The organism is Runella sp. R5_40 (genome assembly GCF_057652295.1).
The window spans coordinates 1-57,671 of the sequence record NZ_JBYFCH010000034.1; the positions used below are offsets into that span (position 1 = coordinate 1).

The window sequence follows — 57,671 nt, forward strand, 5'->3', positions numbered from 1 at the left end:
ATGTAGCGTAGTCCGGTCATCGCGCCTGGTTTGGGACCAGGAGGTCGCAAGTTCGAATCTTGCCATCCCGACAAAAAGCCTTCCAATGCTGGGAGGCTTTTTGCTTTTTAGAATGTTTATCATTCAGGAATCTCCATCCGAATCCGCCAATCTTTGGGTAAGTAATTATTGACCCGATTACCCAACCCCTTCACCCAGCCTAATCCCTGATTTTGGTAAGTCACAAGTACCCAACCACGCGGAGCATCCACCGACAAATTTTCCTTCTTTAGAAACACGAGTGCTTCGTTTTCGGTTAGCTCAAGTCGAGAAATATCCGATGAGAGGGCCGTGCTTAACGCGAGGGCGTGCGACGGAATAAAATCATTTCCCTTAAACTCTCCCATTTCAAGTCCCAATCCTTTGGCGGAAAGGGTATTGTCCAAAATCCGAATGTCATTTAATTGACTGTCTAAAAACGCAATTACTTCTCCGTTGGGTTTTACAAACAAATGAAATGTATCGGGTTGTTCGAGCCATTTGCGGGCTTCAGGAAGTTGTTTTGCAGTCAAACGTTTACATGATCGGAAGCCTTCTTCTTTACCTCTTCTGGGCAAAGTATCGTAGCGCTGAGCCGAACGAAAGGCTTGAGGTTTTTCAAACACCGAAAAAAAGAAACCTTCGCCCTTGACTCGGTGCGGATAACATTGGTATCCAATGGTCTTTTCTACCACTCCCCACTCTGCGGGTACGTTAATTTTGATTTCTTCCATGCCCTGCTCAAGCAGCCATTGACCCGTTCCTTGGTTTTCACTGTCGTTGTAAGTACAGGTACAATACAACAAGATGCCACCAGGAGTAAGCAAAGGCAAAGCCGCGTCCACGATTCGTTTCTGGCGACCCGCACATACATGTACACTTCCTTCCGACCACTCGTTGATGGCCGCAGGGTCTTTGCGAAAAAGACCTTCGCCAGAACAAGGAGCGTCTATTAAAATAACGTCAAAAAACGACTCTAATTTCCCTAAATCTTCGGGGTCATGGTTGCTCACGTGGATGTTGGGTGAACCCCATTTTTGTACATTTTCTTTCAAAATCATCACCCTGCTTTTAATCACTTCGTTGGCCAGTACCAAACTGTCTGGATGAAGTAAAGAGGTCAATAGGGTGGTTTTTCCGCCAGGAGCAGCGCACAAATCGAGCACGCGAAGCGGTTTGGCCACGTTAGCCACTTGGGGCAGTGCGTGTCCAATCAACATCGACGAGGCTTCTTGTACGTAATAGGCCCCCGCATGGAAAAGTGGGTCGAGTGTAAAAACAGGACGCTGGTCCAAATACCGACCTTCCAAACACCAAGGAATTGGTGTGATTTGGGACGCAGGAGCGGTGGTTTTTCTAGGATTGTAGCGAATACTGACGGGTGGAGGCGTTTGTAAAGCGGCCTCAAAATCAGCGTAATCGGTTCCAAGTTGAGCCTGCAACAGGCTTATAAAGGGTGCGGGAAGTAACATGCTATTGGGAAATCTCTTTCAGTTTGGTCCAGTGGTAGCCTTTATCTTGCTGGCCTTCGTCTTGCCAACCTTTGTAAATGGCGATTCCTTTGGGAGTTTTAATGAGGTAAAAATAGTCGCCAGCGCCAGCCCACCAAGCACCGCAGGCGGCAATGGCATTTTTGGGAATTCCTTTTTCGGCAAATTCCTTTTTATCAACCAGTTCGGCATTGCCCATAATTTTGGCGATTTGGGTCATTTTGTTGGCAAACTGTACGTACACGATGGCCGCAGGATTGTCGTTTTCGTCGGCATCGGTTTTGAAGATGATAAACCGAGTCGGGGTTTGGCTAACTCCTTCGACCAGTCCAGTAAGCAGCAACAGTGTCCAGGCCACAAATAGCGTTCGCATGGGGCGTCGTTTAGGTTAATTGTTTGACAAAGGTAGAAGTTTTGCCGTTTACTGTTGGTTTACTTCCTGATAAAGCGCGGAAAGTTGACTGGCAATGGTGGAGGCCGAAAATTGGTGTAAGTGTGCCTGACCGTCGGCTACAAGTTGAGCGCGCAGTGCCTCGTCGTTCCAAAGGCGTTGAAGGTGGGCCGCCAGCTCATTTACGTCGTCGGGGGCAGCGTACAAAGCACCTTTGCCACCCGCTTCTTCCAGACACGACCCCGTGGCTGCCACCACGGGCACACCGCTGTGAAGCGCTTCGACGATGGGAATACCAAAACCTTCAAACACCGAAGGGTAGGCAAACACCCGAGCCAGCCGATACAGAACTGGTAAGTCAGCAAACGGAACGTTGTTAAAAATCCGTACTTGGGTCGAGGATTGGTGCTGCGTTAGGTAGCGTTCGATTTCGGCTTGGTACGCCGTTTTTCCCCCAACCAAAATCAATTCCGCCCCCTCTAATGAAGCTTCGGCAAATGCCTTGACCAACTGACCTTGGTTTTTGCGGGTTTCAATCGTGCCGACGCACAAGACAAAGGGACGAGTTAGGTTGTATTTTTGTTGAACTGCGTTGTAAGACGAGGCCGAAATGGAGTTATTAGCGTGAAAAACCTCGTGGCAGTCTTGGTAAATGACCCTGATTTTATCGGGCGAAGTACCATAGAAATCGACGATGTCGCGTTTGGTTTGTTCACTCACGGCCACGATGCAGTCGGCTTCGGCGCAGGCTTTTTTAAACTTACGTTGGTAAAAAAAACGGTCGATGGCGGGGTATAAATGCGGATAACGCAAAAAAATCAGGTCGTGAATTGTAACGACGGATTTGATGTTGCCCAATCCCTGAGGGAGCTCATTGCTAAGCCCGTGAAAAAGTTGAATCTTATCTCGTTGTACATCAGACGCCACGCCATAACTCCGCCACCAAGCGCCGTATAGGGCGTTGGACGACGCAGGCGTGCGGGTAAGCGACGCGGGAAATTCGTCGAACAGTCCCGATTTTATTTTGGGCGTATAGGCCGTGTAGGTGTGTGTAGGGGCAAAAGTGCGCAGTGCATTGAGCACAAAACGGCTGTAATTGCCCAAGCCCGTTCGGTTATTGAACGCCCGTTTGGCATCAAATCCAATCCGCATCAGTGTTTTTTGGGGTCAGGTTTGTGAATATGAGGTACTTCCTGCAAGTCGATAAGCTCATTGCAGTGGGGGCAGCGGGCATATTTGCGGCCTTTGTCGCGGCGAATTTGTTCCATAAAACCCGAAGCAACAATACCCGTTGGCAGGGCAAAAAGCGCAATACCAAGCATGAGGACAACACCCCCAAAAACTTTTCCTGCAGCCGTAACGGGGTACATGTCGCCGTAACCCGTGGTGGTCATCGTAATAACGCCCCACCAAAGGGTAGCAGGAATGCTTTTGAAGCGTTCGGGTTGGGCGTTGTGTTCCAAGTAATACATCACACTCGACGAAATGACGAGGGTAAAAACAATGAAAGACAAACAAATCAGCAGTTCTTCTTTGGTTTCGTAGAAGACGTTTCGAATCATTTTGAGGGCACGAGAATAACGCGATACCCGAAACAATCGGAAGAGTCGAAAGACGCGTAAAATACGAATGATGCCAAAGTCGGAGGTAAGGAGGGTGAAATAAAAGGGAAAAATCCCTAGAAAATCGACAATGGCCCAAAACGAAAAAATAAACTGCAAACGCCCCCGCCAATCGCTTCGGTAACGAGGGTTTTCGACGCACGACCAAATCCGCAGGAAGTATTCGATGGTGAAAATACCGACGGAAAAAATCTCGAAATATTGAAAAAGTTGTTCGTAGAGGCGATTGTGACGAATTTCGGGGACGGTGTGTAGGACAATGGCCAAGGAATTGAGCACAATGACCGATACCAAACTGATGTTGATGTACAAGTTCAGCCCTCGTCGCCCACTGGCCGAAAACTCAAGGGTATTGTAAACTCGTTTGCGGAAAGTCACGATTAGTGCAGTTTTTCCACAAAAATAACAAGAAGTTGCATCTTGTGCTGATTATTTGCGTGCTTTTAGCCGTTTTTGTGAAGATGTAATATATTGCCGATTTTAGTCAAAAAACCATTATTAAACCTTGCATTTACTATAAATAAGCAGTATATTGCCTATTTTAACAACAAAAAATATGGATTTGCACCAACTAGGAGTTGTCATCAAGCAACGGCGGCAACGGCTGCGCATTCGGCAAAATGATTTAGCAGACTTAGCGGGGGTGGGGCTTCGGACCGTCATTGCCATTGAAACAGGTGTTGCCAATCCCTCTTTTGAAACACTGAGCAAAATTGGGGATGTGTTGGGTTTAGAACTTACATTAACCATCAAATCATGATGGCGCGAGGTTTTGCCTCGTGCCGCTTATTCGCAGGCTTCCAGCCAGTTATGTGAAGATGGCTAGAAGCCTGTGAATGTAAGTACGAGCAGGAGGCTCGCGCTATCGGTTATAATAGACTAAAACAAAGCACTTACAGTTACAAAAAGCCCATTTAAGTAGGTTTTGCGGCCTGTTGTTTGGGTGGCAACAGGTTTGAAATAATTGAGAAGTCCGAAGGCGTACTCTATTTCAATAACTGTTTCTAAATGCTTGGTGAGTTTGGGGCGGTATTGCCCTACGAGTTGCCCACCTACATTCATTTTTTTGTAGGTTTGGTAGCTTGCAACAGAAATACGTTCGCCGTTTGGATAAATGGTATTGATTCTATCTTTCAGCAATCGCTCGGTCGAAATACCCGCCCCAACAAATAAGGGAAGGCCCAATTTTATCGGACGTAAGTACGTAAATGATGCACCTATAAAATCCAATTGAGCGTATGCCTGATAAACCTGCCCATTAAATAAAGTGGGAGGGTATTTGTCACCAAAAGAACGATAAGTGAGTTTGTACAAAAATTGGTTTCGGGGAGAAAGTGTTTGATTTAATTGAATAGAAGCCGTTGGTCGTAAAAGAGGCGTATAGTTTCCAGCCCGTACATTGGTGTGGCCATATCCTAGCCCTAATCCTACTTTTAAGCGATTGGGTTGGCCTAAAGACGCAGCATTGTGAGATTTTGGAGCATCTTGGGCGACTGCTACAATTGAGTAAATCAGAAGAGAGAAACCTAAGAAGAGTACCTTCATGGTATTTTTGGAGGTGTAGTTTGAGACCATATTCATTGTGGTGCAGTTTTAAAAGTGATAACTAATCATAAACGTTGGTACTCCTTGATGGCGTGAGGTTTTGCCTCGTGCCGCTTATTCGCAGGCTTCCAGCCAGTTATGTGAAGATGGCTAGAAGCCTGTGAATGGTAAGTACGAGCAGTATGCTCGCACTATCGGGATGCTCGCGCTATCAAGAATTAAAAGTGAAAGCTAAAATTTAGAACAGAAATAGGAGAAATGGCTGTATCCCAATAATTTACAGAACGTCTTTGTCCTTGGTCAAAAGAAGGCTTTAACCTTTGAGTTGAATTCAAAGTTGATAGAGAAGTTTCTAAAGAAATAGAAAGAAAATCTACAAAATAATATTTTAAACCTCCAAACAAAACTCCACCTATTGACTTGTCGAAACGGTATATGTAGTCTTGATTTGCATCTAACAAATCATTGGTATATATTACATTCCGAACAGCTCCATAAGGATTTAGAATGTAGCTTTTTCCGTAAGAATAATGGAAATCTGCTCCATAATACGCAATAAGCCTATCTTCTATAATGACCTTATTTCGTTCATATCCTATTCGTAACATGTATCTACCTTTATCCCAAAGACGAGGTATCGAACTATTAGAAAAAGAAGTAGATATTCCAACCCGTGCTCTCAAACCATCTCGTTTAGACAATTTATATCTTCCCAAAAGCGAATAATCGGGCAAGGAATTTTTACCGACCAACCAAAGTAAATCAGTTCCAATTTCCCATTTGGGGCTTTTCTGCGCCTTGAGTTCACTCCCAACCCCAAGGAGTAGAAATGAAAGAAAGAAAATAGTGTTTTTCAAAATGGTAGGAGTTGTCACAGCAAACGACTTGCAGTGGCGTGATTTTTTTTGGAGCGTTTTCATGGTTTGAAATGGTAGTTTTTGATAAAAGATAAGATGAAAAAATCGTGTGGCCCTTGATGGCGCGAGGTTGTGCCTCGTGCCGCTTATTCGCAGGCTTCCAGCCTGTTATGTGAAGATGGCTAGAAGCCTGTGAAGGTAAGCACGAACAGGATGCTCGCGCTATCGGGAATATTTTAAAAATGATAAGAAAAGTTAAGAACTTGAATAGGCTTAATTTCAAATATCATACCTCTAACGGGGGTTTGGTATAAGAATTTTAAAGCCCCACCTTCTAATACGAAGTTATCTTTAGTAACCATTATACCACCACTATATGTGTTTAACTGATACGTTCGATGAGCACCTTTTAAACTGGTTTCCATAGAGATAGAAAAGTTACGATTGATAAAGTATCGACACCCAATAAAACCCACACCTCCAATTTGTGAACTATAGTCGGGGAAGTAGAACGGAAGAGCATTCGGCACAGGGATTAACCATGCTTGAATTTCATCCTTTTGATAGTGAGCTTCTATACCCCCAAATAAGTCTGTTTTTTTAGCTATTTGCTTGCTCCATTCATGACCTAAACGAATCATAAAATTAGCTTTGAAAACTTTACGGGGAGTTAGTGTTGGGTCAGTTTGGAGGTCGGTACCAATTCTAATTCTAAAAGCCCTGTTGGGTTTATAGTGCCATCTCGAAAAAAGCGAATAATCGGGCAAGGAATTTTTACCGACCAACCAAAGTAAATCAGTTCCAATTTCCCATTTGGGGCTTTCCTGCGCCTTAAGTTCACTCCCAACCCCAAGGAGTAGAAATGAAAGAAAGAAAATAGTGTTTTTCAAAATGGTAGGAGTTGTCACAGCAAACGACTTGCAGTGGCGTGATTTTTTTTGGAGCGTTTTCATGGTTTGAAATGGTAGTTTTTGATAAAAGATAAGATGAAAAAATCGTGTGGCTGCATAGATAGGTGGAGGGTTGAGATAACGCTGAAAATAGTACTCCAAATATCTTAGTTTGTAGTTATAATTGCAATATTTTAACAAAAAATAAAATAAAAAAGGGGCACGAGATTTTACCTCGTACCCCTTTTTTGTAGGCTTTCAGCCTGTTATTTTCGTTCAAAAACCTTTTCGCCTGCTACGTAGGTTTTGTTTACTTTTAGCTCACGGAGTTCGTTGGCGGGGGCGGTCATCAGGTCTTTTTCTAGGATAACAAAATCGGCCGCTTTGCCCAATTCGATGCTACCGAGGCGATTTTCTTCAAAATTACCGTAGGCCGACCAAATCGTCATTCCGCGCAGCGTTTGTTCACGCGTCAGGGCATTTTCTACTTGGTAGCCTCCCGCAGGAAAGCCCTTGGCATCTTGCCGATACACGGCCGAGTGAAAAGTATAAAAAGGCGAGACGGCTTCCACGGGAAAATCGGTTCCCAACGCAATTTTTTGGTTTTGCTCCATCAAGGTTTTGAAAATATACCCATTTTTTTCGCGGTCTTTGCCCAAGCGCTGCCCCGCCCAGTACATGTCGGAGGTAGCGTGCGTAGGTTGGGCGGAGGGTAAAATCGAATAATCGCCAAACTTGGCTACATCGGTCACATCCACGATTTGGGCGTGTTCAATCCGCCAACGCCGATTGTTTTTGCCTTTCAAATACTTCGCGTAGAGTTTTAGCATCAAGCGGTTAGACGAATCCCCGATGCAGTGCGTATTGGCCTGAAACTCGCTATTGGCCAATTGAGAAATCCATTTTTCAAGTTCGGTAGGGCTAAAAAGCAAAAAACCCGTTGTTTCGGGAGCGTCGCTGTAAGGTTTGAGCAAACAAGCCCCGCGCGAGCCCAACGCGCCATCGGCATAAATCTTAAACGAACGAACGTTCAATCGGTCAGAGACGTAAATGCCTTTTTTGAGCATCTTTTCGATGTTTTCTTGACTGACACTCACCATCGGATACAATCGAATTTTGAGCGTTCCTGCTTTTTGAAGGCTATCAATGTGGTCGATAACATCAGGTGACAACCCCGCGTCGCCGACGTTGGTGAGACCGTACTGGAAACACATCGCTTGTGCCTTTAGAAGTTTCGATGTAATATCTTCTTTGGTGGGCGTAGGATTGAGGGCGCGAACAAGCTGCTGGGCGCGGTCGATGAGCACACCCGTAGGTTGGCCATTTTTGAGTACCACCAAGCCGCCTTCTACTTTGGAGTCGGCGGTGATTTGGGCCAATTGTAAAGCTTTGGAATTGACCCAACCCGCGTGCCCGTCGATGCGGGTCAAATAGACTGGGTTATTGGGGAATGCTTTGTCTAAGATGTCTTTGGTCGGAAACTCCTTTACGGGCCAATCGTTTTGGTCCCATCCACGGCCAATAATCCACACGGCGTCAGGGTGTTCGGCTTGGTATTTTTTGAGGCGTTCGATAATTTCTTCGGGCGACTGCGTGTCCACCAAATCAGCTTGGTCGAGCATTTGGCCGAGGCCGTAGAAGTGGGCGTGGGCGTCGTATAGGCCAGGATAAACGGGTTTGCCTTGGGCATCGACGAGGGAGTCGGACTGGAACTGAGAAAAGACGGTAGCCGAATCGCCCACGGCTACAAATTTGCCATCTTTAACGGCAAAAGCGGAGGCTTTGGAGAAGGTCGAATCGACGGTATAGACCGCTGCATTATAAACAATTAGGTCGGCTTTTTTCTGGCCTGAACATGCCGCTAAAAAGGCGGCACAGAGCGCGTAAAAGTAGTTTTTCATCGTGTCAGGGTTAAACTGTGCCTAAAGCTACGCTTTAAAAAGCTATTTTTGAAGCAGTGCGAAAGTTTTATCGCAATCCATTAAACGAACTTTCTGCCATTTCTGTTATCGAAAGAATGGCAGTTTGCCCTACATAAAAGCCCACTAATTTCGTTTTTGCTGGTATGAAATACTTTTTTCTTGCGTTCCCCATCGTTTTTTGTTTATCGTTGGATTCGTCTTCTCAAGAGCTACTAACGCTCGAAAACGCCGTTTCTACCGCACTCGAAAAAAGCTATTCCATTAAAGTGGTTCAAAGTCGGGAGGCCATTGCCCATAATGACAACACCCGAGGAAATGCGGGGATGTTGCCCGTGGTATCGGGAACGGCTCTTCAAAACTTTACCCATAACAGCATCAACCAATCGTTTTTTAACAATATCCGTGAGCCGTTGGTGCAGAGCGGAATTGATAACCGCAACAACAACGCGGGGGTGACTATGGTGTGGACACTCTACGATGGGATGGGGATGTTTGCCGCCGCCGACCGTTTGAAAGAGTTTGAAAAGTTGGGTAAAACCAACGTCCAAATTGCGATTCAGAACACCGTTTCGCAGGTGGCCAATGCGTATTACGAAATCATTCGCCAAAAACAACGCCTCAAAGCACTCCAAAATGCGTTGGATATTTCGGCAACGCGCCAAGAACTTGCCAAAGCAAATTATGAAGTAGGAACAACGTCCAAATCGGAATACTTAGCCGCGCAGGTGGACTACAACCAAGACCAAGCGGCGGTGTTGGCGCAGCAGCAGGTGATTCAAAACGCCAATGTAAACCTCAACGCTTTGCTGTTCCGAGATTTTGAAACCAAGTTTGCGGTTATGGATACCATCGTCTTTCGTAATGATTTGTCCTTGGTCGATTTGAAGCAAAAACTGACCGAAAACCCCAATTTGTTGGCAGCGGCTCAAAGCCGTACGTTGGCAAAAATCAACGAAAAAGAGGTCAAATCAACCAAATACCCACAGGTGGATTTGGTGACGGGGTATAATTATACTTCGTTCAATAACGAAGCGGGTTTTGGAGCCCAAAAAGGTCAGTCGCGGGTGTTAAATTACGGAGTGCGCCTCAACGTGCCGATTTACGACGGCTATAACCAACGCCGTCGCGAGCAAAACGCCAAGGTCAACACCATCATTACCGAATACCAAGAAGCAGATTTGAAAAACCAGTTGTTGTCGGCCCTTGAGCGTACGTACAACAGCTACCAAAACAGCCTTCAACTGTTTGGTTTTGAGGAGAAAAACCTAAAAATAGCGCGCCAAAACGTAGATTTAGCCTTTGAACGCTACAAATTTGGAAACTCGACGGCCATCGAATTCCGCGAAGCGCAACGCAATGCCGTTGCCACGGAGTCACGTATGATTGAAGCGGCTTTCAACGTCAAACTTGCCGAAATCGAACTCCTCCGCCTCAGTAGCTCTATTGTGAGCGAAGTGAAGTAGAGTTATCAGTTATTGGTTAACCCGTTATCTGTTAATTGTTAAACCGTTATCTGTTGAACGAGTAACTGATAACCGATAACGAGTAACTGATAACCGATAACGAGTAACCAATAACCGACTTATCAATGCTTGCTGAAACGATTCTTAAACGCTAGGAACGGTGTTTCAAAATAGCGGTACGACAAGGCCGAAACGCCAATGGTAAGCAAGGCCGAAAGCGGGTAAAGAAGTAAATTGAAGGTAAGTGTAGAAAGAGAATCCCCAAACATCCACTGAATGAGGTGAATACTGGCGACGATAAAAGCCGTTTGGTAAATATAAATCCCGTACGAAATCTTGCCCAAATACGAAATCCAGTTGTATTCTAAGTTGACAATGGAGGCGGGATTGCTCGATACGTTGAGGATAAAATAACCAAAAAACAGCCCGTAAAACTCCAAATTAAGGCTGCTCACGTGAACCCCCGTGACGAGGCAAATCACTAATACGATGTACACAATCCACTGAACTTCTTTGCGGAAAAGTGCATTGAGCACCTTGTCTTTTTGGTAATACACCAAGGCTGCACACAGTCCACCCGTCATCAAGGTAATGATTCGAAATTGACTGAAGAAGAAACGTGTAATTTCAGGCACGTTGTTTGCATATTGCGTATGACCAACCCAGTTGTAATAAATATAAAAAACGGCAAAGGTGCCGAAACAGAAGATAAAGACAGTGATGATGAGGCGTTTCCAGCTAAAGTCTTTGACAATCCAAGGCCAGAGGTAGTAAAATTGCTCCTCGACGCCGATGGACCAGGTTTGGGCCGCTAAGTAGGGCGCGTTGTAAAGAATAAAACCGATGTTGGGCAAAACGAGCAAGAAAAGCGACAATCGCCGAAAAACGTTGTGCGCCATGAACGACACCTCGTTGTTGGGAGCTACAAAAAACGAAATCTGAGGAAAAACAAAAAACGAAAGCAGCACAATCAGAAAATAAAGTGGCCAAATCCGTAAAATCCGTCTTATGTAGAAGTTACGGGTGTTAATAAACCCAAATCGGCCTTTTTCGTGCAGCAATAAATAGGTGATAAGAAAGCCACTGAGTACGAAAAATAAATCGACACCTAATTTCCCCATGCTCTTGATGAGGTGATTGTCGTAAAAATTCGGAACTTTGAAAACCTCTTTGACTTGTTCAATGTGATGAATCAAAACCGAAAAGGCGGCAATAAAACGAACCCCGTTGAGGTTAGGAAAATAGACTGAAGTAGAAACTTTGCTCAAGAGGATAATCTTTTTTGGTTTTTGAGAGTCACCATACCGCTCTCAGAGCGGCAAAATTAGCTTAATTTGCCCAAGTGATAACTAACGCTATGCAATTTAGAATTTATACGTTGATTGTTTGTTGGTGTTTTTTCCTGCAAAATGCGGTAGCCCAATCACAATACATCCCGCTCAATGACGATTACTACCATCTGATAGATCGGTACGAAATTCGCCGTGGACGACTAAATGAGGATTTTCACATTGGGGTAAAACCTTTTCAGCGTTCGGCGGTGATGAGTTTCTTAGACAGCATCAAGGCCGACCGCACCATGCCACTCAACGATACCGATTTTTTTAACTTAGATTATTTACGCCAAGACAGCTGGGAGTGGTCGTCGGACCAAACACCCATGAGCAAAAAAACGTTGTGGAAGCGGTTTTATCGAAAGCCTTCTGATTTTTACTACGTTCAGAACAAAAACTTCGACCTACACCTCAGCCCCGTCACGCAGCTAATTTTGGGGGGAGAAAATAATTCCAAAGATTATTTATGGCTAACGGCTCGCGGGGTTGAATTGCGGGGAAACATTGGCAAAAAGCTGGGCTTTTATACCTATGTGACTGATACGCAAGCGATGTTCCCGCAGTATGTACGTAATTTTACACTAAGTGCACGAGAAATTTATGTGGGTTATCCTGTGTATCTTTTACCTGGCGAGGGAAATGTAAAGAGTTTCAGTACCAGGGGAATGGATTTTATATCTGCGCGTGGGTACATCACATTTAATCCAATTAAGCAGATTAATATACAATTTGGGCATGATAGAAACTTTATCGGGAATGGGTATCGTTCGATGATTCTCTCAGATTGGAGCTCACCTTACTTATTTTTGAGAATGACAACTCAGTTGGGGAAATTTCAATACACCAACCTATGGTGCGGTATGCTTTACTACACCGATAACCGAGGAAAAGAGGTCCCCATCAATAAAAAATATGCGGCGATTCATCATCTGAGCATTAATCTTGGCCGAAACTTTAACATCGGGATTTTTGAGGCAGAAATGTTTGGACGCGATAACAAAGTTTTTGACCCCCATTATCTGAATCCAATTATTTTTTACCGCTACCTAGAAAACTATCTTGGAAGCGCCGACAATGCCTTGTTAGGGCTTGACATAAAATGGAATTTCTTAAAGCGTTTCAGTTTTTATAGTCAATTCATGTTGGATGAATTTAAAACCTCCGATTACTTTGGCAAAAAAGGCTCTATGAATAAAAAATACGCTTTTCAGGCAGGTGTAAAGCACGTTGATTTTCTAGGAATACCCAATTTAGATTTACAAGTTGAACTGAACCTAGCACGCCCTTATACATATTCACATTTTACGGGTTATACCAATTATGTTCACAACGATTTGTCATTAGCACACCCACTGGGGGCAAATTTTTGGGAAGTACTTGGTATTGCTCGTTATCAACCGACTCGCCGACTCACTTTTTACGGAACTTTTTCAAGATCTAACAAAGGAATAGATATCGATGAACGCAATTGGGGGGGAAATATTTATCGTGATTATTTAAAGGATGCTCCTCGTGAAACAGGTACTTATATAGGCCAAGGCACTCCCGTTGATCTTACTTTTTCGGACATACGGGCATCGTACATGCTCAAACATAATTTTTTCATTGATGGAAGACTCATGTTTCGTAACCAAGTAAGTCCAGCAGCTTCGGTAAACCTCAAAACCAACTTAGCTACCGTTGGTTTTCGGTTTAATCTTCCTTACCGTCAGCAGGTGTTTTAGGCTAGAAAACGAACTTTTTTTGTAAAAACACGCTTGCTTTAACTGTCTGCTACCAAAAACAACTGATGTCTGTTCTCCGTAAACATATTCTTTCTCGAATCGTTTGGGTGTTTATGGCATTGCACATCCTCAATTGTAGTATTGACTCTCCTGATGCTCAACCTGACCACGTTCCCGAAAACCTAAGTTATAACGACATTGAAAGTGTGGCGGAGTTGGTGATTGAACACATTTTGGGGTTTGATAACATCATTCCCGAACAAGACGAACATGATACCGAAGACGGCGGGAGTATCTCTATCGCCAAAATTCTTTTTTACTGTCAGCCCATTAGTGTATTCTCGCTGACCACGACCGAAGATGTGCTACCTTCGGCGGAGCGCCCAATCCATTATCGAGATACCTATGCTTCACAATTTCACCCCGAAATTGTGCCACCTCCACCCAAAAACAGGCTTGGGTAAAGCCCTTTACTAGCTAGTCATTCGACTGGAGTTAAGTCATTTTCTTAATTTTTAACAACACAAAAGCATAGCTCCAAAAGCTACGCTCGGTTGTGCTTTTTATCCAACTATTATGAAACCATTCGTAGTGTTGGCGGGTATTTCTACCTGCCTAATAATGCTTTGGTCGTGCACCAAAGAGACAAAAACCGCACAAGCTACCCAAGAAATATTGCCTGTTACTCAACCCATTCTCATTGACACGACATACACCCAAGAATACGTAGCCTCCATTGCTTCGCTCCAAAATGTGGAAGTAAGAAGCAAAATCGGCGGTTACATCGAAGCTGTATTGGTGGACGAAGGTAAACCTGTACGGGCGGGTCAAACGCTATTTCGACTAGGAAGCCAAGCCTACCGCCAAGAACTTAACAAAGCGCAAGCTATTCTCCGAAGCTCTCAAGCGGAGGCAAAAACGCTGGCACTCGAAATCAAAAACACTCGCCTCCTCGTAGAACAAAATGTGGTATCGAAATCCGAATTGGACATTGTGGAGTCGAAGCTCGAAACCCTCAAAGCCAAAATCGAAGAAACGGAATCGGACGTGGCCAACGCCCAGCTCCAACTCTCGCTTACCGAAATCAAAGCTCCCTTTAGCGGCGTCATTGGGCGTATTCCTAACAAAACGGGGAGTTTGGTGGACGAAGGTACGCTGCTAACTACCCTGTCTAATAACCAAGATGTATTTGCCTATTTCAACGTCACCGAAAAAGAATACTTGGATTTTACGGAGCAAAACGAGGTAGGCCACCGTCGGCCAGTCAAGCTATTGTTGGCCAACGGTCAGCCCTATTCCCAAACAGGCGTCATCGAAACCGTTGATAGCCAATTTGATAAAAGTACGGGAACGATTGCTTTTCGTGCCAAATTTCCGAACCCTAAGCAGGTGTTAAAAAACGGGGCGAGCGGAAAAGTGCAACTTACCAGCACGCTTAAAAATGCGCTGATTGTACCCCAAAAATCGGTGTTTGAAGTGCAAGATAGAAACTGTGTCTATGTGCTTGAGGCAGGAAACAAAGTCAGCCTCCGCAACGTACAAATCCTACAGCGATTGCCGCAACTTTATGTGATAGCCTCGGGGCTGGGTACGTCCGATACGATTTTGTACGAGGGCATTCAGCGAGTGGTCGATGGCGATTCTGTCTCGCCGAAGTTGATGCCGATGCGTCAGGTAATGGCAGGTATGGGACAGAAATAGCGCACAATTCAAACCAAAAAATCCATGTTTAATCAATTCATACATCGACCTGTACTGTCGGTAGTCATCGCCATGATTATCACACTACTGGGTTTATTGATGCTCACCCGACTGCCCATGACGCAGTTCCCGAGCATTGCCCCGCCCGAAGTAAACGTAACCGTCGAATACACGGGAGCCAACGCCGAAACCGTCACAAAAGCCGCCCTTGTCCCGATTGAACGGGCTATCAATGGCGTACCAGGAATGAAATACATGTCGTCGGATGCGGGCAATGATGGGGTAGGCGTAGTACAAGTTATTTTTGAAGTAGGCACCGATCCCGACGTGGCGGCGGTCAACGTCCAAAACCGCGTAGCCGCCGTCATGGGAGAACTTCCCGCGGAGGTGATTCGGAACGGGGTGAAAATAGCCAAAGAGGAAAATGCCATGTTGATGTACCTCAACATCTACAGCCGAGATAGCACCATGGAGGAAAAATTCCTTTACAATTTTGCGGACATCAACGTCTTGGCCGAACTCAAGCGGGTAAAGGGCGTAGGGTACGCCGATATTTTGGGCGCGCGCGAGTACGCCATGCGTATTTGGCTCAAACCCGACAAAATGCTCAATTATGCCATTTCTACAGAAGACGTACTGGAGGCATTGGAAGAACAAAACGTGGAAGCTGCTCCAGGAAAAGTAGGGGAGAGCAACGACAAAACCCCGCAGGCATTGCAGTATGTCATCAAGTACGGCGGCAAGTACAACACGCCCGAAAAGTATGAGAACATTCCCATCAAGTCTAATGCCGATGGGCAGATTTTGCGCATCAAAGACGTCGCCGATGTGGAGTTTGGAACGACGTATTTTGACGTAGAAGCCAAAATCAACGGTCGCCCCACGGCGGCCATCATGCTCAAACAACTCCCAGGCTCGAATGCCAGTGAGGTGATTGCCCAAGTAAAAGAACGAATGGCGACGATCAAAGAGCGGGTTTTCTTGAAAGGAATGGAGTACGAACTTAGCTACGACGTGTCTCGTTTTTTGGATGCGTCCGTTCACGAAGTGGTCAAAACCCTGATTGAAGCCTTTATTTTGGTGGCGTTGGTGGTGTTTTTGTTTTTGCAAGACGTTCGCTCTACGCTCATTCCTACCGTCACGGTGCCTGTGTCGTTGGTAGGGACGTTTTTCTTCATGCAGCTGTTTGGGTTTTCGCTCAACCTCATCACGTTGTTTGCGCTGGTGTTGGCCATCGGAATTGTGATTGACGATGCCATCGTGGTCGTTGAGGCGGTTCATGCAAAGCTAGAAACGGGGAACTATTCTCCCCGAAAAGCCACCGAAAAAGCCATGAAAGAAATCAGTGGGGCTATTATTGCCATTACGTTGGTTATGTCGGCGGTGTTTGTACCTACTTCGTTTATGACGGGCCCCGTGGGGATTTTCTACAAACAATTTTCTCTAACGATGGCCATCGCGATTGTGCTCTCAGGAGTAAGTGCCTTGACGCTGACGCCTGCCCTGTGTGGCTTGTTTTTGAAACATACCCACGCTGAACATCGTAGTCAGGGGTTCTTAGCTCGCTTTTTTGCGGGGTTCAACCGTTGGTACGAAGGGTTGTCGAGTCAATACCAACGCTTGCTTTCGGTCATCGTCAACCGCCGAGTAGTGACGTTGGGAATGCTGCTGGCGTTTTGCGTTGGGACGGGTATATTGGGGAAATTAATTCCGTCAGGTTTTATCCCCAACGAAGACCAAGGTACTTTTTACGTGAGTATTACCACGCCGTCGGGTTCAACCCTCGAACGTACCAAGGCCGTAGTCGATGAAGTACAGCGAGCGTGTCAAAGCCTCGAATCGGTCGAGTCGATTTCTACGTTGGCAGGTACCAATATCCTTTCGGACGGGACAGGAGCTACCTACGGTACGTGCTTAATTAACCTTAAAGATTGGAAAAATCGAAAAGAAACGGTGGACGAAGTAATCGAGCAAGTTACCGAGCGCACCCAACACATCAAAGATGCCCGCCTTGAGTATTTTCCGCCGCCTGCCGTTCCTGGTTATGGCAATGCGAGTGGGTTTGAATTGCGTTTGTTAGACAAAACGGGGAGTGGCGACTTCAAAGCGATGGAAGCCGTTGTCACGCAGTTTATCAAAGACCTCAAAGCCCGTCCCGAAATCGCTTCGGCATTTACCATTTTTGATGCGAGCTTTCCCCAGTACCTGTTGCACATTGATGAAGACAAAGCCGCGCAAAAAGAAGTGACCATCAACAAAGCGATGGGCGCATTGCAGACCCTTCTGGGAAGTGAATATGCCACCAACTTCATCAAGTACGGCCAAATGTACAAAGTAATGGTACAGGCACTTCCGCAGTACCGCGCCAAGCCCGAAGACATCCTCAACCTGTACGTGAAGAATAACAAAGGAGAAATGGTGCCTTTGTCGGCCTTTGTGCGCATCGAACGGGTATATGGGGTTGATCAGGTAACCCGTTACAACATGTACCCTTCGGCAGAGCTAAACGGCGAACCTGCCGAGGGATACAGTAGTGGCAGCGCCATTGAAGCCGTGCAGGCAACGGCACGTGAAAAACTCCCAACGGGTTATGACATTGACTGGGCAGGGATTAGCCGCGACGAAGTGGAAACGGGCAACCAAGCCATTTACATCTTCGCCATTTGTTTGCTGTTCGTGTATTTGTTGTTGGCGGCTCAGTACGAAAGCTTCTTATTGCCGCTACCCGTCGTGTTTTCGCTCCCAACGGGGATTTTTGGAACGTTCTTATTTCTCCACTTTTTGGGGTTAGAGAACAACATTTATGCCCAAATCGCGATGGTAATGCTCATTGGGTTGTTGGGAAAAAATGCCATTCTGATTGTGGAGTTTGCAACGCTTCGTCACCGCGAAGGTGCGACGGTGGTTGAAGCCGCGATTGAGAGTGCAAAAGTGCGCCTTCGACCCATTTTGATGACATCCTTTGCGTTCATTGCGGGATTACTACCACTGATGTTCGCGACGGGTGCGGGAGCTATTGGCAACCGTACCATCGGTACGGCAGCCGCAGGAGGAATGCTGTTTGGGACTGTTTTTGGCGTGATTGTCATTCCTGGACTGTACGTCATTTTTGGCACATTGGCCGAAAAATTGAAAAAAACTACCAAAAAAGAAGAGAAACCACTCACCGAAGAGCGCCTAAAAAAATGGATATAAGACCAAGAAATCTGTTAATCATCCTGCTGTTGGGAGGAATTATTGCGGGATGTAAAGTGCCTCCCATGACTACCCAACGCGAATTTGAACCGCTTCCTACCACATTTGAAAGTAGAACAGATACGGCAAACAGCGCCCAGATTCAATGGCGAGACTATTTTCAAGACAGTACGTTGATTGCGCTGATTGAAACCGCGTTGGTCAATAACTTTGATGCCCTAACCGCCATTCAGCGCATTGAGATGGCGCGTTCGAACGTGAGAGCAACGGAGGGATTGCTCAGACCAACGGTTTGGGGAGGAGGATCAACGGCCCTGCGCCGTTTTGGATTATATACAATGGATGGCGCGGGAAACGCTACTACTGACATTGTGGAGGGGAAAGTTGTTCCAACTCACCTTCCTGATTTTTTTGTAGGCTTGACGGCCTCGTGGGAAGTGGATATTTGGAAAAAACTTCGTACGCAACGAGAAGCTGCCTTGGCGCGGTATTTGGCAAGTGTCGAAGCAAAAAATTGGATTACGACCAATTTGGTGGCGGGCGTTGCCAATGCTTATTATGATTTGTTGGCACTTGACAACGAGCGAGAAATTGTTCGGCAAACCATTGGTTTACAGGAAGAAGCCCTTAAAATTGTAAAAGTGCAAAAACAAGCAGGAGTAGCCAACGAACTGGCCGTAGAACAGTTTGAAGCCCAACTTCTGAATAGTCAACACACAGAAGTAGCTATAGTACAGGCAATTACTGAGACCGAAAATGTCATTCATGGACTGTTGGGGCGCTTTCCCCAGCCAATTATTCGGGATAAAACCCAACTATCGCGAGCGGTCGCGACCCAGATTCAAACGGGAATGCCGTCAGAATTACTCAAAAACCGTCCCGACATTCGAGCGGCTGAGTTAGAACTTATGGCAACTAAAGCCGACTTACTAGCAGCGAGGGCAGCCTTCTTTCCATCGCTTAGCTTAACGGGAATGTTGGGGTTGCAGGCATTTAATCCGAAATTTTTGGTGAGTACGCCTCAGTCGTTGGCTTATTCGGTAGTAGGAAATTTGGCAGGCCCGATTATCAATCGTTCGGCCATTGTCGCGCAGTTCAATGGAGCGCAAGCCGTGCAAATTGAGGCGTTATATAACTACCAAAAGACAATTTTGGATGGGTACATCGAAGTCAATAACCAATTGGCCAACCTACGCAATTTAGCCCAGATGTTTGACCTTAAAAATCGGGAAGCGATGTTACTAACTCGCTCAATAGAAACCTCAAGCAAACTGTATCGCACGGGGAGGGCGTCGTATTTAGAAGTGCTTTTTGCCCAACAAAATGCGTTGCAGGCGAAATTGGTGCTTATCAATACCCAAAAACAGCAGCAACAAACGACCGTTAATCTGTATCGTGCTTTGGGTGGAGGCTGGAAATAAGTGCGCTTACAAAAAAAGCAAGGCCGCAAGCCTTGCTTTTTTTGTAAATAGCCACATTTGTTTTAGTCAACAGTTTGTAATGCGAGGGCTGTTTTCTTATCAGCAGTGACAACTTCGTAGGCGATGAGTACTTTGCCATTGTAGGCTAAACTACTGGCGTTTTGTCCATTGTTGGAGTTGTTAACAGATTGGCTGCCAAGCAACTTTCCGTTATCAACTTTACTGTAAAAAACGCTGGTAGTACCAGCTTCTGAGGTCTGCTCCCATACCCAAACGGCGGTTTTTGCATCGGCAGCGATTGAAGCATTTTTCGCATTGGCATCCAACACTTTTAATAAATTACCCGATGAGTTGGTCAAACGAATGCCCGATTGTCCGTTGCGCGTTCCTGAAAACCAAGTGATGTATTGTTCGGTTTTTGTAGAAGCCGAAGTGGCACCTGAATGTGGGCAGCCTTTGATTTCCCATTTGTCGTTGTACAAAATTTTGGGCGCAGAGAACGTCATTCCGTTGTCTTTTGAGATAATATGCGCCATGTCACGCACGTCGTTGTTGTTGTCGCGATAAACCATGTGCAATGCCCCCGATGGATCCACAACCATGCTAATATTGCAGCAATCACAAACAACTGGGTCAATAAGTCTTTCTGCCTGAAAAACGCCATTTTTTGATACCGCCAAACGCAAATCACGTTCTTCGTGCTTGGTACTTCCTTTTACGTCTTTCAAGTAAGCCACGGCAATTTCATCATTAGGTAACACTACTGCATCGAAAAAGCCACGGATGAGTTTGCTGGTATCGGTATCAACCGACGTGGGGGCTGTCCATGAACTTCCGCCGTCTTTAGAAACTGTAAACCTGATTTCTGAACTACGTTTTGGTCTTGCCTGTGGAGGGGCAGCTTGCGTACCGTGATTGTTATGATTGGCTTCGTGGCTAGGGGTTGCGGGGCGTGGTTCTCGTGGTGGCGTTGCTCCACCTGCACGGTAAGAAAATACAGCTACCATATCCCCATTTTTCTTGAATAATAATTTGGGGCGCATCAAACGGCCAGTTCCTAAACCTGCATCTGCAAAGACCAACTTCTTTTCCCCAAACGTTTTTCCATCTTTTGAAGTAGAAAAATACAGCGAAATGAGGTTTTGAGGGTCTTTTTCTGTCCAATATAAAACCACCTCGCCTTTGCTGTTGGTAGTCAAGGTTGGTAAGGTATAAGACTTGGTTGGATCCAAGGCGATAGGAGCGTCCACAACTAAGTTGGTGGGTCGGTCAGGACTCATTTCTTCATTGAGCAATGGCGTGGCAGCACATACTACAATGTCACGATTCTCTTCTTTGGAACTCATCCCTTTCCAAAAAAGGCTTACGAACAGCAACGAAATTGGAATTAGTAATTTTAACATGGTGTATTTAGACTAATTTTAAATTGCTTACAAAGAAAGTGTATCCCAATTGAAAAGGCAAACACTTTTGCCATTTATGTTGCATCTACACTTCTCGTCAAACAAAAAGAGGGGTAAGAATGTGTTTTTACGAGGCAGTTATATGATTTTATAAAGAAAAAGGGCAAAGTAGCTGGGTTAGTTTTGTTTCTTATTTAGAACGAATCTAGTTTTGTGAATCAAATTAGATTAAATCTAAATTAAAACAAGGTTAAATGTGGATTAAAAAACGCGTATAACCATAAGTAACAATATGAAATTTCCACTTCTTGCGCTGCTACTGGTTTTATTTTCGGTGAGTGTCTCAGCACAAACGGCTACGCTAAAAGGCCGTGTTTATACCAAAGAAAGTGGGGGAGTGAGCCACGCCAATGTAAAGTTAATGCAAAGCAATGCGGTGGTAGCAGCTGATGAAAACGGCTTTTTTGTGCTGAAAAATGTGCCCTACGGGCAGCAAGAATTGGTCATTACGTCGGTTGAAATAGAACCACAACAGGTAAAAGTGACCATAAATAAGCCTCAGACTTCCCTTTCTGTTGCAGCCAAACCCAAAAATTTTGAACTGAACGAAGTGCGGGTGGTTCAAAAATCAGAGAAAAAAGAAATCGAGACTGTAGGTTTTGCCGTGAATGTCGTTGAAACCAAAGAAGTAGCCCAACGAAACGTCCAAACCAATGAATTACTGGATCGAACAGTGGGAATACGGGTTCGGCAGAATGGCGGGTTAGGCTCTGCCGTGAATTATAACCTAAACGGGATGTCGGGAAATTCGGTACGGGTGTTCATTGACGGAATTCCGATTTCTACCTACGGAGAGTCATTTAGCCTAAATAGCATTCCGCCTGCTTTGATTGAACGTGTAGAAGTCTATAAAGGGGTGATTCCAGCGCATTTGGCCGATGATGCCTTGGGGGGAGCCATCAATGTCATTTTGAAAAAAGGCGCAATGAATAATCTCTCTGCCTCCATTTCTTACGGCTCTTTTAATACGTTTCAAACAAACTTCAACGGGACATACCGTAACGAAAAAACGGGCTTTACGGTAAAAGCGTCGGCCTTTCACAATTACTCAGACAACGACTACGAGGTGTGGGGGAAATTTGTGAGAAACATTTTACCCAATGGACGTTACGAATACGTAAGAGCCCGACGTTTCAACGACGCCTATCGTTCCACAGGTGGACAGGTTCAGCTGGGTTTTATGAATGTAAAATGGGCCGATCAATTTTTGATTGGTTACAATGGCTCCGACGATTATAAAGAAGTCCAACATGGGACGTATATGTCTATCCCGTACATGGGGCGCTTCACCGAATCGCAAGCAAATGTCGTGAGTCTCAATTATGTCAAGAAAAACTTCCTGACCCGAGGGCTAGAGTTCAACGTCAATGCCATGTATAGCCAACGCGGGCAAGTGGTGGTCGATACGGTAAAATGGAACTACAATTGGTATGGCCAAATAAGCGTTGGATTGAACGGAAACCCTATTATGCGCCCAACGGGTGCCCAACAGGCAGCTCCAACCATCCTGCACATCGACCGCAATGTGAGTACTTTTCGAGCAGGGCTGAACTATGATTTGAACAAAAACCATCGCTTAGTGCTGAATCATATTTATTATGCCATCGACCGTCGGGAGCAAGATTTTATGCGTTCAGAATTGGAAAGAACTTTTATCGGAACGCGTAACCTCCAAAAAAACATCACATCAGTAGCCTACGAGGCTAAGTTGTTTGAGAATCGGCTGAAAAGCAATCTTTTTGCCAAATTTTATGAGCAAAGCATCGACCGAGTTGACCCTGTATTGCGCTTGGTGGATGGCCAAAATGTGCGTCAAGAAAACCGTGCCAATAGCAGTAAAAAACACACTGGCTATGGATTGGCCATGTCATACACACTTCATCCAAGTTTTATTCTGTTGACTTCGGCTGAGAAAGCTGTGCGTTTGCCGTCTGAAGGGGAAGTGTTTGGTAGTCCAGGTGAAAATATTATCGAGAACTTCGGGATTCGTCCTGAAGTAAGCTACAATTACAATCTCGGCCTAAACGCAGGAAATTTTTATGCAGGAAAACATCGCTATTCTTTCACCGTTTCGGGCTTTATCCGTGATACCCGCGATAAAATTGTGCAGCGCATCAACCCACGCGTAAATGATGCCCTGCAAACCAATCCTTTTGAAAACTTGGGGAAAAACAAGGCGATTGGTTTTGAAGCTGACCTTCATTATTCTTTTGATAACAACCTGCGGGTGGATGTGAACATGTCGAAGTTTAACTCGGTATTTAATGTGCAGTATGATGCCAATGGCCGAGAATATGATTACTACAACCGACAGCTCCCCAACGAGCCGTACTGGACGACCAACGCCAATGTTCAATACACGATAAAGGATTTGTTCAAAAAGAAATCAGCGCTCAATCTCTATTATGGGTTTCGTTTTGTAGAACGATTTTACACTACTTGGTTGATTTTAGACGATTTTCGGACGCCACGCCAGTACATACAAGACTTGGGTGTGAGTTATTCTTTTCCTCAAAATAAATTTGTGGTAAGTGCCGATGTCAAAAATGTATTTGACCAACAAGCCTACGACAACTTTGCGGTACAGAAACCTGGTCGGGCCTTTTATTTGAAGCTTAACTATTTGATTAATAATTTCTAACATTTAATTTATCCACAATGAAACGACAACTAAGAAACGTTTTAGTTTGTACGTCGGTTATCGCGGCATTCACCATTACGAGTTGTGAAAATGCAGGAAGCGGGACGGTTGAACCTGATGAAACCTCAAAAGAGCGTTGGATAACTGTAGCAGGAGCACTTATGGGAACAACGGCGGGTGATGGAAACGGCGGAACGATGGTCTATTCAGTAAGCAAGGAAGATGCTAAAAATCCCAATTTCTCTATTGGGGTTTATGACAATGGGTTTCCTGTAAAATCAACCAGAACCGCTCGTTTACAAGCATCGGAAGATGGCACAACGTTGTTTAATATTGCCTATTCGGGAGACAACGGCGGTGAATTTGCGCGCTATAAAGTCAATGGTTCAGGAAGTTACACCCAAGAAGACGTTACGGTCAATATTTCTCAGTACGCCACTACCACACCACGCTGGTCTAAGTTGTTTGATGGTGATAAAACAGGTATTGCAGTAAACGTGGCTAGTATCGTAGCCAATAACGCGACGGATAAAACCAAACCCTTTGCCTATTACCGAGGTACGGCCACCGTATTGGCGCTTGATTTGCAAAAAGTACTTATCAATGGATACAAACAATACGAGATTCCGCTATCGGCGGAAGAGGAATTGAAAGGTCATACTATTTTTCGCTTAGATGCCCCAGTACTCAACAAAGCACAAAATAAACTCATCATCGGCACGTGGATGCGTAAGTACAACCCTGCGACGGGCGCTATCGAAAGTACCTTCGACCGCTTAGGAAGTAAATCGGTGGTGGTTGACTACCCATCGTTAGAAAACCCTAAAGTCATTACTTCGACTGTAAGCAATGGCGACAACAGCGGCTACCGTAGCCCGAATGCGTTTGTGTCAGAAGATGGCAACATTTACCAAGCTACCCAAAGAGATAGCAAAGGGTCGCATATTTTGCGGATTAACCAAAATAACGAATACGACAATTCGTACGTGTTTAGTTTGGATGCGGCATTAGGCGTAAAAGGTTCGTATGTGGACAGCTGGAAGTATGCTGGCAATGGGATTGCGTACGTACTTTATACCCACGATGGTACCGAACAAGGCTACATTGCCCGGGTGGACTTGAATGCTAAAACTGCCACCAAAGTAAATATAGAATACGATGCTGATCTCAACTTTGCCCAATACCAAGGTATTTTGGTGAGTGGCGATGAGGTGTATGTGGCAGTAACGCCAACGGGTAAAGATGGAAATATCTATATTTTCAACAGCAAAACAGGAGCCGTCACCAAAGGCGCAAAACTGGTAAACAAAGCAGGAAACCACTACATCGGTGTTTTCTAGCCTCTTCTTTTCTTTATTTTAGAAATGTCTGCCTTTTAATCACGTAAGAAGGGCAGACATTTTTCTTTCAAGACGTCGATTTTCCTTACCTTTGTAGCCATGTATAAGTGGCTCATCCTTCCGATTCTCTTCCGTTTTGATGCCGAAAAAGTGCATCATTTTATCTGTGGAACCCTCAAGTTTTTCTTTCAAATTCCTGGCGTTCCGTTTATTTCAAAGCAATTATTCAATTTTGAACATCCTTCGCTAGAGCGAGAAGTGTTTGGATTGAAATTTAAAAATCCAGTAGGACTCGCGGCGGGTTTTGATAAAAATGCAGAATTGGTGGATGAATTGGCCTGCTTAGGCTTTGGCTTTGTGGAAATCGGTACAGTGACGCCCAAACCGCAAGATGGCAACGATAAACCGCGTTTGTTTCGCCTCAAACCCGACCGCGCTATCATCAATCGCATGGGTTTCAACAACCACGGAGCTGCTGCCGCCGCCCAACGCCTGAGAAAGCGCAAAACAACGATTTTGATTGGAGGAAATATTGGTAAAAATAAACTCACTCCCAACGAAGACGCCCTCGACGATTATTTAAAGAGTTTTGATGCTCTCTACGATACCGTTGATTACTTTGTTGTCAACGTGAGCTCGCCCAATACTCCAGGCTTGCGTGACCTGCAAGAAAAAGAGCCATTGATGAAAATCTTGGCGGCGCTCAAGCAAAGAGCAAACGAACTCGCAGGCGACTCATCGCTCACCACTCATCGCTCATCACTCACTGCTAAGCCCATTCTGTTGAAAATCGCGCCCGATTTGACCGATAGCCAGTTGGATGATATTATTGAGATAGTCACCACGACCCAAATCGCGGGTGTCATTGCCACCAACACGACCATTAGCCGCGCCGATTTGAAAACAGATGATGAGTTTGTAAAAAAAATTGGAGCTGGAGGGCTAAGTGGTGCTCCCCTAACGCATCGTTCTACTGAGGTAATTCGTTATCTTTGTGAAAAATCCAATCGGGCTTTTCCCGTCATCGGAGTAGGAGGGATTGCTTCTCCCGAAGACGCCAAAGCAAAATTGGAGGCAGGAGCGAGCCTTGTCCAAATTTATACGGGCTTCATTTACGAAGGCCCCGCCTTGGCAAAGCGCATCTGTCAATCCCTCGTTTAGTGCTTCACATACCCCATTTGTGCGTCAGCACACCTTCATACTGAGTGAGTTGTGTACGGTAGAACGCTTTTGTGCTACGGTCTCAATAACTGTGTCTATTCTTCGTTAGCATTTTTTGATAAAGTAGTAACTCGAAAAGAATTAGTAACGAAACCCTACAACGAGTATCTAATGGCCAAAAACGTTATTCCTCCCAATTCGTCGAAGCAAGATCGCAGGACGACACCACCCCCGCCTACCCCACCCAGCGGAGGAGGCAGGCAAATGAAAATTCCGTTTAATCCAAGCCCGCGCAGCCGTAAAGTTTGGGGTTGGGTATTGTTATTTTTATCGCTTTATATTTTTGGTGCTTTTGTTTGGTACCTATTCACAGGCGCGGCCGACCAGAGTGTGGTCGATTCGGCTTTTACCACCAAAATGCGGGTATCAGTCAAAGAAACCGAAAACATCATGGGCTTTTTTGGGCTCTTGCTTTCACACTTCTTTATTTTCCGCTGGTTTGGAATCGCCGCTTTGGGATTACCGTTTCTACTGTTTTTAATCGGGGTCAAAATCGCGTTTGGACGTGAATTATTGCCTTTGCAGCGCACTACCCAGCTGGTATTGATTTACCTGATGTGGCTTGGGTTGTTTTTTGGCTTCTTCGTGTTTCAGACCGATACGGCTGGCTCGCTTAGTTTTTTGTGCGGTGGGATAGGTTACGAAATCAATGCCCTGCTCAACAAATACATTGGTTTTGGTGGTTTGTTTGTTGTTTTGGGCTTATTAGGGATTATCATGGTTTATTTTCACGGTATTTCTTCTTTTGATGAGTTTGCCGAAATGGTTGAAACCCCCATCAAAAAGCGTGTTCAACCCGTGGATATTGAGGTAGTGTTGGAGGAAAAAGAGGAAGCCGCTGTGCCCAACGAACGCCCTGCCCCAGCAACTCCGCCGAAAGTGGAAACAAAACCAGCAGATGAGCCTGAAGAAAAAGCACAAACGGTTGATTTTACGGCAAATAGTTCAGCCCCTAAAACGCCAAAAGCAGCTCCTAACTTGACGCTTATCGTGGAAAATGCCGATGAAGTGGTGGCAGCAAAAGAAGATAAAACAGACGATATGCCTATTTCGGGGACGACGACCAAGATTCCAGTCGTGCCTTTTTCCGATGCTGACAAAGCAGCGGATGAATTGGTGGAGTTACACGGGCCGTATGACCCTACCCTCGACTTGGCCAATTATAAATATCCTACGCTTGATTTGCTCCATAACCGTGGTGAAGGACAGTCGAAGGTAACGGCAGAGGAATTGGAAGCCAACAAAGACCGCATCGTCGAAACGTTGGCTAATTATGGCATCAGCATCGCGAGCATTAAAGCAACCATCGGGCCGACGGTGACTTTGTACGAAATCATCCCAGAAGCGGGGGTGCGTATCTCTAAAATTAAGAGCCTCGAAGACGATATTGCGCTGAGTTTGGCGGCGTTGGGGATTCGTATCATTGCACCTATGCCAGGCAAAGGAACGATTGGGATTGAAGTACCCAATAAAAACCGTGAAATGGTATCTATTCGGTCGGTATTGGCCAGTAAAAAATTCCAAGAAAGTACGTTTGATTTGCCAGTAGCTTTGGGGAAAACAATCTCCAATGAGTTTTTTATCACCGATTTGGCCAAAATGCCTCACTTGCTGATGGCAGGGGCCACGGGGCAAGGGAAATCGGTGGGGCTAAACGTGCTTTTGGCTTCCTTGATTTACAAAAAACACCCTGCTTTGCTCAAGTTTGTGCTAGTGGATCCTAAAAAGGTAGAATTGACGCTGTTCAACAAAATCGAACGCCACTTTTTAGCCAAACTCCCCAACAGCGAAGAGGCGATTATTACGGACACCAAAAAAGTGGTTTACACGCTCAACTCGCTTTGTATTGAAATGGATACGCGTTACAATTTGCTGAAAGAAGGGGGTGTGAGAAACATCAAAGAATACAATGCTAAGTTTATCCAGCGACAGTTGAGCCCCGAGCGGGGGCACCGCTTTTTGCCCTACATCGTTTTGGTAATTGACGAGTTGGCCGATTTGATGATGACGGCGGGCAAAGAGGTAGAGCAGCCGATTGCTCGTTTGGCGCAGCTGGCGCGGGCGATTGGGATTCACTTGGTGGTAGCCACGCAACGCCCTTCGGTCAACGTCATTACGGGTTTGATTAAGGCCAACTTCCCTGCTCGCCTTTCGTTTAGGGTTACGTCGAAAATTGACTCACGAACGATTTTGGATACGGGTGGTGCCGAACAACTCGTCGGGATGGGAGATATGTTGCTTTCGACAGGCTCAGACATGATTCGTCTTCAGTGTGCCTTTGCCGATACCGACGAGATTGATGAGGTATGTGAATTTATAGGTAGTCAACGTGGGTATCCTTCGGCCTATCATTTACCTGAATTTAGCGGAGATGACGATGAAGGAGGCAAGGAAACGATTGATTTGGCCGACCGCGACCCGATGTTCGATGATGCCGCACGTGTGATTGTGGTGAGTCAGCAAGGAAGTACGTCGCTGATTCAGCGTAAACTAAAGCTAGGGTACAATCGCGCAGGTCGTATCATGGATCAACTCGAAGCCGCAGGAATCGTCGGGCCATTTGAAGGCAGCAAAGCCCGTGAAGTGTTGATAAACGACATAGCCACGCTGGAGCAAATGCTCAAAAACATGGGGTAGTGCCTTTTTGTCTCGACGGATGCTAGGCTTCTATCGACCAACAAATATTGAACACTTCGGTACTTGTTGTAACTTTGCTCAATCAAGTTTGGTTATATAGGCGTGCTGTTTTAAACGTTTTCGTTGGAAAGCCGTCTATATAGCATCTTTAACAAAAACAGATATTAAATGAGAAAAGCCCTAGTTGCAATGGCTCTTTTGGGGAGCCTTTTCGCAAATGCTCAAAATGACAAACGCGCTGCGACCATTTTGGATGCAATGAGCAATAAGTACAAGACGATGACGTCGTTCAAGGTTGCGTTTACATACATCAATGAAGGAACGAAAGAAACCCTAAAAGGAGATGCCACCGTGAAGGGAACGAAGTTTCGTTTGAAGATGGCGGGTCAAGAGATTTTCAATGATGGAAAAATCATGACTACCTACATCAAAGAAAGCAACGAAGCGACTGTTAATAACTACGACCCGAAAGAAGCGGGAGATATTGACCCAACGAAGGTATATACGATTTACAAAAAAGGGTACAAATACACCTTCTTGGAAGAAGTAACTGAAGCGGGAAAAGCCTATGAAGTAGTGGAGCTTACACCCGAGAAAAAAGACTCGAAAGTGGCCAAACTCCAAATCAAAGTTGATAAAAAAGACAAGTCAGTGAAAAGTTGGAAAATCTTTCAACGCAGCGGGCAACGTCTTGGTTTTAAGGTAGATAGTTTTGTGCCAAACGTAAAGGTAGATGATAAGTCATTTGCCTTTGACGCTTCAAAATACAAAGGAGTAGAAGTAATTGACTTGCGATAAGCAAGAATAAGATTCGGCTTTTAGACCCTCCAAGTTTCAAAAACTTGGAGGGTCTTTTTGTTAGCAAAAGCTTTTAGGGGCATTAACGATTAGTTCCGAGGAGGTTTTCCACCCGTAAGTAGTCCTTGAATACGTTCTAACGTTTTCTTCTCACCCGTCAACGACAAGAAAGCTTCACGCTCTAGGTCGAGGAGGTATTGCTCGGTCACGTTTTGAGGATAACTCAAGTCACCCCCACAAATGACGTAGGCCAATTTATCGGCGATTTTGGCGTCGTGGTCAGAGATGTAATTTGCCATGCGCATACTTCCGATTCCCGCTTTAAACAAAGCCAAGCCTGTTTTTCCCTGTACTTTGATGTCGGTGCGGTGTTTCGGTTGCGTGTAACCGTTTTCGGCCAAATCCACTGCTGCTTGTTTGGCTTCGGCAATCAAGCGACTGCGATTGAGTACAATTTGGTCGCGGTCGGCTTTGATGTAATTCATTTCCACGGCCTCTTGCGCTGAGGTCGAAACCTTCGCTTGCGCGATGTTCATAAAGGCCGTTTGTAAAATGTTTAACTCAGGGTCGCCCGTTTTATATAAATCCGAGCAGCGAAGGGCCATTTCTTTAGTACCACCTCCCGCAGGAATCAATCCGACTCCGAGTTCTACCAAGCCCATATACGTTTCGGCGTGGGCCACAACTTTGTCGGAATGTAAGTTTAATTCGCAACCACCTCCAAGTGCCAACGAGTGAGCCGCCGTTACGACAGGAATTGACGAGTAGCGCGCGCGCATCATCGTTTGTTGGAACTGCGCAATCATGAGGTTGATTTCGTCGTATTCTTGCTCAATCGCAAACATAAACAACATGGCCAAGTTGGCTCCCGCTGAGAAAGCTTCATTGGAGTCATTTCCAACGACCAACCCACGGAAATCTTTTTCGGCAATGGCATACGCGCGATTAAGCCCTTCGACTACCTCGGCACCGAAGGTATTCATTTTTGAATGAAATTCGACGCCCGCAATGCCGTCGCCGAGGTCGTAAATCGACGCTCCAGCGTTTTTCCAGATGATATTTTGTGATTTATTTTCAAGAATGATAAACGACTCTTGGCCTGGAATGGCTTTGTACGATTTAGATGGAATGTCGTAGTACAGTTTTTTCCCGTCTTGTACTTTGTAGAACGTTTCATTCCCTGCTTCTAGCATCTCATATACCCACGGAGCAGGATTGAGCTGAAGCGACTCCATGATGCCGACCATGTTTTTCACTCCGATGGCATCCCACGTGGTAAAGAGCCCCATTTCCCAACCAAAACCCGCACAAATGGCTTGGTCGATGCGGTAAAGTTCATCCGAGATTTCGGGGATACGGTTAGAAGCATAACGGAAACCGCTCGCAAACGTACGACGATAAAACTCACCCGCTTTGTCGGTGCCTTTTAATAAAATGCCAAAACGTTTTTTGAGGTCGTCGATGGCCTTGGTTTTTTCAAGGGTTTCAAACTTCACTTTCACCGATGGTTTGTATTCCAACGTGTTTAAGTCAAGCGCCAAAATGAGCGTTTTTCCTTTTTCGTCTTTTGATTTTTTATAGAAACCTTGGCCAGTTTTGTCACCCAACCACTTGTTTTCCATTAATTTGGCCATAATTGGCGGAAGCTCAAAGGCCGCTCTCGACTCGTCGTGCTGCATCTGCACGAGGTTGTTACAAACGTTGACGGTCGTATCCAAACCTACCACGTCTGACAAACGGAACGTACCTGACTTGGGGCGACCTACCACAGGGCCTGTCAATTTATCAACTTCTTCAACCGTAAGACCCATTTCGGCTGCCACGCGGATTGTTTCTACAAGGGCATGAATTCCGAGACGGTTGGCAATAAAGCCAGGGGTATCTTTACACAGTACGGTAGTTTTGCCCAAATACAAGTCTCCGTAGTGCATCAAGAAATCGAGGATAGACTTGTCGGTTTGGGGACCTGGAATTACCTCGAATAATTTGAGGTAACGAGGAGGGTTAAAAAAGTGCGTTCCGCAAAAATGTTTCTGAAAATCATCGCTGCGGCCTTCCGACATCAAATGAATCGGAATCCCCGACGTATTTGACGTAATGAGCGTTCCAGGCTTGCGAAGCGCATCTACTTTTTCAAACAACGACCGTTTTATGTCCAAACGCTCCACAATCGCTTCCAACACCCAGTCGTAGTTTTTGATTTCGGCGAGGTTATCGTCAAAATTACCAAGTTTGACCCGACTCGCAAATTTGGCACTGTACAAGGCCGCAGGGCTGGCTTTGAGGGTATTTTGGAACGCGTCGTTCACAATACGGTTACGAACCGCAGGGTGTTCGAGCGTCAAACCTTTGGCTTGCTCGGCCGCGTTGAGTTCTTTGGGAACAATGTCTAACAACAATACTTCTACGCCGATGTTGGCAAAGTGGCACGCAATACGCGACCCCATGATGCCTGAGCCTAACACGGCTACTTTCTTAATGCTACGGTTCATTGTATCTAAATCAGTATGTGTTGAATGAGATATTTTTGGTGAACCAAAAGTAGAAAAAAATAGTATGCAAGCATAATATTTTCAAAAAATATCTCTGACAACCACTTCAAGTAGCTAAGAATCCAACGGCCCGCACACCAAGTTCATTTGTTGGCGGTATTCGTCGGGTGTAAGAAGGGTATGTTGATAAAAGGTTTTAAGGAAGCTGCTGTGCGAAAGATACCCCAAGTGGGACGAAATATTTTCAAGACAAACCTCGATGTTATTGGGGTTGGCAAGAATTTTCTTGGCTTCCTGAACGCGGTAATAATTGATAAGCTCTAAAAAATCTTGTTCAATGGTTTCGCGGAGCGCTTTGGATAACAGCGATGGCGCAACGTTGAGGCGAAGGGCGAGCGAGTCGAGCGAAAAATGCGGAGATAGGTAGAGTTTTTCTTGGCTCAATAAAAAAAAGAGTCGATGAACGAGCTGACTGGGACGTTCTTGCGGGCGCCGACTGAGAAAACCCAGTGACACGCGCCTGAACAAATGCCCAAAATGAAATCGCTCCCCCGTCATAATGCTGCTCATTTTGTAATAAGATGCAAAATGTCAGGGGAACGTTGCATGGGAGGGGCGTTTCATTTAAAAATCTTGATAAAACAAGGCTGCTAATAGGTGTTTGGAAACCTTGTGCAAACATCAGAATTTTCAAGAAATCAGACATTATTATGGAAGTTAAAGAATGTTAAATGGGTAAAATGACCGTAATTCGTACATTTGAACAAAAAATACCAATTCAACTTTGACCTTCGAATGAAGCAGATTCTCCTCATGGATGGGCCAGACCACAAAGGGCTTATCTACCAAGTCACGCATGTGCTGTATAATCACAACCAAAATATTATTAGTCAAGACGAATACGTGAGCCCGTCGGGTCAGTTTTTTATGCGTACTGAATTTGAGGGAGAGGGAAATCCGAAAAGTATTTTGGATGATTTAACGGCTACACTTCCTGCGGGACTTAACCTGCGATTGAACCCCAAGAAAAAGAAAGACGTGGTGTTGTTTGTGACCAAAGAGCATCATTGCCTTGGCGAGTTGTTGATACGGTACGCTTTTGATGAACTTGACGCAACGATTCAGGCGGTGATTAGCAACTACAACGTCCTCCAGCCGCTGGTCAGTAAGTTTGGAATTCCGTTCCATTTTATTTCTCATGAACACAAAACGCGCGAAGAGCACGAAGAGGCGATTTTACGCACCCTCGAAATCTATCAGCCTGAGTATCTGGTGTTAGCCAAATACATGCGCGTGCTTACTTCGGATTTTGTGAAACATTACCCCAACCGAATTGTCAATATTCACCATTCGTTTTTACCTGCGTTTATTGGCGCTAATCCGTACCGACAAGCATACGACAGAGGTGTAAAAATCATTGGAGCCACGGCACACTTTGTCAACGATAATTTGGACGAAGGCCCCATCATCGCCCAAGATGTAAAAGAAGTAGATCACCGTTTGACGGCATTTGACATGGCCACTCTTGGTAAAGACACCGAAAAATCGGTGTTGTCGAAGGCATTGAAGCTGGTTTTCAACGACCGTGTGTTTATTCACGGCAACCGAACGATTATTTTGTAAAATAGTATTAAAACGGTATTTTTTCTACTTTTTTATGGACGTTTCCGTATCTTGCGACGTATTTGACCCTAATAACAACTAACCTCCCAGCAATTAAAATGCAAAAACTCCAAACCCTAGACTACTTAGTCTTTCTAGTGTATTTTGTCGTAGTCGCAGGCTACGGTTACTGGATTTACCAACGAAAAAAATCAGCAGAAGCAAGTACCACCGATTTCTTCCTCGCCGAAGGTTCACTGACTTGGTGGGCGATTGGCGCCTCTCTTATTGCCTCCAACATTTCGGCCGAGCAGTTTATCGGAATGTCAGGAAACGGATTTTTGATGGGACTTGCGATTTCTACTTACGAGTGGATGGCGGCTGCAACGCTGCTAGTGGTGGGGATATTTTTTATGCCTATCTACCTCAAAAACAGGATTTTTACCATGCCTCAGTTTTTGAATCAACGCTACAATACCACCGTTAGCTTGATTATGGCGATTTTCTGGCTGTTTTTGTACGTATTGGTAAACCTAACCTCAATCCTGTTTTTAGGAGCTTTGGCCGTATCGACCATCTCTGGAATTGACTTTACAGTTTGTATGTGGTGCTTGGCCATTTTTGCCGTTTTAATTACGGTAGGAGGGATGAAAGTAATTGGTTATACCGACGTAATTCAGGTATTTTTCTTGATTTTAGGAGGCTTGGCTACGACGTATCTTGCCATGGATTTGGTGTCGCAAGAGTTTAATGCGCCAGGTTTGGCAGGTGCATTTAAAACCATGATGGAACATTCGGAAGACCACTTCCACATGATATTTAAAGAAGGACACCCGCAATACATGGCACTTCCAGGGCTTACCGTATTGATTGGTGGGATGTGGATTGTGAACCTTAACTATTGGGGATGTAACCAATACATTACGCAACGTGCCCTTGGTGCCGACCTCAAGACGGCTCGTGAAGGGATTTTATTTGCGGCATTTTTGAAGCTTTTGATGCCAATCATCGTGGTTTTGCCAGGGATTGCCGCTTATACATTGTACCAACATGGTTTGTTCCAAACAGAAATGATTGAAGGTGGAGAGCTAAACCAAGACCGTGCGTATCCAGTATTGCTTAACTTGTTGCCAGTAGGTTTGAAAGGGCTTTCGTTTGCAGCACTAACGGCCGCGATTGTGGCGTCATTGGCTGGAAAAGCAAACAGTATCTCGACTATTTTTACGTTGGATATTTACAAAAAATACATTGCGCCAGAAGCCGATGAGAAAAAATTGGTTTGGATGGGACGGGTAACGATTGTCGTTGCGATGATTTTGGCGATTGTCATTTCTCCTTACATGGGTATCGATAAAAAAGGTGGATTCCAGTTTATTCAAGAAATGACAGGGTTGGTTTCTCCAGGGGTATTTGCGGCCTTCTTGCTAGGGTTTTTCTGGAAAAAGACCAATTCGGCGGGCGCTATGTTTGCGATTGTGGGTGGTTTCTTGTTGGCGTTTTCAATGCACAACAATTGGCTCCCAGGCGCTGATTGGTCAACCGTTCCGTTCCTCGACCGTATGGGAATCGTGTTCCTTATCTGTGTGGCCGTGATGATTGCCCTCGGACTTTGGAAACCAAGTGATAAAGGACTTGAAATTGATGCGTCGATGTTCCGTGTGAAAGGCACATTTGCCGTTGGAGCAGCGATTGTCGTAGTAGTAGTAGCTATTCTCTACACAGTGTTCTGGTAAGTCAATAGTTCGTTTTTTCTAAAAATCCCCTGTTAGCAAGTCTAGCAGGGGATTTTTTAATGTGGGTATATTAAACCTATTCCCTCCGAGTGGTTCTAAGAAAAAAACTGTTCAAGGAAACACTATGGAAGCAAATTCACACCAGCGTCAGCTTCAGCATTTTTTTTGGAGGGCAGGATTTGGGGCTTCTCCTGATGAGGTAAAAGTAGCGCTCTCGGCACCGAAACATCAGGTAATCAAGGATTTTATTCGAGATAGCAAAGAGGTTCACGATTTCAATGTCGTTGAGCTAATGCCCTATTTTTCGTTGCGGAATGAAAAACGGGACATGAAAGCCAGTCCGACCCAAGAACTTGACGGAATCAAAGACAAGTTGAAGGCTGTAGCGGAAGAGCGTCGAGAAAGCATTGGAAATTTAAACGATGCGTGGGTGGCTCGGATGGGGCAAGGAACGGGGGCTTTTCGGGAAAAAATGACCTTCTTTTGGCATAACCACTTCGCTTGCCGTAGCAGAATGGCATTGTTTGTTCAGCAGCAAAACAATACGTTGCGCCGCCATGCCCTTGGCAAATTTGGCGATTTGCTGATGGCTATTTCCAAAGACGCGGCCATGCTCCAATTTTTGAATAACCAACAAAATCGTAAAAAAAGCCCCAACGAAAATTTTGCCCGTGAAGTGATGGAATTGTTTACGCTTGGGCGTGGAAATTATACCGAAACCGACGTAAAAGAAGCCGCAAGGGCGTTTACGGGTTGGGGATTCAACGGCTCAGGCGAGTTTGTATTTCGACCACTATTTCACGATGAAGGTTCCAAAACGATATTGGGTAAAACGGGCAACTTCACGGGAGAAGACGTAGTGGATATGCTACTGTCCAACCCCAAAACGGCTCAGTTTATTTCTACGAAACTGTACCGCTATTTTGTGAATCAAAAAGTGAATCCCGAGCACATTGAGGCATTGACAAATCTCTTTTTACGCACGGATGGTGACATTTTGGAGGTCATGGAGTATGTATTTACACAGGACTGGTTTTACGACCCTGCCAATATTGGGGCGCAAATCAAGTCGCCCGTAGAATTACTAGCGGGAATGCAGCGGACGCTTCAGATGGATTTTGTGGATAAAACGCCCGTTTTGTATGCTCAAAAACTCTTGGGACAAACGTTGTTCAATCCCCCCAATGTGGCGGGTTGGCCATCGGGAACGGCCTGGATTGATAGCTCAAGTTTGTTGACACGAATGCAACTGCCGAAAGTACTCTTTCGCAACGAAATGCTGGCGGCAAGCGTAAAAGAAAGCGGGGATGCGAACGAAGAAACGGTGAAGCGGAAAAGTAAATTTGAGGTAACGATGAATTGGGAAAAGTTTTCCTCCTTTTTTGATTCTTTTTCTGAACAAGAACTTACCGAAGCGCTGGCATCACATTTGATACAAGTACCTATTAACAGCTCTTTATTAAAACAAATTGATAAACAAGGGAGCGCCCTAAGCCGAGTCGAGCGTGTCAAACAATTGACGGTGGCGTTGATGTCAATTCCTGAGTATCAAGTATGTTAAAAACACTATCTAACTACCACTAGCACCATGAAACGCCGTGAATTTTTAAGAAATACGACTTTTACGACCGCAGGCTCGCTATTAGTTCCTCAGTTTTTGAAAGCCTATGAAACGCAGTATTCCGCACCTTCTACGCTCAACGAAAAAGTGGTTGTCATTATCCAGTTGTCAGGAGGAAATGATGGACTCAATACCGTGGTACCGTTTCGGAATGATATTTATTACCGTGAACGGCCGTCTATCGCCATAAAATCAACGAATGTACTGCGCCTAAACGATGACATTGGCCTGAATCCCGCCCTTGAAAAAATCAAAGAATTGTACGACAACGGGTTGGTATCGATTATCAACAATGTAGGCTACCCCAACCCTGACCGCTCGCATTTTCGCTCGATGGATATTTGGCAAACGGGAAGCAGCGCCAGCGAGTATTTGTCAACGGGCTGGATTGGGCGTTATTTAGATGCACAATGTGCGGGTCAAAGTGCCAAAACCGCTCCGCACCAAGCCCTCGAAATCGACGATACGTTGAGTTTGGCGTTGAAGGGGAAAAATTTGAATGGATTAGCACTTCAAAATCCTGAAAAGCTATTTTCCCAAACCCAAAACGGTTTTGTAAAAGCTAATTCAAAACTAACCCCTGCCGACGACCACGAAAATGTGGCGTATTTGTACAAAACCTTGGCAGAAACCGTGTCGTCGGCCGAGTATGTGTACAACAAAGCCCAAATCCATAAATCGAATAAATTGTATCCGACAACGGAGTTGGGAAAAAGCCTCAAAACCATTGCGGAACTGATTACCTCGGGCGTAAGCACGCGGGTGTATTACGTATCGCTGTCGGGTTTTGATACGCACATTCGTCAAAACGACCAACAAGACCGCCTGTTGCGTCAGTATGCCGAAGCGGTGGGTGTATTTGTGGATGACCTAAAGTCAACTAACCGCCTTGATGATGTGATGATTATGACGTTCAGTGAGTTTGGGCGTCGCGTCAAACAAAATGCTTCAAACGGTACCGACCACGGTACGGCCAACAACGTATTTGTCATTGGCGGGCCACACCGCACGAAGCCTGTACTGTCGGAAGCGCCTGATTTGACAGATTTGGACAACGGAGATTTAAAATACAAAATAGATTTTCGTCAAATATATTCGACGCTGCTCGATGACTGGCTCAAAGCGGATTCTCGTTTGGTGCTAGGCCAAGCGTTTGAGCCTGTACGGTTGTTTGGATAGCCCTAATTACAACAATGAATGAATGAAATGAGTATTATGCTAACTGTATCAGAGTTTTTCAAAGAAGAAAAAGACCCTCTTTATATGAGAGGAATCAAAAAAGGAGAAGAAGTAGCTCAACAAGAGGTTGTGAGAAACCTCTTGAGAAATACTGATTTTAGTAGCTCTAAAATTGCCCAAATTGTGGGTGTTTCAGAAGCTTTTGTTGAGAATCTAAAAGTAAAAAAATAATTATTGCTTGGTAAAAGCCTCTTACAGCGCCATCACAAACGTGGTGCCTTCACCAACTTCTGAGGTAGCCGTAAGTGAGCCGCCATGTTGCTGTAAAATTTGCCTTGATAGGCTCAGACCAATCCCTGAGCCTGTTTTTTTTGTGGTATAAAACGGAATGAAAATACGCTCCAATGCCTCAGGCTCGATACCTGAACCGTTATCAGCAACTTCGATATAGGTTCGTTGGTTGATGTCCGAATGGGCTTTGACGGTAATCAGGGGCTCAGGGTTTCCCTGCAAAGCTTCGATGGCGTTTTTAATGAGGTTGATGATCACTTGCTCAATCTGATCAGCATCGGCATTGAGAAGAAGGGTGTCGGGAACGACGCTCACGTTTAATTGCACCGACGATTCCTGCAAACTTTTTTGGAACAACTGAACCACCCGCTGAAGAAGCTCTTTGACCGAAATTTCGGCAAAAGTAGGCTTGGGCAGCGCCGTAAAGTCGCGGTACGCATTCACAAACTGAATAATCCCAGTACTACGCTTTTCAATGGTTTGAAGGGCTTCGGTCAAATCTTGAAGCCCTTCGTTGTCAGGGATTTCTGGTTGTATGTCTAGCTGGACAATCTCTTTCATGGTGCCAACCAACGACAAAATCGGCGCCAACGAATTCATAATTTCGTGCCGAAGCACGCGCGTCAGGTTCTGCCAAGCCTCCACTTCTTTCTGTTGGAGTTCTGACTGAATATTTTGAAGAACCACAATCCGAAGGACTTTGCCCCGTAGCTGAATTTGCGTTGCTTGTACCGAAAGCGACTCGTCGTCGGGGGTTTCGTAAAGCTGTTTTACCCCCGTTTTGATGTTTGCTATAAGTGAAAAAAGCTGAGGGTGGGGCTCTTGCAAATCTTCAAGCTGGCGAAGACGATAAATACTTAGCATTTTTAACGCAGCGCTGTTGACCAGTTCGACGCGGCCGTCGCTGCCAAAACTTATCAAACCCGTATTGATTTGCTGAACGATGGTGTTGAGGTATTGTAAATTGGCTTCTTTTTCGGCCCGAGCGATGCGGAAGGCTTCCAGTACTTCGTTGAACTGTTGATTAATTTCGCGAAAACTATCCCCCATTTTGTCGTCTGAACGAAACTTGACCGCAAAATCAGAGTAACGAACCGATTCAAAAAAGCGGGAAAGTTTTCGGTTGATGTTTGTGACATAATGGTACAAGTTAAACATGGCGGCAGCGCCCAATATCCCAAGCAGTGATACGGCCGTCCACTGTTCTTTGTTGCCAAAATAGACGGCCAAGCCTACAAAAAACACCAGTAGGACGATGCGCCAAAGAATACCAATTGAGAAATGTCTCATAGTCCGTATTTTTCCATGCGCCGATACAACGCTTGCCGTGAAAGACCCAATTCGCGCGCTACTTCTGTGATATTGCCGTTGTATTTCTTCATGGCCTTCACAATCAGTTGTTTTTCCATTTCTTCCAACTGAAACGTTTCATTGAACTGCGACGCTTCGGTAAAGGCATTTTGGAAGAAATCTTCGGGCTGGAGGGTAGAATTTTGGGTCAAAATAATGGCCCGCTCTACCGCACTTCGCAATTCGCGCACATTTCCAGGCCAATTGTAGCGTTGGAGCTGTTTGACGAGTGCCGCACTGAACGTGGTCACCACTCGTTTGTATTGATGACGGTATTGTTTTAAGAACAATTCGGCCAACGGAACAATGTCTTCGGGGCGCTCGCGAAGCGGAGGCAGGCGAAGCTCGATGGTATTGATACGGTACAGTAAATCTTGACGGAAAGTGCGCTCGGCTACCATTTGGGCAAGCGGCTGATTGGTGGCACAAATCACGCGGACGTCGATTTGCTTGGGCTTGTTGGAGCCGACGCGCGTCACGAGGCGGCTTTGCAAGACCGAAAGCAATTTGGCTTGCATGGGAAGCGATAAATTTCCGATTTCGTCCAAAAACAACGTTCCGCCGTGGGCTTCTTCAAATCGCCCTGCGCGGTCTTCTTTGGCGTCCGTAAACGCCCCTTTGACACTTCCAAATAGCTCACTTTCAAATAAGCTTTCGGGAATAGCTCCCAAATCGACGGTGACGAATGGCTTTTCGGTACGGTTTGATTTTTGGTGAAGAAGCTGGGCCAAATCACTTTTTCCCGTTCCATTTTCTCCCAAAATTAATACAGTTGCATCGGTAGAAGCGACGCGCTCAACGGTAGCATACAGCTGCTGCATGATTGGGCTGGTCGCTAAGAAAGTGGACTGTGTTGGTTTGTTGACGGTTTTGGGCGGAGCGGTAGGCGTGGCGGATGTAGGTTGCACATTGGCATGTGCTTTATTTTCTGCCCGTTTTTGGACCGCCGCTTGCAGGGTAGCGAGCAATTTGTCGTTTTCCCAAGGCTTTAAAACAAAATCCATCGCCCCCGATTTCATCGCACGAACGGCCATTTCTACGTTTCCGAAAGCCGTAAAAAGAACTACTACGGCCAGCGGGTCAATGTCTAAAATACGGTCGAGCCAATCAAATCCTTCTTTACCACTGATAACGTCGCGGGTGAAGTTCATGTCCAGCAAAATCGCGTCATAGTCGCCGTTGGTGACCAAAAAAGGAATTCGTTGCGGATTTTTTTCAATATCAATTTGGCTAAAATGGCGTTTGAGCATCAGTTTAGCAGCACTAAGCACATCTACGTCGTCGTCAACAATGAGGATTTTGGCTGAAAGCATGGGCTATTTATACGATTGTTGTTTACAGAGGATTTTAAACTCTAACGGAGTTTACCCAATAAGAGTGCCAAGTTACAAAATCCCTCATAATCAATCAGTAAGAAAATACGTACTTTTTAATCCTGTCCACCGCCGTACAATGCTTGTCCGAAAACGGACAAAATTAGAAATGGTATTTTTGAATAATTGTCTAAAATTCAACTACTTATGGTTCTGGCACGGGTATTGGATAAAGAGAGGTACAGTACTCATACAGCCATAAGAACACATACAATTGAAGGATTTTAGTTTAGGTTAGAGAACCGTGAGCCAGACAAGGCGTTGTTTTTAACAGCCATCATTGTTTTAAAAATTTTTAAATTCATCAGAATTAACAAATGCACCCATGGAAGTCAAACATCCACTTAGCAACCAAACTTCAAACAACAGTACACAAGGATCAATGGATCGCGTTCGGAAAAAGAAATTTTGGAATACACAGCGTATCATTTTGGTGGTAGGCGGCGGCGCCATCATCGCCTTCATCGGATACCAAGTATTCTTTTCAGATAAACGTTCAAAACTCAACGTAGAAGCCGATAAACTGACGGTATCAAGCGTTTCAACGGGTTCGTTCGATGAGTTTATTGTGGTGACGGGGGTAATTCAGCCGCTCAAAACGATTCGCCTTGACGCGATTGTGGGCGGATACGTGAAAGAAAAAATAGTAGAGGGTGGTAGCATGGTAAGCCAAGGCCAAGTGCTTTTGCGCCTTGAAAACCAAAACTTGAAGTTGAACTTCTTGCAATCGGAAACCGAAGCGAGCCGATTGGTCAACGACCTTCAGAATACGCGTCAACAGTTGCGCGTCAACCGATTCAACATGCGTCGTACGCTCAATGAACTCGATTTCAAAATTGACCAAGCCAAAGATATTTACGACCGTAACCAAAAGTTGTTCAAAGACAAGGTCATTCCCGAATCTGACTTTTTGAAGTCGAAACGCGATTATGAATTGTTGGTAAAGCAACGTGACATTGAAACAGAGTCGCAAAACTACCAAGAAGAAAACGCCAAAATGCAGATTTCGCAGTTGGAGGGAACCTTGGTGCGCACGCAGAAAAACGTAGAGCTGTGGCGTCAGACCCTCGACAACTTGGTGGTAAAAGCGCCCGTAAGCGGGATGTTGTCGTCGATTGATGTGGAAGTAGGATCCAACATTAGCCAAGGACAAAACATTGGCCAAATTGATGACTTGGACGGTTTTAAAATGCGCGTAGCGATTGACGAACACTATATTTCACGGATTTTTGTGGGGTTAATGGGACATTTTGATTTCAATGGTAAAGAGCATAACCTCCAAATCACGCGCATTTATCCAGAAGTACGCAATGGCCGTTTTGAAGTAGATATGAGTTTCCCAAAAGGAGCACCAGAAGGCATCAAACGTGGGCAATCGACCCCGATTCGTTTGGACTTGGGTAAGGCCGAAAAAGCGATGTTGTTACCAGTCGGTGGGTTCTTCTCCGATACAGGTGGAAACTGGGTGTATGTTTTAGACAACAGCGGCAAGCGTGCAAGCAAACGCAACATCACCCTTGGTCGCAAAAACCCAGAGTTCTACGAAGTACTCGAAGGTTTGCAGCCAGGCGAGAAAGTAATCACCAGCTCGTATGCTAACTTTGGTGATAAGGAAGTATTAGAAATGAAGTAATAACAAGCCCCAAACCTCGCTGGCGTACCGTCCGATGGGGGCTTAAGCAGCCAATTATTTCGAAAAAAACATAAACACACAAAACCGCTGACCCTGGCGTTCCCCCATTGGGGGTTAGGGGGCTTGACATGATCAAAATAACCAACCTTCAAAAAATCTTCTCAACTGAAGAAGTTGAAACTACAGCCCTGAACGGAATAGACTTGGAAGTAAAAGATGGCGAGTTTGTGGCCATCATGGGGCCATCAGGCTGTGGAAAATCTACATTACTAAATATAGTGGGCTTGCTCGACAATCCTTCGGGAGGGAGCTATGACTTCCACGGAACCGAAGTGGCTACGTTGTCGGAGCGCCAACGGGCACAACTACGCAAAGGAAACATCGGATTTGTGTTCCAAAGTTTTAACCTTATCGACGAACTTACGGTGTATGAAAACGTTGAGCTTCCGTTGCTTTACTTAAAAGTACCTGCCAACGAACGCAAAGAGATGGTCGAAACCGTATTGACCCGCATGAACATCATGCACCGTCGCAATCACTTCCCTCAACAACTATCGGGGGGGCAGCAACAACGTACGGCGATTGCGCGGGCGGTCGTTGCTAAACCCAAACTAATTTTGGCCGATGAGCCTACGGGTAACCTCGACTCTGCCAACGGCGAAGAGGTAATGAAACTCCTCATCCAACTCAACGACGAAGGAACGAGTATCGTCATGGTAACTCACTCTCCGTACGATGCTGGATTTGCACACCGAATCGTTAACTTGTTTGATGGTAAGGTAGTTACCGAGAAAATGCGCGTTTAATCACGTATTCCTATCCCATTCTATTTTTTACGTAAAGGGCACTGAGTTTCTACAATTCTTTGCCCTTTCTATTGCCTTTTACCCATACAGCTATGATAAGAAGTTACTTCACGATTGCATTCCGCAACCTGCTCAAAAACAAGGTTTATTCGTTTATTAATATCATGGGGTTGGCCCTTGGTATGGCTTGCAGCCTGATGATTATGCTTTGGGTGCAAGACGAAATAAACATGGATGGTTTTCACGCCAACGGCGCTCGCCTTTATCGGGTGATGGAAAATCAGTACTATTCTGGGAAAATTGAAACGTACGCGTCCACGCCAGGGATTTTGGCTGAAAACATCACCAAAGACATCCCCGAAATAGAAATGGCAAGCCAGTTTTTGTGGGAAGAACAGCCGCTCTTTACCGTAGGAAATACCTTTGACAAAGAAAAAGGGCGTTATGTGCAAGGCGATTTCTTGCGTTTGTTTAGTTTCCCATTGGAAAAAGGCGACGCCAAAACAGCCCTCAAACGTCCTGATGGCGTGGTGATTTCAAAAAAATTAGCCCAAAAGTATTTTCCCAACCAAGACCCCATCGGCAAAATCATCAAGGTGGACAACAAAGATGCGGTGATGGTAACGGGAGTGCTCAAAGAACTTCCCAAAAATAACTCGATACAGTTTGATTTTTTGATGAGCTACGATCGTTGGCAAAAAACCAACGCGTGGTCGAAAGAGTGGGGGAACAATGGCCCACGCTGTTATGTGTTGTTGGCCAAAAACGCTTCTTTGGAGAAAGTAAATGCCAAAATTAAAGGCTACATCAAAACCAAAAACAAAGACAGCAACGTAGAATTGTTCTTGCAATCTTTTCCAGAATCGTACTTATATTCAAAATGGGATTCGGGAAAGCAAGACGGTGGGCGCATCGAATACGTGCGTATTTTCTCTATTGTAGCCATCGTTATTTTGCTCATTGCCTGCATCAATTTTATGAATTTGGCAACGGCACGCTCCGTCAAACGGGCCAAAGAAGTAGGCGTTCGGAAAGTAATTGGGGCTGTCAAGGGTGTTTTGGTAGGGCAGTTTATGGGAGAAGCCATCTTAATTACGTCGTTGTCGTTGCTGATTTCGATTGTGTTGGTCTTTTTGTTATTGCCAACGTTTAATCTTCTGACCGAAAAAGAACTGACGCTCAACTTTACCGACCCGCGCATTTTAGCCACTTTGCTGGGTTTGACGGTGTTCACGGGCTTAGTAGCGGGTAGTTACCCTGCGCTTTTTATGTCGTCGCTCAACCCCGTAGTAGTGCTCAAAGGCTCGTTGAAGTTTAAACCGAGCGCTACTTATTTCCGTAAGGGCTTGGTGGTATTTCAGTTTGCGTTGTCGATTATGCTCATTGTGGGCATGGTGATTGTGCACGAACAACTGGATTATCTGCAAACCAAAAATTCGGGATACGACCGCGAAAACTTGGTATATATGCCGTTGGAAGGGGATTTACAAACAAATTTCTCTTCGTTCAAACAAGAACTTCAAAGGCAGACGGGCATCAAGCACGTCACGCTTTCGCAGTCCAATCCGTTGGAAGTCGGTTCTTCTACCCAAGGCGTTACGTGGCCAGGCAAAGACACGACTCAGTTATTGTTGTTTGCCCAAAATGCCATTTCGTACGATTATATCCAAACCATGGGCATTAAGCTGGTGGGCGGACGTGATTTTGGTGAGCAATACGGCATGGATACGACCAACTACATTATCAACGAAGCAAGTGCCAAAAAAATGGGATATAAAGACCCCGTTGGTAAAGAAATGACCATGTGGGGACGCAAGGGAACCATCGTGGGCTTGATGAAAGATTTTCACTACAACTCGTTGCACTCAACCATCGAACCCCTGATTTTACGCTTACAACCCAAAACCGAAAATTGGGGGGTAGTGATTGTGAGGGCAGATGCTGGCAAAACCAAGGAGGCATTGGCGAACCTTGAAAAAACATTCAAGAAGTTTAATCCGAGTTTCCCGTTCAAATATTCGTTTACCGACCAAGAATACGCCAAACAATACAAAAGCGAAGAGGTGGTCAATCAACTGTCGAATTTCTTTGCCTTTTTGGCCATTTTTATTTCGTGTTTAGGGTTGTTTGGGCTGGCCGCTTTTACTGCCGAACAACGAACCAAAGAAATTGGCGTGCGAAAAGTGCTCGGAGCCAGCGTGACCAACTTGGTAGGTATGCTGTCGGCGGAGTTTATCAAATTGGTATTGGTGGCTACGTTCATTGCCTTTCCTATTGCGTGGTATTTCTTAAAAGGCTGGCTCGAAAAATACGCCTATCGCATCGAAATCGAGTGGTGGTATTTTGCGTTGGCGGCCATCGTGGCGGTTTTTATCGCCCTGCTAACCGTGAGTTCTCAGGCCATTCGTGCCGCGTTGATGAATCCTGTAAAATCATTGAAAACCGATTAACCCTTTCCTGCTATGAAAACCTTATCAATCGTTGGTTTATTATTTGTGAGTTCAATGGCTGTAGCTCAACACCGCTCTATCAGTAGCAGTATTGACGACAATGGCCAAACGATGTCAATACGGGTCAAAGGAACGATTGACGGGCGGGCGATTCAGTATGACCGCACCTTCGACGTGGCGCATTTGAGCAAAACCGAACGAAAAGAATTGCGCAATCATGTGCTGGATTCATTGGGAATTCAATCCCCGACGCCTCCGGTACCGCCAACGCCCCCCACACCTCCTACTCCTCCAACGCCTCCTACTCCGCCAACACCTCCAACACCCCCAACGCCGCCTGCACCGTTTCCAGGGGTAACGTATTCGGATGGGTATGAACGCAGTGGTCACACTACGCCCAAACCGTTGAAAGATGGGTTTGAAAAAGAGGTAAAATATAACTCGGAAACGGGCGAGCTTTTTATGCGTTACCGTTTTAATAAAGACGGTGAAGAGGTGATTTACGAACGGACAATCAATGCCGCTGATAAATCGGAAAAAGAACGCAAAAACATCATTGAAAAAATAGAACAAGAATTGGGCTTAAAAAAATAGCCTCGGGTGTTTGAAGAAGGTTCAACCTTGGTTTTGAGGTTGAGCCTTTTTTAGAAGTATTAATTCTACAAAAGTTGAAGTAATACGCCACCTCCTTTTGGAATAACGATAGTCAACTATGAAACGAACGTACTTAGGCGAGTTTGAAGAAGTGGTACTCTTGACCGTGGCTATTCTCGGTGAAGGAGCCTACGGGATAGCAATCACCGACGAGCTAGACCGACAAACGGGACGAAATGTGAGCATTAGTGCGGTACATGCGGCCTTGCATCGGCTTGAAGAAAAAGGAATGCTATCGTCGAAAATGGGGGATGCAACCGCCGAACGTGGCGGGCGCCGTAAGCGCCTGTTTAGTGTTACTGTGCTGGGGAGTAAAACCTTACAGGAAGTGCGCGAACAACGAAATCGTTTGTGGGATTCGATTGCACCTCAATCATTGCCAACTTTTGGAATGGCGATATGAGGCAGGCAAGTTTGCAAATCTGCAAGAGGCAAACTCGCAAACTTGCCCCTTGCCTACTTGCTTTTTAAAAAATTGACCATGAATACAAATCCACCCCGCTGGGCCGAACGCCTGCTCGAATTCTTTTGTGCGCCTGACCTTTTGGAAGAAGTGCAAGGTGACTTACATGAGCGTTATCAGCGACAACTAGCCCTGTTTGGGGCAAAAATAGCGCGCCGTCAGTATGTATGGAATGTCCTTAGTTTTATTCGCCCTTTTGCCCTCAAACGTAAAAAAAACGAGTTTTCAACCACTTTTTTATACAGCCCAACCATGTTAATCAATTATCTCAAAATCGCTTTTCGGAATCTTGTTCGCCACAAGATGTTCAGCTCGCTCAATATTCTCGGTCTGACCGTCGGGACGGTGTGCTGTTTGTATATTTTGTTGTATGTCAAAGACCAATTTGGCTACGACAACTACCACAAAGACGCCGAGAACATTTACCGACTCCAAACAAACATTTTACACAACGGTGGCGATCAGCCCATGTTCAACAGCGGCACGAGTTCGCCCATCATCGCGCCTACCATGAAAAAGGATTTCCCCGAAGTGGTGGAATATACGCGGGTGCTCAATTTCTTTACCGCAAAAAATAACCTTTTGGGGGTAGAAGGAAAAACAGAAACGTTCATTGACGACAAAGGCTTTTTGGTGGATTCTACGTTTTTCAACGTCTTCACTTACCAATTTGTAGAAGGGGCGCCAGAACACTCGTTGGATGCACCCTATACCGTGGTGCTTTCAAAGACGATTGCTGAAAAGCTTTTTGGCCAAGAAAAAGCCATCAACAAACGCATCAAAGTTGGTAACAATCTCAATACCACTACCCTCACCGTGACGGGGGTATATGACGATAGTTTTGGCAAATCGCACCTTCGACCCAGCTTTTTGGTCAGCCTAAACAGCGGTGGGCTTGGGGAGTTTGCCCGAAATAACACCGAATGGGGCGGCAATAACTTTATTTATTCGTACGTAAAGCTCAAACCCAACGTCAATCCCGAAAGTGTAAACGCCAAAATGCCTGCGCTTTTGCAGCGTTATGGCGGAAAAAGAATTGCGGAGTTGGGGATGAAAAAAACGGTTTTGCTGCAAAAAGTAACGGATATTCACCTGTATTCAAAAGGCATAACGAACCAAACGGATAAAGTGTCTGATATTTCGTTTTTGTACATTTTATTGACCATCGCGGCTTTTATTCAACTGATTGCTTGCATCAATTTTGTCAACCTAACCACGGCCCGTTCGGTGCGCCGCGCCAAAGAAGTGGGTGTTAGAAAAGCCGTTGGAGCCTTTAGGTCGGTGTTGATTGGGCAGTTTTTGGGCGAGTCGATGCTGATTGCTTTTATCTCTATTTTCTTGGCTTTGCCGATTGTTAAGCTCCTTTTGCCATTTCTAAACTCACTTACTGACAGTACGTTAGCGCTTACTATTACCCAAAACCTTGATATTTTATTCATAACGGTGCTGGTAGCGTTGGCGACGGGCTTGTTGGCGGGCATTTATCCTGCCATTTATTTATCAAGTTTCAAACCCGTAAGTGTATTGAAAGGAACGTTTAAATTCAATCCCGCTTCGGTGGTTCTTCGCAAAGGCTTGGTTGTTTTTCAGTTTTCGATTGCCATTGTGCTCATTATCGGAGTGTTGGTGATTTCGAAGCAGTTGGATTTTATGCAAAACAAAGATTTGGGTTTTGACAAAAAACAGAAAGTTGTGGTGTCGTTGTCCAACGAAAATGCTCAAAAGCACTTCACGGCGCTGAAAAACGAATTATTGACCCAACATCAGATTAAAAATATTGGAGGAGTACGGTATTATCCTTCGCAGCAGTTTTTGCAGGATATGTTGGTTTTCAAGTCGGGGGGAACGATGGACAAAGGCGTTTTAATCAAAAACAACGTCGTTGACGAAGGCTTTTTCAAAACCCTTGGTATCCAACTCATTGCAGGCCGAAACTTCACGCCAGCTGATACCAATAACCAAGTGATTTTGAGCGAGAAAAGTGTAAAAGACTTGAATTTGACGGTGGAGACGGCCGTGGGTACGCAGGTGTTCACGGGGGCGGGAGATAATATCGAAGCCTACAACGTCATTGGGGTACATAAAACGTACATCAACAATTCGCTCAAGGACGAAATGACACCCGTGATGACGCATTACAGTTCGCAACCTGAGTACATGGTTCTCGACGTGCAAGCCGAGAATTATGAAAGCCTGTTTGCCAACGTGGAAAAAATCTGGAAAAAACTCATCCCGACTGTACCGTTGCAATATTCGTTTTTGGACGAAGACCTTCAAAAGCAGTATTCAGAGGAAAAAACGCTCCGTAAAATTATCAATTCGTTTACGCTGATTGCCATTCTTCTCAGTTGTTTGGGGTTGTTTGGGCTGGCCATGTTTACCGCCGAGCAGCGTACCAAAGAAATCGGCGTTCGGAAAGTGCTGGGTGCCAGTGTGGTCAGTATCACGACCTTGCTTTCCAAAGAGTTTCTAAAACCCGTTTTGATTGCGCTCCTCATCGCCTCTCCGTTGTCGTATTATGCCATGAATAAATGGCTCGAAGGTTTTGTGTATCGCACCGAGGTGGGTTGGGAGAGTTTTGCCGTTGCGGGTATTGCGATTGTAGCTATTTCTATGTTTACAGTCAGCTATCAGACCCTAAAGGCTGCTTTGGTCAATCCTGTGACGACGTTGAAATCGGAATAATCCCCTGTAGAGACGTTGTATACAACGTCTCTACAATTCCATCCCATTTTACAATACAATCATTATATGCAAAACCAGCCGCCCCGTTGGGCCGAACGCCTGCTCGAATTTTTCTGTGCGCCTCACCTATTGGAAGAGGTTCAAGGGGATTTGCATGAGCGATTCGAGCGGCAGGTGGCGCTGTTTGGCGTAAAAATAGCCCGACAGCAGTACGTGCTGAACGTCTTGAGTTTTATTCGTCCTTTTGCTTTGAAACGTAAACCAAACCCCTATCCATTCACCTTTTTATACAGCCCTTCTATGTTACGTAATTATTTAAAAGTCGCTTTTCGAAACCTCACCAAAAACGCGGGGTATTCGGCCATCAATATTGGTGGGTTGGCCGTCGGCATGGCTGTGGCCATGATGATTGGTTTGTGGATTTACGACGAATTGTCGTACGATAAGTATCACCAACACTACGACCGCCTTGCGCAGGTGATGCAGCACCAAACTTTCAATGGCAATAAGGGAACAGGAAATGCTATTCCAATGCCATTAGAGCCAGAGTTGCGCACAAAATACGGTACTGATTTTAAGCATTTGGCCATGGCTACTTGGCAAGGAGACCGTATTTTGACGTATGGCGAAACCAAGATTACGCGCCCAGGCAACTACATGGATGTGGATATGCCTCGAATGCTTTCGTTGAAAATGCTCAAAGGAAATCATGACGGATTAAAAGAATTGAATTCGGTGCTTTTGTCGGCTTCTACGGCAAAATCACTTTTTGGTACATCCGACCCCATGGGCAAACTGATGCGGATTGATAATAAGTTGGACGTAAAAGTTACGGGAGTGTATGAAGACCTACCGCACAATAGCCAATTCCGTGACCTCACGTTTATTGCCCCGTGGAAACTCTACGTTTCTTCGCAAAAATGGGTACAACGCGCGCTCGACGAAGGTCAGTGGGATAACAATTCCTTTCAGCTTTTTGCCCAAATTGCTGACCACGCTGATATGGACAAGCTAAGCGCTAAAATCAAAAACACGAAGTTGGACAAAGTAAGTGCGGAAGTAAAGAAATTTAAGGCGGAGATTTTTCTACACCCGATGAGCAACTGGCATTTGCGCTCTAATTGGGAAGCAGGGGTACAAACGGGTGGTTTTATTCAATACGTATGGTTGTTTGCTATTGTGGGGCTGTTTGTGTTGCTGTTGGCGTGTATCAATTTTATGAACCTAAGCACCGCACGCTCCGAAAAACGGGCCAAAGAGGTAGGAATTCGCAAAGCGGTAGGCTCGATTCGCGCGCAGCTAATCAATCAATTTTTCAGTGAATCGTTTTTGGTGGTAATTTTTGCCTTTTTAGGAGCGGTGCTACTTACGTTGGCTGTTTTGCCGTTGTTCAACGAAATTACTGATAAAAAAATGGTCTTCCCGTGGGCCGAACCCGTATTTTGGCTGGTGAGCGTAGGTTTTATTGTCCTCACGGGGGTGTTGGCTGGAAGTTATCCCGCCCTGTATTTGTCGTCGTTTCAGCCCGTGAAAGTGCTCAAAGGTACTTTTAGGGCGGGGCGCTTTGCTTCGGTGCCGCGTCAGGTGTTGGTGGTCGTACAATTTACGGTATCTATCACGCTGATTATCGGAACGTTGATTGTTTATCGTCAGATTCAGCATACCAAAGACCGCCCCATGGGGTACGACAACAACGGCCTGATTATGATGCAGATGATGTCGCCCGATTTTTATGGGAAATATGATTTGCTTCGTACGGAGTTGAAAAAACAAGGCGCAATTGTCGAAATGGCCGAATCGTCGAGTCCATTGACGGCAGTTTGGTCAAACAACGGCGGGTTTGAGTGGAAAGGCAAAGATCCTAGTCTGCAAGCTGAATTTGCAACGATATGGGTCACGCACGATTTTGGTAAAACAGTAGGGTGGAAATTTAAAGAAGGCCGCGATTTCTCTCGGAGTTTCTCAACCGATACAATGGCGATTGTCATCAACGAAGCCGCCGTAAAATTTATGGGAATCCAAAACCCTGTGGGCAAGGTAGTACAGTGGGGACAAGGAAAAGATGCGGGGCATTTTACCATTGTTGGGGTCATTAAAGACATGCTCATGCAGTCGCCTTACGAACCCGTAAAGCAAACTATTTATTTTATGAACTACGAAAACGTGAATTGGATGACGATGAAACTCAATCCCGCGCGTAGTGCCTCCGAGTCGGTGGCGATGATTGAAGCGACGTTCAAAAAACACCTTCCCGCCGCTCCGTTCGATTATAAATTTGCCGACCAAGAGTTTGGTAAAAAATTCCAATCGGAAGAGCGCATTGGTAAACTTGCCGCCATTTTTGCTTTGTTGGCCGTTTTTATCTCGTGTTTAGGGTTGTTTGGATTGGCGTCGTTTGTGGCGGAGCAGCGCACCAAAGAAATTGGCGTTCGCAAAGTGCTTGGTGCTTCCGTATTCAACTTGTGGGGAATGCTTTCCAAAGACTTTGTTGTATTGGTGATTATTTCGTGCCTGATTGCCATTCCGATTGCTTATTATTATCTCAACGACTGGTTGCAGGATTATAAATACCATACTGAAATTTCGTGGTGGATTTTTGCAATGGCTACGCTAGGGGCTTTGGTAATCACCCTGTTGACGGTTAGTTATCAGTCAATTAGGGCTGCGATGGCGAATCCCATAAAATCGCTGAAATCGGAATAAATTCATTGTCGCGTAGAGACGTTGCATTGCAACGTCTCTACGGCATTGCAACGTCTCTACAATCAATTTCCCATCTGTCCAATGCAGGACAACGGTTGTCCGTTTGCGGACAAATGTTTTTTCGTAAACTTCCTTAAAAATGGCATTTACAGCCTAAAAACGGTCATATAGGTTTCTGGCACGGATTTGTACGATAAAATATAAACTAATCATAATACCCATGCGTCGAACCTATTTAGGCGAATTTGAGGAAGTCGTTTTGCTGATGGTCGCCATTCTCGATGGAGAGGCGTATGGCGTCACGGTCAGTCAGGCGTTGGAAGAGCACACGGGGCGGGTGGTGACCTTTGGAACGGTGCACAATACGCTCATTCGACTGGAAGAAAAGGGCTTTGTCGGTTCCGAACTCGGTGGTGCGACGAACGAACGCGGTGGGCGGCGCAAACGCCTTTTTCACGTCACGGCGTTGGGGAATCGTGCGTTGCAAGAAATCCAACAACTGCGTCAACAACTTTGGCAACTCCTACCACCGACTAAATTGCAATTGAACAGCCTATGAAAACCAACGAACTTCATCCGCCTCAGTGGGCCAACCGCGTCTTGAGGTGGCTTCATCCCGAAGATACCCTCGAAGAAGTGGAAGGGGATTTGGAGGAACTATACGCCTACTGGTACGAGCGTGCAGGCAAAGGCCAAGCCACGTGGCGTTATTTGCTCAATGTCGCATCGGTATTGCCTCCTTTTGTCCGTCGTCGTGAAAGAAAACAAGCTTACCATAACCCTTTTTTAATTCAGCCATCTATGTTACGCAATTACTTTACTATCGCCTTTCGTACCTTGGCGCACAACAAGGTGTATTCGTCCATCAACGTCATTGGGCTAAGTATTGGCTTGGCAGCCGCCATGCTGATCATGCTTTATACCAAAGACGAAGTAAGTTTTGATCGATTTCACGCCAACAACCCCCACATCTACCGTATTACGAGCAAACAGTTTACACCTGCGGGGGCTTTTCAGTCGTACAACACCCACACGGGGTACTTACAAGGGCCTAAATTTGCGGCGGGGGTTCCCGAAATCAAAATGTCGGTGCGTTACCAAAGCGATCGAAGTGATATCAAAGTGGGAACAGAAGTCAAAAGTTTTGAATCATTTCATGCCGATAGCAGTTTCTTCGCGTTGTTTTCGTTCCCGCTTGTCAGCGGAAATCCTGCTACGGCGTTAAAAGAACCCAAATCTGTAGTGCTTTCAGAAGAAATGGCCGAAAAGCAGTTTGGAACCACCAACGCTTTAGGAAAAATCCTCTTGGTGCGAAATTCTAACGGAGATTCAAAAGAGTTTGAACCCTATACCGTGACGGGAATTGCTAAAAAATGCCCCCAAAATTCTTCAATCAAGTTTGATTTTCTTTTTCCCTATGTGGTAAGCAAAGAAGACATGGCCAATGAAGGTAATTGGTTTAATTTTTTCCAAAATACGTTTGTAGTGCTTGAGCCTAATGCCAACCTCAAAAAAGTAGAGGCCACCATGAACCGCATTTTTGAAAAGGATGCCAAACAAGCGATGGAAGAAGAAGTAAAGCGGTTTGGTCCTCAGAGTAAAATGAAATATATGTTGCAGCCTTTTACGGATATGCACCTTAATAAAGATATGCCTGCCCAAAACGGCTTGGTGGACGGCAGCAATCCGATGTTTTCGTACATCCTTTCGGGCATTGCGTTGTTTATTTTACTCATTGCGTGCATCAACTTCGTGAACCTGACAGTGGCGCGCTCGCTCAAACGGGCTAAAGAAATTGGGGTACGCAAGGTTGTGGGTGGAGGCCGTGCGCAGTTGATGATGCAGTTTTTGGGTGAGTCGTTTATTCTGTGCTTTTTGGCCTTTGGATTTGCGCTATTGTTGGTACAAATGGTGTTACCAACCTTCAATGAGCTTTCCAATAAAGCACTGGCATTTTCGTATTTGTTTGATGCTAAGTTGATTGCAGGGTATTTCGCTTTGTTTGCTGCTACTGGCCTTTTGGCGGGCTTTTATCCTGCGTTGGTATTATCCAATTATAACCCTGTTCAAACGCTTTACAGCCGATTCAACCTTTCGGGCAAAAACTACCTTCAAAAAGGCTTGGTGGTGTTGCAATTTGCGTTGGCTTCGTTTTTAATCATTGCAACGCTTACTATTTATTCTCAATTCAACTATTTGACTAACAAAGATTTAGGCTACAACGACAAAGGCATTGTGATGGTGAACAAGTCGGGTTTGAGTCGGAATGAAGCGAAGGTTTTTAAAGATGAATTACTGAAAAACCAAAATATACGAGATGTAGCCCCTAAAAACGGCGGAAACTGGTACACGATTGCCAAAGTAAACGGCCAAACCGAAATAAATTTTGCCTATGAAACGGTCGATGCCACCTACTTTCCGTTGTTACAAATCCCGATTATCAAAGGGCGAAATTTTTCGGCGGAGTTTAATTCAGATTCTACTTCGTCGATATTGGTCAATGAGACTTTTGTGAAAAAAGCAGGTTGGACAAACCCGTTGGGGCAAGTGGTAGATTTTTGGTACAATGAAGGCGAAAAATACAAAGTAGTTGGTGTGGTGAAAGACTTTCACTTTGAGTCACTTAACGCCAAAATAAGTCCACAGCTGTTTACGATGAAGCCGGGGAATCAGTACGGAAAAGTGTTCATCAAAATCAAAGAAGGAAGCGAAACGGCGAGCCTAAATCATCTTGCCAAAACGTACAAAAAACTCTTCCCAACGAATCCGTACGAGTATAAATTTATGGATGAAGAAAACGAAAAACGCTACGAATCAGAAGCCAAATGGAAACAAATCATGCTCTTTGGCGCGATTTTGACGATTTTTATCTCGTGCATTGGTCTTTTCGGTTTGGCTACCCTTTCGGCCGAGCGACGCACCAAAGAAATCGGTATCCGCAAAGTATTGGGCGCGTCAGTAGCAAGTATCACGACGCTACTTTCGGCAGATTTTCTAAAACTGGTCAGTTTGTCGTTTGTTTTTGCCTTTCCTGTGGCCTATTACGCCATCAAAGAGTGGCTCGAAAATTATCCATACCGCATCGACATCAGCGTTTGGACGTTTGTGATTGCGGCGGCATTGTCGATTTTAATCGCCTTTTTCACCGTCAGTTTTCAATCTATCAAAGCGGCCTTGGGCAATCCTGTCAAGTCGCTGAAAGCAGAGTAGGGGAACAAATATAAGCTCACTGTAAAACTAGACGGTATCGTTTGGCTTTACAGTGGGCTCTCTTTTATTATCTAAAAACCGATTTTAAGTTCACCTCAACGTTCGTGATGGGGTCTTTGAGAATATCATTGGAGGACAAAATATGCAATTCACCATCAGGAAGGAGGAGCTGTACAGTCCGAAATAAAGGAACAATAATCCAGACAATTTGAACACCAGCAGGGAAATATTGTTTAAATGCTTTGTCTGTTAGCTCGCTAAGGGCTTGTTTGGGAGAAAGTATCTCAATAGCAACGATAGGAGGTTGGGTAAAAAAAACAGTATCATTATACCAATCAATAGGTAGATTATGGTAGATACAAATGTCGGGCTTGCATTTTCCTGTTGACAGTTCGAGTTCAAGTTCAGGAAAAGTATCATACTCATCGTCGTATTTATCGAGCGCAACGCACAAACGATTAATGATTCGCGAATGATTTAAGGACATAATGTCTTCTGTTTGATATTGCTCAATAAAATCAATAGATTCCGCTTCCATAACAATTTGATTTTTTACCAAATATACAGAATTAACGAAACTTATTTCGAGTCCTTCCAAGTTTTGGAAACTTGGAAGGACTTACAAAAACACTTAACATTTTTTAACGGTCGTCTGTAGAAGGTTCTGAGTAATTTCGAGATAAAATAACGCCACTGCTATTTTATGCTCAAAAATTACCTCACCATCGCTCTGCGTAACCTCCGCCATTATCGGACGTACACTACGCTTAATGTCTTGGGACTTACCGTCGGAATGGCGGGGGGAATCCTGATTTTTCTTTTCATTTCGTATCACCTCAGTACCGACCGTCACCACCAAAAGTTCGACCGCATTTTTCGGATTGTGGTAGATTTGCACCTTGAAGACGGCTCCGTAGAAACCTACCCCGAGGCTCCTCTCCCCATGGCCAAGGTGCTTCGCGACGAGTTTTCGCAAGTAGAGCAAGCGACTTCGCTGAAAACATTGCGTGAGCTGACTGTGAGCTTTCCCAGCTCTAAAAACGGGAGTTCTCAACGTTTTTTAGAACAAAATACGGGTGCTTTGATTGAATCAGAATGGTTTGATGTTTTTGATTATCAGTGGCTTAAAGGAAACCCTAAGACATCTCTTCGAGAACCCAATACCGTAGTACTTACCGAAACCTGGGCAAAAAAATACTTTGGTAACGAAGAGCCCATTGGTAAAGTGTTGGATTTGAATCACTTGACAAAGGTAAAAGTGACTGGCGTTTTAGCCGACCCTCCGCGCGCGACCAATAACGATGTGCAGTTGTTTATTTCGATGGGTACGTTCTCGCATCTACTTCCCGACCAAAACCTGAACGATTGGTGGGCACTCAACTCTACTGACCGCGTTTATCTTACGCTCAAAAACCCAAGCTCAGCGGCTCAGGTGGCAGCGGTCTTTCCTGCGCTTGCTCAAAAACACTATGGCAAAGATGCCTCGGTTTTCCAGTTTCATATTCAACCGTTGTCGGAGGTGCATTTCGATGTAAAACGAACGGGTGGGGCATTGATTCAGCGCTCGTTGTTGTGGTCGCTGGGGTGGATTGGTGCGTTTTTGATTCTAATTGCCTGCCTCAATTTTATCAACTTAGCCACGGCGCAGTCGTTGAGTCGGGCCAAAGAAATTGGCATCCGCAAAACGTTGGGAAGTAGCAAATGGCAAGTAATGCGCCAATTTTTGCTGGAAACCGCGCTGATTGTGACGACG

General features: G+C 45.2%; 42 protein-coding genes (1 of these 42 running past the window's edge). 27 read left to right on the top strand and 15 right to left on the bottom strand.

The features are described 5' to 3' along the window. Positions 1-119: 119 nt before the first annotated feature. The 4 genes from AC23N5_RS29550 to AC23N5_RS29565 are packed head-to-tail and all read right to left on the bottom strand — an operon-like array spanning position 120 to position 3,899. Complete coding sequence (locus AC23N5_RS29550; protein ID WP_487758284.1) at positions 120-1,490, bottom strand: methyltransferase RsmF C-terminal domain-like protein; 1,371 nt, start codon at positions 1,488-1,490, stop codon at positions 120-122. A gap of 1 nt (position 1,491) precedes the next feature. Then, positions 1,492-1,881, bottom strand: a complete 390-nt coding sequence (locus AC23N5_RS29555; protein WP_487758285.1) for a hypothetical protein — start codon at positions 1,879-1,881, stop codon at positions 1,492-1,494. Between the two features lie 48 nt (positions 1,882-1,929). Continuing rightward, entirely contained in the window at positions 1,930-3,051 is a 1,122-nt protein-coding gene (locus AC23N5_RS29560; RefSeq protein ID WP_487758286.1) for a glycosyltransferase family 4 protein, read from the bottom strand. Further along, a complete protein-coding gene (locus AC23N5_RS29565; RefSeq protein WP_310587027.1) occupies positions 3,051-3,899 on the bottom strand; it encodes an ion transporter in 849 nt (282 codons plus the stop codon). The genes AC23N5_RS29560 and AC23N5_RS29565 overlap by 1 nt, the downstream gene beginning before the upstream one ends. A gap of 178 nt (positions 3,900-4,077) precedes the next feature. On the opposite strand from AC23N5_RS29565, the gene AC23N5_RS29570 reads away from it, so the two are divergent. Then, complete coding sequence (locus AC23N5_RS29570) at positions 4,078-4,281, top strand: helix-turn-helix transcriptional regulator (RefSeq protein ID WP_183980205.1); 204 nt, start codon at positions 4,078-4,080, stop codon at positions 4,279-4,281. 119 nt (positions 4,282-4,400) lie between these two features. Here the strand turns inward: AC23N5_RS29570 and AC23N5_RS29575 are convergent, their stop codons facing one another. The 4 genes from AC23N5_RS29575 to AC23N5_RS29590 all read right to left on the bottom strand — a co-directional run bounded on the left by AC23N5_RS29575 (position 4,401) and on the right by AC23N5_RS29590 (position 8,714). After that, a complete protein-coding gene (locus AC23N5_RS29575) occupies positions 4,401-5,102 on the bottom strand; it encodes a hypothetical protein (RefSeq protein ID WP_487758287.1) in 702 nt (233 codons plus the stop codon). Positions 5,103-5,284: 182 nt separating this feature from the next. Then, positions 5,285-5,986: a hypothetical protein gene (locus AC23N5_RS29580; protein WP_487758288.1), complete on the bottom strand. Its 702-nt coding sequence runs from the start codon at positions 5,984-5,986 to the stop codon at positions 5,285-5,287. Between the two features lie 173 nt (positions 5,987-6,159). Then, positions 6,160-6,876 carry a hypothetical protein gene (locus AC23N5_RS29585; protein WP_487758289.1) on the bottom strand — a complete coding sequence of 239 codons (717 nt, stop codon included), beginning with the start codon at positions 6,874-6,876 and terminating at the stop codon, positions 6,160-6,162. A gap of 203 nt (positions 6,877-7,079) precedes the next feature. Further along, positions 7,080-8,714, bottom strand: coding sequence for an amidohydrolase (locus AC23N5_RS29590; protein ID WP_487758290.1), 1,635 nt, complete (start codon positions 8,712-8,714; stop codon positions 7,080-7,082). 164 nt (positions 8,715-8,878) lie between these two features. On the opposite strand from AC23N5_RS29590, the gene AC23N5_RS29595 reads away from it, so the two are divergent. Next, positions 8,879-10,198, top strand: a complete 1,320-nt coding sequence (locus AC23N5_RS29595; protein WP_487758291.1) for a TolC family protein — start codon at positions 8,879-8,881, stop codon at positions 10,196-10,198. 122 nt (positions 10,199-10,320) lie between these two features. Here the strand turns inward: AC23N5_RS29595 and AC23N5_RS29600 are convergent, their stop codons facing one another. Next, positions 10,321-11,466, bottom strand: a complete 1,146-nt coding sequence (locus AC23N5_RS29600; protein WP_487758292.1) for an acyltransferase family protein — start codon at positions 11,464-11,466, stop codon at positions 10,321-10,323. Positions 11,467-11,555: 89 nt separating this feature from the next. On the opposite strand from AC23N5_RS29600, the gene AC23N5_RS29605 reads away from it, so the two are divergent. The 5 genes from AC23N5_RS29605 (at position 11,556) to AC23N5_RS29625 (ending at position 19,573) form a co-directional block, all read left to right on the top strand. Further along, a complete protein-coding gene (locus AC23N5_RS29605; RefSeq protein ID WP_487758293.1) occupies positions 11,556-13,256 on the top strand; it encodes a hypothetical protein in 1,701 nt (566 codons plus the stop codon). Between the two features lie 65 nt (positions 13,257-13,321). Further along, a complete protein-coding gene (locus AC23N5_RS29610; protein ID WP_487758294.1) occupies positions 13,322-13,720 on the top strand; it encodes a hypothetical protein in 399 nt (132 codons plus the stop codon). A 112-nt stretch (positions 13,721-13,832) separates the two neighbouring features. Then, positions 13,833-14,957 (top strand): efflux RND transporter periplasmic adaptor subunit, encoded by a 1,125-nt coding sequence (locus AC23N5_RS29615; RefSeq protein WP_487758295.1) that lies wholly within the window; start codon positions 13,833-13,835, stop codon positions 14,955-14,957. A gap of 24 nt (positions 14,958-14,981) precedes the next feature. Next, positions 14,982-18,152, top strand: a complete 3,171-nt coding sequence (locus tag AC23N5_RS29620) for an efflux RND transporter permease subunit (protein WP_487758296.1) — start codon at positions 14,982-14,984, stop codon at positions 18,150-18,152. Continuing rightward, positions 18,143-19,573 (top strand): efflux transporter outer membrane subunit, encoded by a 1,431-nt coding sequence (locus AC23N5_RS29625; RefSeq protein ID WP_487758297.1) that lies wholly within the window; start codon positions 18,143-18,145, stop codon positions 19,571-19,573. Before AC23N5_RS29620 ends, AC23N5_RS29625 begins: the two co-directional genes overlap by 10 nt. Before the next feature lie 62 nt (positions 19,574-19,635). Here the strand turns inward: AC23N5_RS29625 and AC23N5_RS29630 are convergent, their stop codons facing one another. Next, a complete protein-coding gene (locus AC23N5_RS29630; protein WP_487758298.1) occupies positions 19,636-20,976 on the bottom strand; it encodes a sialidase family protein in 1,341 nt (446 codons plus the stop codon). A 292-nt stretch (positions 20,977-21,268) separates the two neighbouring features. Here AC23N5_RS29630 and AC23N5_RS29635 point away from each other — a divergent pair, with 292 nt between their 5' ends. From AC23N5_RS29635 to lolA1, 5 genes are all read left to right on the top strand, one after another. Further along, on the top strand, positions 21,269-23,677 hold the full coding sequence (locus AC23N5_RS29635; protein ID WP_487758299.1) for a TonB-dependent receptor: 2,409 nt from the start codon (positions 21,269-21,271) through the stop codon (positions 23,675-23,677). Positions 23,678-23,694: 17 nt separating this feature from the next. Then, positions 23,695-25,017 carry a DUF4374 domain-containing protein gene (locus AC23N5_RS29640; protein WP_487758300.1) on the top strand — a complete coding sequence of 441 codons (1,323 nt, stop codon included), beginning with the start codon at positions 23,695-23,697 and terminating at the stop codon, positions 25,015-25,017. A gap of 99 nt (positions 25,018-25,116) precedes the next feature. Then, positions 25,117-26,178, top strand: a complete 1,062-nt coding sequence (locus AC23N5_RS29645; protein ID WP_487758301.1) for a quinone-dependent dihydroorotate dehydrogenase — start codon at positions 25,117-25,119, stop codon at positions 26,176-26,178. 171 nt (positions 26,179-26,349) lie between these two features. Next, entirely contained in the window at positions 26,350-28,875 is a 2,526-nt protein-coding gene (locus AC23N5_RS29650; protein WP_487758302.1) for an FtsK/SpoIIIE family DNA translocase, read from the top strand. Positions 28,876-29,043: 168 nt separating this feature from the next. Further along, positions 29,044-29,673 carry an outer membrane lipoprotein periplasmic chaperone LolA1 gene (gene lolA1, locus AC23N5_RS29655; RefSeq protein WP_183980179.1) on the top strand — a complete coding sequence of 210 codons (630 nt, stop codon included), beginning with the start codon at positions 29,044-29,046 and terminating at the stop codon, positions 29,671-29,673. 89 nt (positions 29,674-29,762) lie between these two features. Here lolA1 and AC23N5_RS29660 read toward each other — a convergent pair whose 3' ends face one another. Further along, the gene (locus tag AC23N5_RS29660) at positions 29,763-32,165 is read right to left on the bottom strand and encodes a 3-hydroxyacyl-CoA dehydrogenase/enoyl-CoA hydratase family protein (protein WP_487758303.1); all 2,403 of its coding nucleotides are present in this window, start codon (positions 32,163-32,165) and stop codon (positions 29,763-29,765) included. Positions 32,166-32,279: 114 nt separating this feature from the next. Further along, a complete protein-coding gene (locus tag AC23N5_RS29665; protein ID WP_183980175.1) occupies positions 32,280-32,735 on the bottom strand; it encodes a helix-turn-helix domain-containing protein in 456 nt (151 codons plus the stop codon). Between the two features lie 243 nt (positions 32,736-32,978). On the opposite strand from AC23N5_RS29665, the gene purU reads away from it, so the two are divergent. From purU to AC23N5_RS29690, 5 genes are all read left to right on the top strand, one after another. Beyond that, positions 32,979-33,788: a formyltetrahydrofolate deformylase gene (gene purU / locus AC23N5_RS29670; protein WP_229601499.1), complete on the top strand. Its 810-nt coding sequence runs from the start codon at positions 32,979-32,981 to the stop codon at positions 33,786-33,788. A 98-nt stretch (positions 33,789-33,886) separates the two neighbouring features. Next, the gene (locus AC23N5_RS29675) at positions 33,887-35,500 is read left to right on the top strand and encodes a sodium:solute symporter family transporter (RefSeq protein WP_183980169.1); all 1,614 of its coding nucleotides are present in this window, start codon (positions 33,887-33,889) and stop codon (positions 35,498-35,500) included. Positions 35,501-35,624: 124 nt separating this feature from the next. Beyond that, positions 35,625-37,061: a DUF1800 domain-containing protein gene (locus AC23N5_RS29680; protein ID WP_487758304.1), complete on the top strand. Its 1,437-nt coding sequence runs from the start codon at positions 35,625-35,627 to the stop codon at positions 37,059-37,061. 27 nt (positions 37,062-37,088) lie between these two features. Beyond that, the gene (locus tag AC23N5_RS29685; protein WP_487758305.1) at positions 37,089-38,300 is read left to right on the top strand and encodes a DUF1501 domain-containing protein; all 1,212 of its coding nucleotides are present in this window, start codon (positions 37,089-37,091) and stop codon (positions 38,298-38,300) included. Between the two features lie 27 nt (positions 38,301-38,327). Beyond that, a complete protein-coding gene (locus AC23N5_RS29690; protein WP_487758306.1) occupies positions 38,328-38,531 on the top strand; it encodes a hypothetical protein in 204 nt (67 codons plus the stop codon). A 21-nt stretch (positions 38,532-38,552) separates the two neighbouring features. Here AC23N5_RS29690 and AC23N5_RS29695 read toward each other — a convergent pair whose 3' ends face one another. Together AC23N5_RS29695 and AC23N5_RS29700 are read right to left on the bottom strand one after the other, a co-directional pair. After that, on the bottom strand, positions 38,553-39,881 hold the full coding sequence (locus tag AC23N5_RS29695; protein WP_183980159.1) for a sensor histidine kinase: 1,329 nt from the start codon (positions 39,879-39,881) through the stop codon (positions 38,553-38,555). After that, a complete protein-coding gene (locus AC23N5_RS29700) occupies positions 39,878-41,254 on the bottom strand; it encodes a sigma-54-dependent transcriptional regulator (RefSeq protein WP_183980157.1) in 1,377 nt (458 codons plus the stop codon). The genes AC23N5_RS29695 and AC23N5_RS29700 overlap by 4 nt, the downstream gene beginning before the upstream one ends. A gap of 442 nt (positions 41,255-41,696) precedes the next feature. Here AC23N5_RS29700 and AC23N5_RS29705 point away from each other — a divergent pair, with 442 nt between their 5' ends. The 9 genes from AC23N5_RS29705 (at position 41,697) to AC23N5_RS29745 (ending at position 55,918) form a co-directional block, all read left to right on the top strand. Further along, entirely contained in the window at positions 41,697-42,947 is a 1,251-nt protein-coding gene (locus AC23N5_RS29705; protein WP_487758315.1) for an efflux RND transporter periplasmic adaptor subunit, read from the top strand. Positions 42,948-43,075: 128 nt separating this feature from the next. Then, the gene (locus tag AC23N5_RS29710) at positions 43,076-43,753 is read left to right on the top strand and encodes an ABC transporter ATP-binding protein (protein WP_028523031.1); all 678 of its coding nucleotides are present in this window, start codon (positions 43,076-43,078) and stop codon (positions 43,751-43,753) included. A 92-nt stretch (positions 43,754-43,845) separates the two neighbouring features. Further along, positions 43,846-46,203, top strand: coding sequence for an ABC transporter permease (locus AC23N5_RS29715; protein ID WP_183980155.1), 2,358 nt, complete (start codon positions 43,846-43,848; stop codon positions 46,201-46,203). Positions 46,204-46,215: 12 nt separating this feature from the next. Further along, complete coding sequence (locus tag AC23N5_RS29720; protein ID WP_487758307.1) at positions 46,216-46,797, top strand: hypothetical protein; 582 nt, start codon at positions 46,216-46,218, stop codon at positions 46,795-46,797. Between the two features lie 118 nt (positions 46,798-46,915). Further along, on the top strand, positions 46,916-47,260 hold the full coding sequence (locus AC23N5_RS29725) for a PadR family transcriptional regulator (protein WP_183980151.1): 345 nt from the start codon (positions 46,916-46,918) through the stop codon (positions 47,258-47,260). Positions 47,261-47,338: 78 nt separating this feature from the next. After that, on the top strand, positions 47,339-50,005 hold the full coding sequence (locus AC23N5_RS29730; RefSeq protein ID WP_487758308.1) for an ABC transporter permease: 2,667 nt from the start codon (positions 47,339-47,341) through the stop codon (positions 50,003-50,005). 66 nt (positions 50,006-50,071) lie between these two features. Continuing rightward, positions 50,072-52,708, top strand: coding sequence for an ABC transporter permease (locus AC23N5_RS29735; RefSeq protein WP_487758309.1), 2,637 nt, complete (start codon positions 50,072-50,074; stop codon positions 52,706-52,708). 220 nt (positions 52,709-52,928) lie between these two features. Then, positions 52,929-53,267, top strand: coding sequence for a PadR family transcriptional regulator (locus AC23N5_RS29740; protein WP_028523024.1), 339 nt, complete (start codon positions 52,929-52,931; stop codon positions 53,265-53,267). Continuing rightward, a complete protein-coding gene (locus AC23N5_RS29745) occupies positions 53,264-55,918 on the top strand; it encodes an ABC transporter permease (RefSeq protein WP_487758310.1) in 2,655 nt (884 codons plus the stop codon). Before AC23N5_RS29740 ends, AC23N5_RS29745 begins: the two co-directional genes overlap by 4 nt. Positions 55,919-55,985: 67 nt before the next feature. Here the strand turns inward: AC23N5_RS29745 and AC23N5_RS29750 are convergent, their stop codons facing one another. Beyond that, positions 55,986-56,456 carry a Uma2 family endonuclease gene (locus AC23N5_RS29750; protein ID WP_487758311.1) on the bottom strand — a complete coding sequence of 157 codons (471 nt, stop codon included), beginning with the start codon at positions 56,454-56,456 and terminating at the stop codon, positions 55,986-55,988. 165 nt (positions 56,457-56,621) lie between these two features. Here AC23N5_RS29750 and AC23N5_RS29755 point away from each other — a divergent pair, with 165 nt between their 5' ends. After that, positions 56,622-57,671, top strand: partial view of an ABC transporter permease gene (locus tag AC23N5_RS29755; RefSeq protein WP_487758312.1) — the 5' portion only. It continues 1,350 nt past the right edge of the window; 1,050 of the gene's 2,400 nt are visible here — the first part of the coding sequence; its start codon is at positions 56,622-56,624; its stop codon lies off the right edge, out of view.

Coding starts and splice junctions, on each gene's coding strand:
- AC23N5_RS29690 (WP_487758306.1), top strand. CDS start 38,328: ATGAGTATTATGCTAACTGTATCAGAGTTTTTCAAAGAAGAAAAAGAC.
- AC23N5_RS29745 (WP_487758310.1), top strand. CDS start 53,264: ATGAAAACCAACGAACTTCATCCGCCTCAGTGGGCCAACCGCGTCTTG.
- AC23N5_RS29625 (WP_487758297.1), top strand. CDS start 18,143: ATGGATATAAGACCAAGAAATCTGTTAATCATCCTGCTGTTGGGAGGA.
- AC23N5_RS29720 (WP_487758307.1), top strand. CDS start 46,216: ATGAAAACCTTATCAATCGTTGGTTTATTATTTGTGAGTTCAATGGCT.
- AC23N5_RS29685 (WP_487758305.1), top strand. CDS start 37,089: ATGAAACGCCGTGAATTTTTAAGAAATACGACTTTTACGACCGCAGGC.
- AC23N5_RS29675 (WP_183980169.1), top strand. CDS start 33,887: ATGCAAAAACTCCAAACCCTAGACTACTTAGTCTTTCTAGTGTATTTT.
- AC23N5_RS29705 (WP_487758315.1), top strand. CDS start 41,697: ATGGATCGCGTTCGGAAAAAGAAATTTTGGAATACACAGCGTATCATT.
- AC23N5_RS29560 (WP_487758286.1), bottom strand. CDS start 3,051: ATGCGGATTGGATTTGATGCCAAACGGGCGTTCAATAACCGAACGGGC.
- AC23N5_RS29610 (WP_487758294.1), top strand. CDS start 13,322: ATGTCTGTTCTCCGTAAACATATTCTTTCTCGAATCGTTTGGGTGTTT.
- AC23N5_RS29700 (WP_183980157.1), bottom strand. CDS start 41,254: ATGCTTTCAGCCAAAATCCTCATTGTTGACGACGACGTAGATGTGCTT.
- AC23N5_RS29660 (WP_487758303.1), bottom strand. CDS start 32,165: ATGAACCGTAGCATTAAGAAAGTAGCCGTGTTAGGCTCAGGCATCATG.
- AC23N5_RS29635 (WP_487758299.1), top strand. CDS start 21,269: ATGAAATTTCCACTTCTTGCGCTGCTACTGGTTTTATTTTCGGTGAGT.
- AC23N5_RS29605 (WP_487758293.1), top strand. CDS start 11,556: ATGCAATTTAGAATTTATACGTTGATTGTTTGTTGGTGTTTTTTCCTG.
- purU (WP_229601499.1), top strand. CDS start 32,979: ATGGATGGGCCAGACCACAAAGGGCTTATCTACCAAGTCACGCATGTG.
- AC23N5_RS29630 (WP_487758298.1), bottom strand. CDS start 20,976: ATGTTAAAATTACTAATTCCAATTTCGTTGCTGTTCGTAAGCCTTTTT.
- AC23N5_RS29715 (WP_183980155.1), top strand. CDS start 43,846: ATGATAAGAAGTTACTTCACGATTGCATTCCGCAACCTGCTCAAAAAC.
- AC23N5_RS29570 (WP_183980205.1), top strand. CDS start 4,078: ATGGATTTGCACCAACTAGGAGTTGTCATCAAGCAACGGCGGCAACGG.
- AC23N5_RS29575 (WP_487758287.1), bottom strand. CDS start 5,102: ATGAATATGGTCTCAAACTACACCTCCAAAAATACCATGAAGGTACTC.
- AC23N5_RS29615 (WP_487758295.1), top strand. CDS start 13,833: ATGAAACCATTCGTAGTGTTGGCGGGTATTTCTACCTGCCTAATAATG.
- AC23N5_RS29730 (WP_487758308.1), top strand. CDS start 47,339: ATGAATACAAATCCACCCCGCTGGGCCGAACGCCTGCTCGAATTCTTT.
- AC23N5_RS29710 (WP_028523031.1), top strand. CDS start 43,076: ATGATCAAAATAACCAACCTTCAAAAAATCTTCTCAACTGAAGAAGTT.
- AC23N5_RS29590 (WP_487758290.1), bottom strand. CDS start 8,714: ATGAAAAACTACTTTTACGCGCTCTGTGCCGCCTTTTTAGCGGCATGT.
- AC23N5_RS29740 (WP_028523024.1), top strand. CDS start 52,929: ATGCGTCGAACCTATTTAGGCGAATTTGAGGAAGTCGTTTTGCTGATG.
- AC23N5_RS29725 (WP_183980151.1), top strand. CDS start 46,916: ATGAAACGAACGTACTTAGGCGAGTTTGAAGAAGTGGTACTCTTGACC.
- AC23N5_RS29620 (WP_487758296.1), top strand. CDS start 14,982: ATGTTTAATCAATTCATACATCGACCTGTACTGTCGGTAGTCATCGCC.
- AC23N5_RS29665 (WP_183980175.1), bottom strand. CDS start 32,735: ATGAGCAGCATTATGACGGGGGAGCGATTTCATTTTGGGCATTTGTTC.
- lolA1 (WP_183980179.1), top strand. CDS start 29,044: ATGAGAAAAGCCCTAGTTGCAATGGCTCTTTTGGGGAGCCTTTTCGCA.
- AC23N5_RS29585 (WP_487758289.1), bottom strand. CDS start 6,876: ATGAAAACGCTCCAAAAAAAATCACGCCACTGCAAGTCGTTTGCTGTG.
- AC23N5_RS29650 (WP_487758302.1), top strand. CDS start 26,350: ATGGCCAAAAACGTTATTCCTCCCAATTCGTCGAAGCAAGATCGCAGG.
- AC23N5_RS29680 (WP_487758304.1), top strand. CDS start 35,625: ATGGAAGCAAATTCACACCAGCGTCAGCTTCAGCATTTTTTTTGGAGG.
- AC23N5_RS29640 (WP_487758300.1), top strand. CDS start 23,695: ATGAAACGACAACTAAGAAACGTTTTAGTTTGTACGTCGGTTATCGCG.
- AC23N5_RS29555 (WP_487758285.1), bottom strand. CDS start 1,881: ATGCGAACGCTATTTGTGGCCTGGACACTGTTGCTGCTTACTGGACTG.
- AC23N5_RS29645 (WP_487758301.1), top strand. CDS start 25,117: ATGTATAAGTGGCTCATCCTTCCGATTCTCTTCCGTTTTGATGCCGAA.
- AC23N5_RS29695 (WP_183980159.1), bottom strand. CDS start 39,881: ATGAGACATTTCTCAATTGGTATTCTTTGGCGCATCGTCCTACTGGTG.
- AC23N5_RS29580 (WP_487758288.1), bottom strand. CDS start 5,986: ATGAAAACGCTCCAAAAAAAATCACGCCACTGCAAGTCGTTTGCTGTG.
- AC23N5_RS29550 (WP_487758284.1), bottom strand. CDS start 1,490: ATGTTACTTCCCGCACCCTTTATAAGCCTGTTGCAGGCTCAACTTGGA.
- AC23N5_RS29595 (WP_487758291.1), top strand. CDS start 8,879: ATGAAATACTTTTTTCTTGCGTTCCCCATCGTTTTTTGTTTATCGTTG.
- AC23N5_RS29735 (WP_487758309.1), top strand. CDS start 50,072: ATGCAAAACCAGCCGCCCCGTTGGGCCGAACGCCTGCTCGAATTTTTC.
- AC23N5_RS29750 (WP_487758311.1), bottom strand. CDS start 56,456: ATGGAAGCGGAATCTATTGATTTTATTGAGCAATATCAAACAGAAGAC.